The 57671-nt window shown below is 43.7% G+C and carries 51 protein-coding genes (1 of these 51 running past the window's edge); 28 read left to right on the forward strand and 23 right to left on the reverse strand.

Annotation, left to right across the window (positions count from 1 at the left end):
- A partial coding sequence (locus tag J7545_RS15175; RefSeq protein WP_318719774.1) for a hypothetical protein occupies window positions 1-343 on the forward strand: 343 nt, incomplete at its 5' end.
- Between the two features lie 48 nt (window positions 344-391).
- Here the strand turns inward: J7545_RS15175 and htpG are convergent.
- Window positions 392-2368 carry a molecular chaperone HtpG gene (gene htpG, locus J7545_RS15180; RefSeq protein WP_318719775.1) on the reverse strand — a complete coding sequence of 659 codons (1977 nt, stop codon included), beginning with the start codon at window positions 2366-2368 and terminating at the stop codon, window positions 392-394.
- 273 nt (window positions 2369-2641) lie between these two features.
- Between htpG and J7545_RS15185 the strand changes: the two genes are divergently transcribed.
- Window positions 2642-3127: a hypothetical protein gene (locus J7545_RS15185; protein ID WP_318698292.1), complete on the forward strand. Its 486-nt coding sequence runs from the start codon at window positions 2642-2644 to the stop codon at window positions 3125-3127.
- A 134-nt stretch (window positions 3128-3261) separates the two neighbouring features.
- Here the strand turns inward: J7545_RS15185 and sds are convergent, their stop codons facing one another.
- Together sds and J7545_RS15195 are read right to left on the reverse strand one after the other, a co-directional pair.
- Complete coding sequence (sds, locus tag J7545_RS15190) at window positions 3262-4233, reverse strand: solanesyl diphosphate synthase (protein WP_318698291.1); 972 nt, start codon at window positions 4231-4233, stop codon at window positions 3262-3264.
- Between the two features lie 1043 nt (window positions 4234-5276).
- Window positions 5277-5723, reverse strand: a complete 447-nt coding sequence (locus J7545_RS15195) for a tellurite resistance TerB family protein (RefSeq protein WP_318698290.1) — start codon at window positions 5721-5723, stop codon at window positions 5277-5279.
- A 155-nt stretch (window positions 5724-5878) separates the two neighbouring features.
- On the opposite strand from J7545_RS15195, the gene J7545_RS15200 reads away from it, so the two are divergent.
- Window positions 5879-7081 (forward strand): murein hydrolase activator EnvC family protein, encoded by a 1203-nt coding sequence (locus tag J7545_RS15200; protein ID WP_318698289.1) that lies wholly within the window; start codon window positions 5879-5881, stop codon window positions 7079-7081.
- A gap of 8 nt (window positions 7082-7089) precedes the next feature.
- On the opposite strand, the gene J7545_RS15205 is transcribed toward J7545_RS15200, so the two are convergent.
- Both J7545_RS15205 and J7545_RS15210 read right to left on the reverse strand, forming a co-directional pair.
- A complete protein-coding gene (locus tag J7545_RS15205; RefSeq protein ID WP_318698288.1) occupies window positions 7090-7491 on the reverse strand; it encodes a DUF4253 domain-containing protein in 402 nt (133 codons plus the stop codon).
- A gap of 182 nt (window positions 7492-7673) precedes the next feature.
- Window positions 7674-8858 carry an NAD(P)H-quinone oxidoreductase subunit H gene (locus J7545_RS15210; protein ID WP_318698287.1) on the reverse strand — a complete coding sequence of 395 codons (1185 nt, stop codon included), beginning with the start codon at window positions 8856-8858 and terminating at the stop codon, window positions 7674-7676.
- Between the two features lie 46 nt (window positions 8859-8904).
- Between J7545_RS15210 and J7545_RS15215 the strand changes: the two genes are divergently transcribed.
- From J7545_RS15215 to J7545_RS15225, 3 genes are all read left to right on the forward strand, one after another.
- On the forward strand, window positions 8905-9459 hold the full coding sequence (locus J7545_RS15215) for a hypothetical protein (RefSeq protein ID WP_318698286.1): 555 nt from the start codon (window positions 8905-8907) through the stop codon (window positions 9457-9459).
- Window positions 9460-9634: 175 nt separating this feature from the next.
- A complete protein-coding gene (locus tag J7545_RS15220; protein ID WP_318719776.1) occupies window positions 9635-12898 on the forward strand; it encodes a PAS domain-containing protein in 3264 nt (1087 codons plus the stop codon).
- A gap of 124 nt (window positions 12899-13022) precedes the next feature.
- Entirely contained in the window at window positions 13023-18404 is a 5382-nt protein-coding gene (locus J7545_RS15225; protein ID WP_318719777.1) for an AAA family ATPase, read from the forward strand.
- Window positions 18405-18460: 56 nt separating this feature from the next.
- Here the strand turns inward: J7545_RS15225 and J7545_RS15230 are convergent, their stop codons facing one another.
- The 9 genes from J7545_RS15230 to bfr (J7545_RS15270) all read right to left on the reverse strand — a co-directional run bounded on the left by J7545_RS15230 (window position 18461) and on the right by bfr (J7545_RS15270) (window position 28898).
- Complete coding sequence (locus J7545_RS15230; RefSeq protein WP_318699420.1) at window positions 18461-18919, reverse strand: EVE domain-containing protein; 459 nt, start codon at window positions 18917-18919, stop codon at window positions 18461-18463.
- Between the two features lie 139 nt (window positions 18920-19058).
- Window positions 19059-20366, reverse strand: coding sequence for a response regulator (locus J7545_RS15235; RefSeq protein WP_318699421.1), 1308 nt, complete (start codon window positions 20364-20366; stop codon window positions 19059-19061).
- A 51-nt stretch (window positions 20367-20417) separates the two neighbouring features.
- A complete protein-coding gene (locus tag J7545_RS15240) occupies window positions 20418-21416 on the reverse strand; it encodes a diguanylate cyclase domain-containing protein (RefSeq protein ID WP_318699422.1) in 999 nt (332 codons plus the stop codon).
- A complete protein-coding gene (locus J7545_RS15245; protein WP_318699423.1) occupies window positions 21413-23881 on the reverse strand; it encodes an ATP-binding protein in 2469 nt (822 codons plus the stop codon). Before J7545_RS15245 ends, J7545_RS15240 begins: the two co-directional genes overlap by 4 nt.
- Window positions 23882-24214: 333 nt before the next feature.
- The gene (locus tag J7545_RS15250) at window positions 24215-25456 is read right to left on the reverse strand and encodes an FGGY-family carbohydrate kinase (protein ID WP_318699424.1); all 1242 of its coding nucleotides are present in this window, start codon (window positions 25454-25456) and stop codon (window positions 24215-24217) included.
- Window positions 25457-25531: 75 nt separating this feature from the next.
- Complete coding sequence (locus J7545_RS15255; RefSeq protein WP_318699425.1) at window positions 25532-26869, reverse strand: flavin-containing monooxygenase; 1338 nt, start codon at window positions 26867-26869, stop codon at window positions 25532-25534.
- 93 nt (window positions 26870-26962) lie between these two features.
- Window positions 26963-27904 carry an ABC transporter substrate-binding protein gene (locus tag J7545_RS15260; RefSeq protein ID WP_318699426.1) on the reverse strand — a complete coding sequence of 314 codons (942 nt, stop codon included), beginning with the start codon at window positions 27902-27904 and terminating at the stop codon, window positions 26963-26965.
- An 11-nt stretch (window positions 27905-27915) separates the two neighbouring features.
- Window positions 27916-28383, reverse strand: a complete 468-nt coding sequence (gene bfr, locus J7545_RS15265; protein WP_318699427.1) for a bacterioferritin — start codon at window positions 28381-28383, stop codon at window positions 27916-27918.
- A gap of 50 nt (window positions 28384-28433) precedes the next feature.
- Window positions 28434-28898 (reverse strand): bacterioferritin, encoded by a 465-nt coding sequence (bfr, locus tag J7545_RS15270; RefSeq protein WP_318699428.1) that lies wholly within the window; start codon window positions 28896-28898, stop codon window positions 28434-28436.
- A gap of 194 nt (window positions 28899-29092) precedes the next feature.
- Between bfr (J7545_RS15270) and J7545_RS15275 the strand changes: the two genes are divergently transcribed.
- Complete coding sequence (locus tag J7545_RS15275; RefSeq protein ID WP_318699429.1) at window positions 29093-29335, forward strand: (2Fe-2S)-binding protein; 243 nt, start codon at window positions 29093-29095, stop codon at window positions 29333-29335.
- 57 nt (window positions 29336-29392) lie between these two features.
- On the opposite strand, the gene J7545_RS15280 is transcribed toward J7545_RS15275, so the two are convergent.
- Window positions 29393-30226, reverse strand: a complete 834-nt coding sequence (locus J7545_RS15280; protein ID WP_318699430.1) for an inositol monophosphatase family protein — start codon at window positions 30224-30226, stop codon at window positions 29393-29395.
- Between the two features lie 61 nt (window positions 30227-30287).
- On the opposite strand from J7545_RS15280, the gene J7545_RS15285 reads away from it, so the two are divergent.
- Both J7545_RS15285 and alr read left to right on the forward strand, forming a co-directional pair.
- Window positions 30288-30827: a DUF924 family protein gene (locus J7545_RS15285; protein ID WP_318699431.1), complete on the forward strand. Its 540-nt coding sequence runs from the start codon at window positions 30288-30290 to the stop codon at window positions 30825-30827.
- Between the two features lie 108 nt (window positions 30828-30935).
- Window positions 30936-32126 (forward strand): alanine racemase, encoded by a 1191-nt coding sequence (gene alr / locus J7545_RS15290; protein ID WP_318699432.1) that lies wholly within the window; start codon window positions 30936-30938, stop codon window positions 32124-32126.
- A 49-nt stretch (window positions 32127-32175) separates the two neighbouring features.
- On the opposite strand, the gene J7545_RS15295 is transcribed toward alr, so the two are convergent.
- Window positions 32176-32589, reverse strand: a complete 414-nt coding sequence (locus J7545_RS15295; RefSeq protein ID WP_318699433.1) for a hypothetical protein — start codon at window positions 32587-32589, stop codon at window positions 32176-32178.
- A gap of 161 nt (window positions 32590-32750) precedes the next feature.
- On the opposite strand from J7545_RS15295, the gene J7545_RS15300 reads away from it, so the two are divergent.
- From J7545_RS15300 to J7545_RS15315, 4 genes are all read left to right on the forward strand, one after another.
- Complete coding sequence (locus J7545_RS15300) at window positions 32751-33101, forward strand: hypothetical protein (RefSeq protein ID WP_318699434.1); 351 nt, start codon at window positions 32751-32753, stop codon at window positions 33099-33101.
- Window positions 33102-33245: 144 nt separating this feature from the next.
- Window positions 33246-34748, forward strand: a complete 1503-nt coding sequence (locus J7545_RS15305; RefSeq protein ID WP_318699435.1) for an AAA family ATPase — start codon at window positions 33246-33248, stop codon at window positions 34746-34748.
- Between the two features lie 155 nt (window positions 34749-34903).
- Window positions 34904-35257 (forward strand): DUF1257 domain-containing protein, encoded by a 354-nt coding sequence (locus J7545_RS15310; protein WP_271944967.1) that lies wholly within the window; start codon window positions 34904-34906, stop codon window positions 35255-35257.
- A 73-nt stretch (window positions 35258-35330) separates the two neighbouring features.
- Window positions 35331-36200, forward strand: coding sequence for a 3'(2'),5'-bisphosphate nucleotidase CysQ (locus J7545_RS15315; protein WP_318699436.1), 870 nt, complete (start codon window positions 35331-35333; stop codon window positions 36198-36200).
- A 10-nt stretch (window positions 36201-36210) separates the two neighbouring features.
- Here the strand turns inward: J7545_RS15315 and J7545_RS15320 are convergent, their stop codons facing one another.
- Together J7545_RS15320 and J7545_RS15325 are read right to left on the reverse strand one after the other, a co-directional pair.
- Window positions 36211-37866 (reverse strand): AarF/ABC1/UbiB kinase family protein, encoded by a 1656-nt coding sequence (locus J7545_RS15320; RefSeq protein WP_318699437.1) that lies wholly within the window; start codon window positions 37864-37866, stop codon window positions 36211-36213.
- A gap of 30 nt (window positions 37867-37896) precedes the next feature.
- Window positions 37897-38958 carry a mannose-1-phosphate guanylyltransferase gene (locus J7545_RS15325; protein WP_318699438.1) on the reverse strand — a complete coding sequence of 354 codons (1062 nt, stop codon included), beginning with the start codon at window positions 38956-38958 and terminating at the stop codon, window positions 37897-37899.
- A gap of 226 nt (window positions 38959-39184) precedes the next feature.
- On the opposite strand from J7545_RS15325, the gene J7545_RS15330 reads away from it, so the two are divergent.
- From J7545_RS15330 to J7545_RS15340, 3 genes are all read left to right on the forward strand, one after another.
- Entirely contained in the window at window positions 39185-39376 is a 192-nt protein-coding gene (locus J7545_RS15330; RefSeq protein ID WP_318699439.1) for an element excision factor XisH family protein, read from the forward strand.
- Between the two features lie 65 nt (window positions 39377-39441).
- Window positions 39442-40962 carry a DnaJ domain-containing protein gene (locus J7545_RS15335; RefSeq protein ID WP_318699440.1) on the forward strand — a complete coding sequence of 507 codons (1521 nt, stop codon included), beginning with the start codon at window positions 39442-39444 and terminating at the stop codon, window positions 40960-40962.
- 99 nt (window positions 40963-41061) lie between these two features.
- The gene (locus J7545_RS15340; RefSeq protein WP_318699441.1) at window positions 41062-42405 is read left to right on the forward strand and encodes an LCP family protein; all 1344 of its coding nucleotides are present in this window, start codon (window positions 41062-41064) and stop codon (window positions 42403-42405) included.
- A gap of 108 nt (window positions 42406-42513) precedes the next feature.
- Here J7545_RS15340 and rppA read toward each other — a convergent pair whose 3' ends face one another.
- Window positions 42514-43191, reverse strand: coding sequence for a two-component system response regulator RppA (gene rppA / locus J7545_RS15345; RefSeq protein ID WP_318731330.1), 678 nt, complete (start codon window positions 43189-43191; stop codon window positions 42514-42516).
- A gap of 146 nt (window positions 43192-43337) precedes the next feature.
- Here rppA and mgtE point away from each other — a divergent pair, with 146 nt between their 5' ends.
- Window positions 43338-44732: a magnesium transporter gene (gene mgtE, locus J7545_RS15350; RefSeq protein ID WP_318699443.1), complete on the forward strand. Its 1395-nt coding sequence runs from the start codon at window positions 43338-43340 to the stop codon at window positions 44730-44732.
- A 98-nt stretch (window positions 44733-44830) separates the two neighbouring features.
- Here mgtE and rpiA read toward each other — a convergent pair whose 3' ends face one another.
- A complete protein-coding gene (gene rpiA / locus J7545_RS15355) occupies window positions 44831-45538 on the reverse strand; it encodes a ribose-5-phosphate isomerase RpiA (RefSeq protein WP_318719778.1) in 708 nt (235 codons plus the stop codon).
- Window positions 45539-45819: 281 nt separating this feature from the next.
- Between rpiA and J7545_RS15360 the strand changes: the two genes are divergently transcribed.
- The 7 genes from J7545_RS15360 to J7545_RS15385 all read left to right on the forward strand — a co-directional run bounded on the left by J7545_RS15360 (window position 45820) and on the right by J7545_RS15385 (window position 53687).
- Entirely contained in the window at window positions 45820-47268 is a 1449-nt protein-coding gene (locus tag J7545_RS15360; protein ID WP_318719779.1) for a response regulator, read from the forward strand.
- The gene (locus J7545_RS15365) at window positions 47261-47674 is read left to right on the forward strand and encodes a response regulator (RefSeq protein ID WP_318699446.1); all 414 of its coding nucleotides are present in this window, start codon (window positions 47261-47263) and stop codon (window positions 47672-47674) included. Before J7545_RS15360 ends, J7545_RS15365 begins: the two co-directional genes overlap by 8 nt.
- Window positions 47675-47735: 61 nt before the next feature.
- Window positions 47736-49535 (forward strand): adenylate/guanylate cyclase domain-containing protein, encoded by a 1800-nt coding sequence (locus J7545_RS15370; protein ID WP_318719780.1) that lies wholly within the window; start codon window positions 47736-47738, stop codon window positions 49533-49535.
- Window positions 49536-49537: 2 nt separating this feature from the next.
- A complete protein-coding gene (locus J7545_RS15375) occupies window positions 49538-50200 on the forward strand; it encodes a glutathione S-transferase (protein WP_318699448.1) in 663 nt (220 codons plus the stop codon).
- 242 nt (window positions 50201-50442) lie between these two features.
- The gene (gene glgB / locus J7545_RS15380; RefSeq protein ID WP_318699449.1) at window positions 50443-52782 is read left to right on the forward strand and encodes a 1,4-alpha-glucan branching enzyme; all 2340 of its coding nucleotides are present in this window, start codon (window positions 50443-50445) and stop codon (window positions 52780-52782) included.
- 225 nt (window positions 52783-53007) lie between these two features.
- Complete coding sequence (locus J7545_RS24125) at window positions 53008-53364, forward strand: element excision factor XisH family protein (RefSeq protein WP_271944992.1); 357 nt, start codon at window positions 53008-53010, stop codon at window positions 53362-53364.
- Entirely contained in the window at window positions 53352-53687 is a 336-nt protein-coding gene (locus J7545_RS15385) for a XisI protein (RefSeq protein ID WP_318699450.1), read from the forward strand. The genes J7545_RS24125 and J7545_RS15385 overlap by 13 nt, the downstream gene beginning before the upstream one ends.
- A gap of 56 nt (window positions 53688-53743) precedes the next feature.
- On the opposite strand, the gene J7545_RS15390 is transcribed toward J7545_RS15385, so the two are convergent.
- Both J7545_RS15390 and J7545_RS15395 read right to left on the reverse strand, forming a co-directional pair.
- A complete protein-coding gene (locus J7545_RS15390) occupies window positions 53744-54130 on the reverse strand; it encodes an alr0857 family protein (RefSeq protein ID WP_318699451.1) in 387 nt (128 codons plus the stop codon).
- 5 nt (window positions 54131-54135) lie between these two features.
- On the reverse strand, window positions 54136-54681 hold the full coding sequence (locus tag J7545_RS15395; protein ID WP_318699452.1) for an HNH endonuclease: 546 nt from the start codon (window positions 54679-54681) through the stop codon (window positions 54136-54138).
- Between the two features lie 396 nt (window positions 54682-55077).
- Here J7545_RS15395 and J7545_RS15400 point away from each other — a divergent pair, with 396 nt between their 5' ends.
- From J7545_RS15400 to J7545_RS15410, 3 genes are all read left to right on the forward strand, one after another.
- Window positions 55078-55410 carry a hypothetical protein gene (locus tag J7545_RS15400; protein WP_271944900.1) on the forward strand — a complete coding sequence of 111 codons (333 nt, stop codon included), beginning with the start codon at window positions 55078-55080 and terminating at the stop codon, window positions 55408-55410.
- A 148-nt stretch (window positions 55411-55558) separates the two neighbouring features.
- Window positions 55559-55852: a hypothetical protein gene (locus J7545_RS15405; protein WP_318699453.1), complete on the forward strand. Its 294-nt coding sequence runs from the start codon at window positions 55559-55561 to the stop codon at window positions 55850-55852.
- A 197-nt stretch (window positions 55853-56049) separates the two neighbouring features.
- A complete protein-coding gene (locus J7545_RS15410) occupies window positions 56050-56334 on the forward strand; it encodes a hypothetical protein (protein WP_318699454.1) in 285 nt (94 codons plus the stop codon).
- Window positions 56335-56462: 128 nt separating this feature from the next.
- Here the strand turns inward: J7545_RS15410 and J7545_RS15415 are convergent, their stop codons facing one another.
- Window positions 56463-57305 (reverse strand): SPFH domain-containing protein, encoded by an 843-nt coding sequence (locus J7545_RS15415; RefSeq protein ID WP_318699455.1) that lies wholly within the window; start codon window positions 57303-57305, stop codon window positions 56463-56465.
- Between the two features lie 114 nt (window positions 57306-57419).
- On the opposite strand from J7545_RS15415, the gene J7545_RS15420 reads away from it, so the two are divergent.
- Window positions 57420-57671: the beginning of a class I SAM-dependent methyltransferase gene (locus tag J7545_RS15420; RefSeq protein ID WP_318699456.1), read on the forward strand. The gene runs 402 nt beyond the window's last position; the window shows 252 of its 654 coding nt (coding positions 1-252); its start codon is at window positions 57420-57422; the stop codon falls past the right edge of the window.

Consider the following 57671-nt stretch of genomic DNA (forward strand, 5'->3'; position numbering starts at 1 on the left):
ACCAGACCACTTTACCTCTTTTAGCGTTCGCGAAGCGACTCCGCAGGAGTCTCGCCAGCTTTCCGTTGAGGTTTTCAGCAAAATACCACCGAAAAAGGTCGCTATAGCGACCTTTGAGCTGCCTTGTCACCCCTTGAGGTCAAGACCATACTATCCAAATTCGGTTAATTCTGTGCTAATTTATAGGGTTCGGATTTTGTCAAGTACATTCGCTACCCAATTAGATGAGCTTACCCTGAGGACATTCTCTAGCAGACTTTCTTTGAAATACGAATATAGTCAATTTATTGATAAATTAATTGAAAAAAAGAAATTGATAATAGAAAGTTTTTTATCGATATAAGTTAATGATTAGGGGTAGATCGATCTACCCCTAATCCACAATTGATGGTTATGCTTTCGCGGTTAAGCGCGTTAAGACTTGAGTCGAACGATCAACAAAAGACTTCATTCCACCGGCATCAAACCCTTTTTGTGCCATCAGCGCTAAATCGTAAACTTGATTACAAATCAGATTGGCTAAGTCGGCAGAAGGAGAGGTTCCTTCGCCGGAAATAATCGTGCCTTGACTTAACCGCAACAAATCCTGAATCAAGGGATGAGCTGTATTCACTAACAGAATATGCTCCTCTGGAAACTTCGCCGTTTCTTGTTGGAACATGGCGTTCATTTCCTGCAAGCGGCGCATAAATTCTGGCAATAACACCATTGCGGGTGGATTTTGTTCATCATTATTACCTTTCAAGGATTCGGTGCGAATCTGAAGTTTGGGTTTATTGAGGGCTTTCTCGAACAGTTCTTTAATCTGTTCGCTGGCAGTGGTATTGGTTTTGGGATCGACAATTTCTTTGTCGTTTTCCTTATCCAACAGTTGCTCATCAATTTCAGCATCCACGCGGGAGAATTTGACATCAGAATGCTCGCGCTCTAGGAAGCTGATAAAGTGAGGATCGATGAAGGAGTCCATATAGAGAACTTCTAAACCTTGATTTTGGTGAAGTTGGATATAGGTTCCTTGGTTCACTTCATCGGTGCAGTAGAAGACTCGATTTTCGTGCCGTTCTTTGTTGCGCTCTAGGTATTCTTTTAAGGTGGTATAGGTATGACCTTGAGCGTCTTTGTTGCTGGATTGAACTTCTTGCCAAGCGTCGCCTTCTTCGGCTTGTACTTGGACTTCTGGGGAACTTTCAGTGGTTTCGCCTTCCCAGGTGGTACGGTAGATGACGATCTCTTCGACTTGCCCTTTAAATTTGTCGTCGTTGAGGCAGCCAAATTTAACGAATGTACCTAGGTCTTTCCAGCTCTTGATGTAGTCTTCGCGGGAGTCGCGATATTGTTCTTTTAGGCGATCGCCGACTTTCTTCGCTACAAAGTCTGCTATTCTCCGAACGGTGCGATCCATCTGAAGGGCAGATCTCGACACATTTAGGGGAATATCGGGACTATCAATTACCCCTCGCATGGGAAGCAGGAATTTAGGAATAATTTCCTCGCAATGCTCGGAGACGAACACCTGATTGCAGAACAGCTTGATCTGTCCTTTGGTGACATCTACATCGGGTTTGAGTTTGGGGAAATAGAGAATCCCATTAAGCAAGAAGGGATAATCCGTTTTCAGATGAATCCAGAGTAGGGGTTCTTCTTGGAACGGATAGAGATAGCGATAAAACTCTAGATAGTCCTCATCCGTGAGATCTCGTGGAGATTTACGCCATAGGGCATCCTGTTTATTAATTTGCTCTTCGTCGAGCTTAATGGAAACCGGCATAAAATCACAGTAGGTTTTCACCAACTGCTTAATCCGAGTGGGTTCTAAGTATTCTTCCTCTTCGTCCATGAGAGTGAGAATAATTGTGGTTCCCCGGGTGGTGCGTTCCGAATCTTCCAGTTTAAATGCTGGGGAACCATCACAAGTCCAGTGAACCGCTTGCGCTCCGTTGCGATAGGACAGAGTATCGATTTCAACTTGTTTGGCAACCATAAAGGAGGAATAAAACCCTAGACCAAAGTGGCCAATAATGCCTTCTTCTGTGGTTCCTTTATACTTTTCTAGGAATTCTTCTGCGCTAGAAAAGGCAACTTGGTTAATATATTTTTTGATTTCATCAGCCGTCATGCCGATGCCGTTATCGCTAATGGAGAGGGTTTTCTTCTCTTTATCAACAGTAATTACGATTTCGGGTTCTCCGACTTCACCGGAAAAGTCATCGGTGTGGGAGACCATTTTTAATTTGGCGATCGCATCTACTGCGTTAGAGACTAATTCCCGAAAGAAAATCTCATGGTCAGAATAGAGGGATTTTTTGATAATCGGGAAAATATTCTCAGTATGAATACTGATGGTTCCTTGTTCGAGTACAGTCGTCATTGTTGATAATAAAGGATAGCGAGAAGTTACATAAAATAGGGGGTCACTGTACAATTTTGGAAGATGAAAGCTGGTTTGCCTAGACGACTGCACCGTACCCTAGATTCGGATCTCCCTACTTTGTACTAATTTTGATGGGGTTTCTGCGAAGCTTCATCAAGTAAGGATCGTGGGATTGCATTCTCGGCTTTTGCATTGATTCAGTTTCAGCCAATGCAAAAGTCGGCTTGAATGAGGTTAGACTAGAGAGACGATACTACCAAAGCTCAACCTATGGATTTAGATGCCCAGATTCAAACTTTAATCGATCAAGCACCTCAAGATGGCCACACTCCTCAGATCATAGCGGCGATCGCTCCAGCCCTGAAACGGTTAGCCCAAGAACTGCAACACTCCCAATATTATATTTTGCAATCGGTCAGTGGGGAGTGGGTGTTTACTACCCTACGCAATAATGAGCAACCGAAATTAACGAAAAAGGTGATTTATGCCTTCCCCACTCTCAAAGATGCGGCTCAATCTGCTTCGGCTAAAGAAGATCCTAACTTGATGGCTGTAGCGATCGCCATTACTGCCCTTCTATTTCAAATGGTGACGTTACCAATTGATAGTTTAGTGTTCTTTGAAACTCCAGGTAATTTGCAAGCGGGGGTAGAAGTGTTAGCTGAAGATGTGAAAAATTTAATTCAATCTTATTTGGCTCAACTCTCTTCAAGTTCCACTCCTCCCATCTCAAATATTCCTCCCAATATAGCTTGATCAAAAGATGGGTGGATGTTGTCAAATCCTCAATCTAGAATCAAGCCAATGGGATAACACGATTGACGGGCTATTGAAGGAAAGGGTGGAACCTGGTTTCCCCTATTCCCTATTCCCTGACTTGTACAAGAAGCCTAATATAAACGACGTAGCACATAGTCGGTAAGATTGATCAGGGTTTCGTAAGATTCTGTTTTCGGTAGATCCGCTAAAGATTCACGAGCCAAACGAGCATGTTTAGCTGCTAGCTCGCGGGAGAGCGGTAATCCTTGAGATTGATCAATCCAACTTAGAGCCTGTTCTAAATCTCCAGGTTCCTTAAATTCGCGCTCAATCAAGGTCTCTAAACCTGGGTGTTCTTCCAAGGCATATAATACGGGAGCTGTGAGATTGCCGTTTTTCAAATCTGAAGCTGCGGGTTTGCCCAGTGCTTCATCAGAACCGGTAAAATCGAGAATATCATCTACAATTTGAAAGGCTAACCCTAAATTACGCCCATATACATATAAGTTTTGGGCCATCTGTTCGGAGACACTGCTCAAAACACCGGCTGCTTTTGCACTATTGGCAATCAGCGATGCAGTTTTGTAATAACTTTTTTCTAAATACTCTTCCAGGGATAAACTCGTATCAAATCGTCTCAGTCCTTGTTGAATTTCTCCTTCAGCCAAATCCATAATAACTTCTGATAGCAGCTTGACGACCGCAAGATTATCTAAGTTGGCTAAATACCAGGAAGATTGGGCAAACAGGAAATCCCCAGCTAAGACAGCGATACGATTGCCAAAACTACTGTGAACTGTGGGTAGACCCCGGCGTAGATCCGATTCGTCCACCACATCATCATGGACGAGGCTAGCCGTATGGATCATTTCGGTGATTTCCGCTAAACGCCGATGGCGATCGCTAATTTCTTGGTTGGCAGTGGTTGCCCTAGAGATTAAGAGGACAATGGCGGGTCTTAAGCGCTTCCCTCCTGCTCCAAAGAGATACTCAGCGGCTGCAAACAGGATGGGATGACGCGCACTAACCAACTGTTTCAAGTTTTCCGTTAGCAGATCAACGTCTGCTTCAACTGGATGGAATAAGGAGGTCGTTGAGGTCATGAATTAAGCTGACTCTGCCGTTAGTTACGAAACTTTACATATTTATTCTAATACCATGTTGCCGTTTGTCAGGGAATTAGAATCGAGAGAGTCTCACCGAGTACCAATGGTGTGGTTCAAGAGTCCACAACGAAGTTTATTGAGCCAATAAGGGGGCAGATCTCCGATTTTCGGATTTTTTTTCCAAATTGGGCAATATTCCCTCAGCAAGTTGAAAGTTTTGTGTTAGATTAAATAATAAGGATTTCAAATCACTCAGTAACCCAACTGGAAAACTGCAAAGTCGTACAAGTTAGGGCTGATAGACGTTAACCTCAATATAAGTCTTGTTGGTGGAAGGATGCTGCTGTAGTAAGCTGTTCTCGGTTTTACTATGCACTCTTTTAGAGTTGGGTCTCTTTCCGAGTCTGCTATATTGAGGGGCTATCAGCGCCTACATCGTCGTTTGTATATTTTTTAGGGATGTCAGGACAGTTGTCCTTCTAGATATACCCCCTATATTTAAGAGGATAAAAAGTCCTTGGCAGAGCAGTTTAAAGCGATCAAGTGGACTGGTTTAAGTCTATCTCCAGAGTCAGACTGGCCGCTGGCTTAACTGGAGGTTACCTCAGCTTTGAAATCCTTGTGCTTGTTCCTTACTCCGCTACTTAACTGATGCCCTATGTACACTGGTTTGCCCCTCATGATTGTTGCCTTAGCTTCTATGTATCTGATGGTTGTGTATTTGCTGTTGACATTTGCCCAACGCAATGCCAAATTATCAAGATCTCGTAGCAGCGCCCGTTAAATTTAAATAAGTTCCATATCCTCACTCACTACCTAAAAGTTTCAAGACCTGATTTAGGGGAAAAGATGAAATCTATTGGTGGGTTGATGGGGAGTTGATGGTAAGGGTGGATGAACCCAATCTTTTGATTTCATCTATAGATGTGGGTACACCCACCCTTACTCATTAATCATTAAGGGAATAGGGAAAACTTTTAATTCAGATTCTCAAAAGTAATTATTATTTCCAGCAAGAATTAGATCTAAGATAGGAATCGTTATCCTTTATTCTTAATCATCATGACTTGGATGATTTGATTGACGAGAGTATCGGGTAATTCTAGAGCGCGGCATAAACTACCGAGAAGGTCTTCTTCTTCGTCGCTGACTTGGCCATCGGCGAGGACTAGATCGGTGGCGATCGCAAAAGTCGTATCATACAAATCATGGGGTAGGGTGGCGATCGCTGCATCAAACAGAACGTTTCCACCATCGCGCCGCAGCGTTCCACAAAGACTGTCAAACATGCGCCGCATCACATCATCAGAATAGCTGCGGAAGAGTCTCATACGGCTAAGAGTTGTATTGAGCAGGCGAACTTCATCATCAGCTAAATAACCATCTGCGGCAACTACTAATAGCATAACGGCAGCAAAGGCTTCCGCAGGACCAAGGGTAAGTTGGCTTTTTACCGTTTCTTTGCGAAATGCATCAAATAATCCCATAGTAGTGGCTCCAAATTACTAAAATAGTGTTGATTATTTTTTGTGGCCAATTGATTTCTAGGCATTGAGTCGCTTACTAAAATAGCATGGTTTTACGCTATAAGTTTTATAGTGCTGGGTGCTGGTAATCGATCATGGGTAATGGGAAATAGGTAATGGGTAATCGATTAAGTATGTCAGTTGTGGAGTTGGGTAAGATGAGGCAAAGGTTTCTCCAGTTCCTGGTTACGGGTTCTATGATGGTTTATTTGTGGTTCTCAGGAAGTGCGATCGCTTTTGCGTCACCTTCAGTCGATCAGCTTCAACAACAACAGCAACAACTCGAACAGGATCAAAAACTGATTTCTAAGGAACAAGGGCGCTTGAAGCACTTAGAGCAAGCCGCTCAAGAACACTTGAAAGGTCTTGAAGGTACCTTAAAGCTGACGGAAAGTCAACTTAAGGGGATTGAAGATCAAATTGAAGGCACTACCCAAAACCTCGATCGCCTCAAAGGAGAACTACACAGCCAGAAACTAGAGTATCAAGACTTAGCTGAAGGCGCGATCGCCCGCTTCCAATTTCTGCAACGGCAACCGCGTCATTCGGGGTTATCCATATTACTTCAGAGTGAAACCCTCACCGACTTTCTCAGTCGTCGTCATCGGTTAACACAACTGGCACTGGCCGATCGCCAACTGCTGCTCACGGTTAAAACAGCTTTGGATGAGACCCAACAACAAACCCTAGACATTGAACAAACCTATAATCAATTGTTACTAATGCGTCAACAATTGATCAATCAAAAAAGCGATTATCACACGCAAAGCCAAGTTCAAGTCCAATTAATTGAACGGTTGAATAGCGATCGACAAGCTCTAGATGCCGCCTATCTTCAATTACAAAAAGACTCTCAAAACTTAGAATCTTTAATTCGCCAGCGCCTGGAAACTTCATCCTTGTCCTTACGGAAGAAAGTGCTTAGACTCAAACCCGGAAAAATGCTTACCCCCAGTTATGGGGAATTTTCCAGTAATTTTGGCTGGCGAACTCACCCCATTTTCGGCGTGCAACGGTTTCATAATGGCCTAGATTTTGCGGCTGACTATGGCGCTCCTATCTATGCGGCTCAAAATGGGATTGTTCTATACGCTGGATGGTATGGGGGTTATGGAAATACGGTGATTCTCGATCATGGTAATGGAATTACCACGCTCTATGCCCATGCCAGTGAGGTATACGTACGGGAAGGACAGACGGTTCGTCAAGGGGATGTAGTTGCCGCGATTGGATCGACTGGACTGTCCACTGGCCCCCATTTACACTTTGAAGTGCGGGAAAATGGAACTCCTGTCGATCCGATGAATTATCTGACTTAAACTCGATCTTAATCCCACCAAAAGGTGATGCAATCGCTCGTGTTCAGAAGTTTAATCAGATTCTCCCGCTCCATAACGCCCTGGTCAATGATGTCGGGACAGAATTCATACATTTCATCAGCCCAATACTCGACATCTTCTAGGGGGGAGAGAAACCGAAGACCTAACGAATCGTAACGAATATAGGTAATAACAAATGGCTGTTTGGCTTCTAATTCTTGCAACCATTGCAACACATAACCTGTGCCAATATCATAGTTACAGCCATTTGTGCCCATAGCGGCGATTGCCTCATACTTATCCGTCGTCGGAAAGATTGTTAAACGTTCGGGCAAGCGATCGAAGAGATTGCGACTCGAAGCAAAAACATAGCATCCCTTGGCCAGGAACTGATTTTGCACTGTTTCCACGTCTAAATCCTTGCGTTTATTCGTCCTAGTATAGATAGTACCTCACTTTTTGTGTTAAGTAATACATCTAGCGGTTTGCGATCTAATGAGATACAGTAAGAACAATCCCCCTAAATCCCCCCTTAGAAAAGGGATTAGGGGGATAGAAATGTACCACATAAAAGCGCAAACTGCTTTCTCACTTAGCGATCGACCGATCCCATAATGATATCGATACTACCGAGAATCGCCATAATATCGGCCACTTTCATGCCGCGCAACAAATGGGGCAGAATTGGCAAATTATTAAAATCAGCCGCCCGAATCTTAAAGCGCCAAGGAAACATATCATCACATCCCTGAATAAATACGCCTAATTCTCCTTTTCCAGACTCTAGGCGAACATAATGTTCTCCAGAGGGAATTTTGAACGTTGGCGCTACTTTTTTACCCAAAAATTGATAATCAAAGCCACTCCACTCCGATTTTGGCCCGGCGGCCATGCGTTTGGCTTCGAGGTTCTCGTAGGGGCCACCGGGTAGTCCTTTTAAGGCTTGGCGAAGGATCTTAATCGATTCTCGCATTTCCCGAATCCGCACCAGATAACGGGCAAAGCAGTCACCAGCCGTTTCCCATTGGACTTCCCAATCGAAGTCATCGTAGCATTCGTAGTGGTCTACTTTGCGTAAATCCCACTTCACCCCCGAACCCCGTAACATGGGGCCAGAGAGTCCCCAATTGATGGCTTCTTCCCGGGAAATGGTACCAATTCCTTCAATCCGACGGCGGAAAATGGGGTTATTGGTAATCAGCTTTTCATATTCATCCACTTTGGGGTCAAAGTAGTCGCAAAAGTCGATACATTTATCGACCCAACCGTAGGGTAAGTCGGCTGCTACACCGCCCATGCGAAAATAGTTATTGTTAATGAGGCGTTGGCCTGTGGCTGCTTCCCAGAGGTCATAAATGAGTTCTCGCTCCCGAAAGATGTAGAAAAAGGGCGTTTGAGCGCCAACATCAGCGAGGAAGGGGCCAAGCCACAGAAGGTGGTTGGCAATACGGTTGAGTTCGAGCATAATGACCCGAATATAGCTGGCGCGTTTGGGGACTTCTATCCCTGCCAATTGTTCGGGAGCATTGACCGTAATGGCTTCATTAAACATCCCTGCTGCATAATCCCAACGGCTAACATAGGGGACAAACATAATGTTGGTGCGGTTTTCGGCGATTTTTTCCATACCTCGATGGAGATAACCGATGACTGGTTCGCAGTCAATCACGTCTTCTCCGTCGAGGGTGACGATTAACCGCAAAACTCCGTGCATGGAGGGATGATGCGGCCCCATGTTGATAACCATTGGGTCGGTTTTGGTCTCAATCCTGGTCATAGGCCTTGATCTTAGAGGTATGGTTTGGTTACATCTTTTTAATTCTATGATGAAGTCGCGAAAGAAGAAGATTACGGTTTATTTGACAGCCGAGAATGAGGAGTTTCTGGATGAGTATCGCCAAAGTCAGGGCAAGATCCAGTATAGTCGGGCCGTCAATGAGATTTTGGGAGAGTTTTTTGAGCAGCAGGATGAAGATGAGGTAGAAGAGCGGTTGGGTGAGGTGGAGGAGCGGTTAGGTGAGTTGGAGGAGGAATTTTCGGAACTGAGGCACTCTCCAGATTACAGGGAGCAGATCGAGCAGTTGCGATCGCAAATCACTCAATTAACCGAGCGATGCGATCGCCTCATCGCCATCAATAACCAGCAAAAACAGGCCCTCTCCCAAGCTCAACATCGGGAGCGTCAATTTTGCCAACAGTTATCCCAAACCATTCAAACGGTTCAAACCCAGGGGACACCCTCCTCGGATTCGGCAAATCATTCTCAAAATACGACTGAACCAGACCATGAAGCATTTGATATTTTAGATGCGGAACTGGTCGATAACTCTGCAGAGGATCTCTTATTCAAATTATCCCAAGAGTTAGGCTTAATTTAAACAACTGAGAGTGTAAAGAGTTCATAGATTTTTTGCTCTTATCCTGATTTAGAAGTATAATTTAAGAGCCAGTTTGCGATTAAGGTACTCAATCAGGCTGAGTCGCTCAAAGAACAACTCAAATGTAAGCCTTCGGGGATTAATTTAGGGTTAAGTGCAACTCCTTTGCTATATTATGTCATCAAAATTTATTAATGCTCAAGAGAAGATTGCTATCCTTGAGTCCCAAAACCAAGATCTACACGCAGCCTTAGCCAGAGTGAGCCAACGTTGGCAAGACACGGTTAAGGAACTGCAAAAGGTTAAAGCGGACTTAGAGCGTTTACAACGCTATCACTCTGAAGCAGAAAAATTTTTATCCTTAGCAATTAACCATATTCCGGAAGCTATTTTCTGGAAAGATTATTCCTCTGTTTTTGTCGGATGTAACCAATATTTTGCCGAATTTGTTGGACTGAATTCTCCCTCAGAGATAATTGGAAAAACGGATTATGATTTACCTTATAAACCAGAAGAAAAAGAAAAATATCGGGCCGACGATCGCCGGATTATGATATCCGATACCCCAGAATTGAAAATTATCGAATCGATTCAACACCAGGATGGCAGCCATCATTGGGTAGAAACGAATAAAATTCCTTTGCACGATCAATCGGGAGAAGTCGTTGGTATTTTAGCTACATTTATTGATGTCACAGATCGCGTAATTGCCGAGCAACAGTTACAAAAGCTGAATCAAGAGCTAGAAGAGCAAGTCAACGATCGCACGCAAAAATTACAGGCGACTCAAGCCCGATTACAACGGTTAATCGATAATCTCCCTGGATTAATTTTCCAATTTCGGATCGAAGCGGATGGCACTCGTTCTTTCCCCTATGTTTCCGAAGGCAGTCGAGATCTTTATGGACTCGATCCTGAGAACTTTATAGCCTGTTTTGATTCCGTTCATCCCACGGATCTGCCCTCCCTAGAAGAAGCAATAGAAGAATCACGAACTTCATTGAGAAGATTTCAACATGAACATCGAATTATTACTGATGAAACAGTTCTGAAATGGGTACAAGTTATTGCTCGACCAGAAAGAAAAACTGACGGTGCGGTGGCGTGGGATGGGATGAGTATTGAAATTAGCGATCGCAAACGACAAGAGCAGGCCTTGCACTCCATTGTAGAAGGAACCGCCTCCCAAACAGGAGAAGCTTTTTTCCAATCCTGCGTTAAATGTATCGCCATAGCTCTAGACGTTTCTTATGCGTTTATTGCTGAAGTGACCTCCCAAGACGGTGAACCCTTAGCCAACGTACTAGCCGGTTGGGAAGGCTCAGAATTCAGTCAAAAGAGTCAGTATAATCTCATAGATACTCCTTGTAATAAAATAGTCCAAAATAAGACGTTTTGTTGTTATCTACAGGATCTTCAGTTCCAATTTCCTAAGGATCAATACTTGGTGGATATTGGAGCAGAAAGCTATGTTGGGATGCCTATTTTAAATGCCCAAGAAGAATTGTTGGGATTTATTGCAGTTTTGGATACTAAACCTATGGAAAAAGATCTAGATCTGCAATCTTCCATTTTAGAAGTTTTTGCAGCACGAGCGGGAGCAGAAATAGAACGAATCCGAGCTGAAAGAGCGCTACGTCAGAAAGACACTTTATTACAAATGACCCTAGAAGCTGGAAAAATGGGCTGTTGGAGTTGGAATCGGTACACAAATGATGTGATGTGGTCTGATGGTGTAGAAGGAATTTTGGGGTTACCTTCAGGCTCATTTCAAGGCAGATTTGAAAATTATGTTGCCTTGATTCACCCACAGGATCGCGATCGAGTTTTGCATGTCATTGAACAAACGTTGGAGAAAGAGGAAGAATTTAGTATTGAACACCGTATTGTTGTCTCAGAGCGTAAAATTCAATGGTTGCGGTTAATGGGAGAGATTTGGCGAAACGATCGCGGAGAGGCCATCGGATTACTCGGATCGGTACTCAATGATACTCGTCGAAAAATGTCGGAGATTGCCCTGACCCAATCAGCAGAACGAATTGAAAAACAGGCCCAGCGATCGGAATTACTCAATCAAATTGCCCATCAAATTCGCACCTCCCTAGATCTCGATCGGATTCTGCATACAACTGTATATGAAATTCAACAGTTTTTAGAAGTAGATCGGACTCATTGTGCATCGTATGTGGAACAAGAGGATGGAGCCTATTGGGATGTGATTGCTGAAGTGACGATTGAAGGTTTACCTAGTTTTGTGGGGAAACATCCTGCGGTTAATTTTGGCTCTCTGTCACAACTCTTATTAAGTCAAGAAATTATCAAGATTGATGATGTTTCTACAGTTGAAGATCGGGCTGTCCGAGAGCGGTTAATGGCTTTAGATCATCAGTCTATGCTAGTGCTGCCTATTGCTACAGAATTCGATCATTTTGGGATTATTGCCTGTATTCAGAGTCAACAGGTGCGTCCTTGGCAAGAGGATGAAGTTGATTTTCTCAAAGCTGTGGTTGCTCAAGTGGCGATCGCTCTTCAGCAAGCCGATCTACTTTCCCAAAGTCAAGCTCGCGCTCAAGAACTCGAAAGGCTTTTAGAGCAACTGAAATTGACGCAAGCTCAGTTAATCCAAAGTGAAAAAATGTCTAGTTTAGGACAAATGGTGGCAGGAGTTGCCCACGAAATTAATAATCCGGTGAATTTTATTCATGGCAATATTTCCCACGCACGAGACTATAGCCAGGATTTAATGAATTTGGTGAGCCTCTATCAACGTTACTATCCCCAGCCTCATCCAGAGGTTGCCGCAGAAATAGAAGCGATTGATTTAGATTTTATTCAAGAAGATTGTCAGAAAATTTTCCATTCTATGCAAGTCGGAACTAATCGCATTCGGGAAATTGTCCAATCTTTACGCACTTTTTCCCGTTTGGATGAATCGGAACTGAAAGCGGTTGATTTGCATGAAGGTATTGAGAGCACTCTCAGTATTTTAAATCCTCGTTTACGGGCGATCGGTTCGCGGCCAGAAATTGAGGTGATTAAGGATTATGGTCAATTGCCTTTGGTCGAATGTTATGCCAGACAACTGAATCAGGTATTTATGAATATTTTGACTAATGCGATCGATGCGTTAGAAGAGAAATCACGCACTCTGAAATCAGAAGATCCGCCTGGGATTACGATTGCGATTGAAACTAGAGTGGCTGGTGAAAATGTTATGATTCGGATTACGGATAACGGATTGGGCATGAATGCGGAAACTAAAGCCAGGCTTTTTGACCCTTTTTATACTACAAAGTCCGTGGGTCAAGGCACGGGTTTAGGACTATCAATTAGCTACCAAATTATTACGGAAAAGCATCGGGGTTTTCTCTCTTGTGTCTCGTCTCCTGGGGAAACGACGTTTATAATTGAAATCCCGATTCGGTATCCTAAAGAATAGGGAATAGGGAATCAGAAAAATCCAGTTTTGTCCTTTCCTGGAACTGTCCATAAATAAAATCATCCCATTTGCTTAACCTCATAATTTGTTATATTGAGGGTATTATTTGAACTTTTATTGCCGAATGATAAGTCTTGATTCAAAAAATTATGTAGAAGTGACATTGGTCTATAGTGGTGGCCGGACAATGGTCTATCGCGGAGTACGAGCGAGCGATCGCCGACCGGTCATTGTCAAAGTCCTACGTAATCAGCACCCTACCTTCAATGAACTGGTAAAATTTCGCAACCAGTATGCGATCGCCTCTCATCTAGAACATCCTGGAATTGTCCAACCCCTTGCCCTGGAACGTTGCAATCTCGGCTATGCCCTAGTGATGCCAGATGAGGGCGCAATCAGCCTTGGAAAGTATTGGCAGCACTCTCATCACAGTTTATCCGAGTTTCTAATCCTTGCCATTCAATTAGCCGATACGCTGGATTATTTGAACCAACAACGAATTATCCACAAAGACATTAAACCGAGCAATATCCTGATTCATCCCCAAACTCACCACGTTCAACTGATTGACTTCAGTATTGCCAGTTTGCTGCCCAAAGAGCAACAACAATTGATGAATCCCCATGTCCTTGAAGGAACTCTAGCTTATATTTCTCCAGAACAAACAGGACGTATGAACCGGGGAATTGACTATCGGAGTGATTTTTATTCTCTGGGGGTGACCTTTTTTGAATTACTCACAGGAGAATTACCCTTCAAAAGTGACGATCCCATGGAATTAGTGCATTGTCATCTGGCGAAAATGCCTGCGGAATTAGGGAGTCGGGAAACTATTCCTCAAGTGCTGTCGGATATTGTCTTGAAGTTGATGGCTAAGAATGCAGAAGACCGTTATCAAAGTGCCTTGGGATTAAAGTATGATTTAGCACAGTGTTTGCAGGAGTGGCAGGCTACTGGCGAGATTGCCGGATTTGCGATCGGACAACGGGATGTGTGCGATCGTTTCCTGATTCCTGAAAAGCTCTACGGACGAGAGCAAGAAGTACAAATTCTTTTAGAGTCCTTTGAGCGAGTCAGCTTTGGAGAAACAGAAATGATGCTCGTTGCTGGGTTTTCTGGGATTGGGAAAACCGCAGTCATTAACGAAATCCATAAACCCATTGTCCGACAGCGAGGTTATTTTATTCAAGGAAAGTTTGACCAATTTAATCGTAATATTCCCTTCTCTGCTTTGGTGCAAGCATTCCAAGAGTTGATCGAACAATTGTTAGGGGATTCCGATGTAGAATTAGCCACCTGGAAAGCAAAAATTCTACAAGCGGTGGGAGAGAATGGGCAAGTAATCGTTGATATCATACCAGAACTCGAACAGATTATCGGCCAACAACCCCCAGTCCAAGAACTTTCTGGGAGTGCTTCCCAGAACCGGTTTAATTTACTCTTTAGCCAGTTTATTCGTGTCTTCACAACCCAAGAGCATCCCCTGGTCATATTTTTGGATGATTTACAGTGGGCAGATTGTGCTTCTTTGAATCTCTTAAAGTTGCTGATGGATGATTCAGAAGGGGGATATTTACTGCTCCTTGGAGCCTATCGAGATAATGAAGTTTTCCCGACCCATCCCCTGATGTTAACCTTGGAGGAAATTAAGAAACAGGGGATAACACCCTATACCTTAACTCTGAATCCATTAGGTAAGCCAGAAATTGCCTATTTAGTGGCTGATACGCTGCTGTGTTCTGCTGAAGTTGCTTCACCTTTAGCCGATTTTATCTATCAAAAAACTCAAGGAAATCCGTTCTTTACAACACAGTTTTTGAAGGGGTTACATGACGATGGTTCGATTGAATTTAATGTCAATGTGGGGTCTTGGCAATGTGATATGTCCAAGGTTCGTCAGCTTACGCTTACCGACGATGTAGTGGAATTCATGATGGGTCGATTACAAAAATTATCACCTACAACCCAAGAAGTGATTAAAATAGCAGCCTGTATTGGAAATCAATTTAATCTCAAAATTTTAGCGCTGGCTGGTCAAAGAACTCCAGAAGAAACAGCCGTTCATTTATGGTCATCTTTAGCTGAAGGTTTTATTTTACCCGAAAGTGATGTCTATAAATTTTATTTGCACAGTTCTTTACCTCAATCTACAATTCATGCTTCAAATCCCTGTTATCGATTTCTCCACGACCGGGTTCAACAGGCAGCCTATAGTTTAATTGAAGAAGACCGAAGAAAACAAACTCATTTAGAAATTGGTCGCCGGCTTTGGGAACATCTAGATACAGATGTCGAGAATGTTTTTGAGATTGTTGATCATCTCAATAGAGCAGAGGAACTAATCGGCAATCGCGCCCAGAGAGATGAAATTGCCCAACTCAATTTGCTAGCTGCTCAAAAAGCTAAAAGTACAACCGCTTACGCCGCAGCTAGAGAATATGCCAATGCGGGGCGATCGTTCTTAGGAGAAAATAGTTGGTCAACTCAGTACGATCTCACTCTAGCTCTGTATATTGCTACCCTAGAGGCCGAATTTTTAAGTACAAACTTTGAAGGCATTGAATGTCTCGCTGAAATTGTTCTTCAACGAGCGAAAACTCTTCTCGATCGAGTTGAAGTATATAACATTTTAATTCAGGCTGATATCAGTCAAAATAAGATGCAGAATGTGATAGATTCTGGTCTAAAAGTTTTGGAGATGTTGGAAATCACATTATCGGACGACCCTCGCGATCAAATCAACAATTTACAACAACTCATCGATCTACCCGAAATGACAGATCCTTACAAGTTAGCGGCAATGGATCTGTTGACTAATATTATTACAACCGCTTGGATGGTCAATCCCGAATTATTGAAACAAATTACGTTTACAATGGTCGATCTGTCTCTAACATACGGCAACTGTTCCTGTTCAATTGTTGGTTATGGTTGGTATAGTATGTTGTTATGTGAAGGGTTCGGCGATCTTGAGCTTGGATATCAGTTGGGTGAACTGTCTGTTCAGTTAATGGAACGATTCAATGCTCCAGAGATTAAATCTCAAGTGCTAAATATTGTTGCTGGAGGATCTAGGCTCTGGAAACAACATCCCAAACAATGTATAGAATTAGAGCTAGAAGGAATCAAAAATGGATTAGAATCTGGTGATTTTGAAGGCGCGAGTTATGCGGCAGCAGAATATTGCCATTATCTTTTTCTGATGGGTGAAAATCTAGGTTTCGTCAGCAGTGAATTCCAAAAATACAAAGAAATGATTGAACGGCTGAAGCAAGATTATCATCTAGATTACATCGCTACTTGGCAACAAACAATCCAGAATTTACAGGGACATTTAGAACATCCGACGCAGCTTTTTAGGGATAATTCACAGGGGGAATTGCAAAGAGTACAGAAACTTATAGACGAAAATCAACCGGTACTGGTCTACCATTATCATCTCCTTAAAATGATGTTGTCTTATTTATTTAAGGATTATTTGAATGCTGTAGAGAATGCTATTTTAATCATTCCAGAAACAAAAGAGAATGGCAATAATCTGTTTTCCATCCCGGCAATCTTTTATTCATCTTTAGCTTTACTGGCTGGGGTTCGAGAAACCGGATTAGTTGAGACAGAACACTATTTGGGAAAAGTGGAACAGAATTTGCTTCAGATGGAACACTGGGCCAAATTTTATCCCATGAATTATCAGCATCAATGCGATCTAATTCAAGCTGAACAAGCACGAAACTTGGGTCAAAAGTGGGAAGCTGTGGAGTTTTATAAACGAGCGAGAGTGGGTGCAAAGGAAGGTGAATATCTGCACCATGAGGCGATCGCCTGTGAGTTAACGGCAGAGTTTTATTTTGAACAAGACATGCCCGAAGTTGCCGAAGTTTATCTCATTGATGCTTACTATGCTTATGCACACTGGGGCGCTCAAGCTAAAGTTGCGGACTTGGAACAACGGTATTCCCAAGTACTTGCTCCTATTCTGAATTCAGAAATAAGGTGTACTAAAGAGAACTTTGATTCGTCTAGGGCTACCTCTCTTCATCTGACTTCAACCAGTTCAGGGGCAAATATCTTTCTGGATTTTTCTTCAGCGATCAAAACCTCTCAAGCCCTATCTGGAGAAATGAATCTAGAACAATTACTAGCAAAATTGATACAATCGCTAATCGAAAATGCTGGAGCAACTAAAGGAGCTTTGCTGTTGCCGAAACAGGAGAGTTTATGGATTGAAGCGATCGCCGACTACATAGACGATGCATCCAACATACAAATTCGTTCTTTGGCGCGCTCTCTCCCCCTAGCTTCGACTCAAGAACTCCCCCTAACTATCATCAATCGGGTTTGGCGCACTCGTGAAACTCTAGTCCTGAATCATTCGATCGAGGAATCCCGATTTGCCTCTGACGAGTACTTAAGCCAATCTTTACCGAAGAGTATACTGTGTCTGGCATTGCAGAATCAGGGAAAACTGATCGCCATTCTTTATTTAGAAAATAAACTCACAACCGGCACCTTTACCAGCGATCGCCTAGAAATTCTCAAACTGATCGGCACTCAAGCCACTATTTCCCTAGAAAATGCGCGACTTTACCAACAGTTAGAAGACTACAGTCACAACTTGGAAGAGAAAGTTGAACAGAGAACCCAAGAATTACAAGAAAATAACCAACAATTAGAACAAACCCTCCAACAATTGCAGCAGACTCAAGCGCAATTAATTCAAACCGAAAAAATGTCTTCTTTAGGACAAATGGTAGCGGGAATTGCCCATGAAATCAATAATCCCATCAACTTTATTTTCGGCAATATCATGTATGCTCGCCAATATGTGCAAGATTTGCTCGATCTAGTTAGCCTTTATGAGAAACACTCCTCGGAAGTCGATGCAGCGATCGCCCAAAAACTAGAAGAAATAGAGTTAGATTATTTACGCTTAGATATAGAGAGTCTGTTTAATTCCATGCAAGCGGGTAGCGATCGCATTCATAAAATCATTCAAGGGTTACGGAACTTTGCCCGACTCGATCAATCCAAATATAAAAAAGTCGATATTCATGAAGGCTTAGAAAATACTTTACTGATCTTAAACCATCGTCTCAAAGCTCAACACAATCGTCCAGAAATTAAGATCCTGAAAAACTATAGTTCACTGCCTCTTATCCACTGCTGGGCAAGTCAACTGAATCAAGTATTTTTGAACCTTCTTACCAATGCGATTGATGCTTTAGAAAAAAATCCACTCGATCGATATCCTACCATTCATATTACGACCACTATACTTGATGCCCAAAGGGTACAAATTTCTATCCAGGACAATGGTTCCGGCATGAGCAAAACCAATCTCCAAAAAGCTTTTGATCCCTTTTTTACAACGAAACCAGTAGGTCAAGGAACAGGACTGGGGTTATCAACCAGTTACCAAATTATTACCCAACAACATAGAGGACAGTTACGATGCGTTTCTCAGCCGAGAGAGGGAACAGAGTTGATTATCGAAATTCCCATTTAAATCGGTCAAGCTTAATATTAGGCTAATCTCACCTCTGCTCGTGACTCAAAAGTCTATTAATCGGTGTTAATCGAAGCTATAATTTGTTCAGCTATTGCATCTAAAATAGGCATCACTGATAAGCGGTTTCCCCGTTTAACCACCAATAGCTCTTCTGGGGAAAAGCTCTGTTTTAATTCTGTAATTGAAATCAAGCGGGGAAATTTTTGTATAAATTCGATGTCCACAGTTTGCCAGCGAGGAGCTTCTCGTGTTGCTTTCGGATCGTAATGTTTATCCTGGGGATTAAATTGGGTGGGATCGACAATATTCTCAGTAATCACTTTTGCTAATCCGGTAATGCCTGGGGGTTTGGCATTGGAGTGATAAATAAATACCCGATCGCCAACTTTCATTTGTCGTAAGAAGTTTCTGGCTTGATAGTTGCGTACCCCATCCCAAACTGTGGTGCGATCGCGCTCTAAATCCGTAATACTATAATCTGTCGGTTCTGATTTTAACAACCAATATGGCATGAATAATGGCACAGTTCACTAAATGTAGCGCTAGTTTATCATGGTCAAGGGGCGATCGCCTATAGTCGATTCGATTAAGATTGATACAATCATGATGGGTCTATTGTAGGATATTGTCATACTTTTTTAAGATGATTCATCAGTCAATCTGATTCTTAATGGGCAAGCAGATAGTAAACGTAGTTTTTTGTTGGGGAATGGAGTGGCATTCAAGAAGTCCATCATGGCGTTGGATAATTTGGTGGGCGATCGCCAATCCTAATCCTGTGCCTTTTCCCGCTGGTTTGGTGGTAAATTGATAGTCAAAAATTTGACTTTGTATATCTTCAGGGATGCCTAACCCGTTATCGGTAACCCGAATTTGGATGAGGGAGCGATCGCTGATAAATTCGGTTGCAATAGTAATGGTATAGGATTCCTCTGAAGAACGACCCCCATTTTTCTCGCACCGCTCATCTAAAGCATCAATACTGTTGGCTAACAGATTCATAAATACTTGATTGAGTTGTTCGGGATAACAGAGGATTTGGGGTAACTCTTGATACTCTTTTCTGATTTCAATGGCTCCTCGATTCCCATTGTTTTTGAGGCGGTGTTTGAGGATAAGTAGAGTACTTTCGAGTCCATCGTGAAGATCGGATTCTACTGGCTTATCATTATTTTTTCTGGAAAACTTGCGTAAGGAAATACTAAGTTGTTGGATGCGATCGCTACCTATCTTAATTGAATTGAGAATATTGGGTAAATCTTCTAACACATACTCTAAATCAATCGTCTCCGAGTGATCGATAATAGCTTCCGTCGGCTGGGGATATTCCTGCTGATAGAGTTGCAAATGCTCCATTAAACTCTGTACTCCTTCTTGGGCAAATGCCAGATTATTCGTAATAAATCCCAAGGGATTATTAATTTCATGGGCAATTCCGGCAATGAGTTGACCCAAAGTTGCCATTTTCTCACTTTGAACTAACTGAATTTGAGTCTCTTGTAACGTTTCAAAAGCACCCAATAAAGCCGCCGTTCGAGCTTCCACTTTCTGTTCTAACTTAAAGGTTAGTTCTCGAATAGTTAATTGACTTCTAACTCGTGCTAATACCTCTTCACACTGAAACGGCTTACTAATATAATCTACACCCCCGACTTGAAAGGCCTTGACCTTATCAATCACATCATCTAAGGCACTAATAAAAACCACTGGAATTTCCGCAGTCTCTGGATTAAGTTTTAAGCGTTCGCAAACCGTATACCCATCTAAATCGGGCATTTTAATATCGAGAATGACTAAATCGGGAGGATCGGCCTGGCAAGAATTTAAGGCCATTTCTCCATTGAGAGCTTTACGCACTTTATACCCTTGTTCGGCTAACATCGTAGAGAGTAAGCGAATATTATCCGGGGTATCATCGACAATTAAAAGATTTTTTGAATCTATATTATTGTTCACCATAAGACTGGGTATGACAGGACAACTGTTGACAGTTTTTAGACAGTTAAATCGTTATCGATAGACAGAATTCCTGCCTTGTTGTTTGGCATGATAGAGTGCTTTATCAGCACTGGAAATCAAGTCTTCTGGAGATAAATCGGAATCTGGAAACCGACAAGCGATCCCCAAACTAACCGTAACATATGAACTCACGATCGATTGACTATGGGGAATTTTGAGGGCTTTCACTTGTACACGAATGAGTTCGGCCACTTGTAAGGCATAATCTGACGAGGCATTGGGTAAAATTATGGCAAATTCTTCTCCCCCATATCGGGCAACTAAAGAGCCAGAATAGGTGACAACTTGTTTCATCGCTTGAGCCACCTTTTGTAGAGATTGATCGCCTTTTAGATGGCCATAGGTATCATTATAAAGTTTGAAATAATCGACATCAGCCAAAATCAACGATAGGGCTTGGGGATATCCTCCAGTATAGAAAGGTAGAGAAAATAACCGTTTCCATTCTTGTTTGAGATAATCATTAAAATGGCGACGGTTACTGAGTTGGGTGAGTTCATCTACGGTCACTAGCCGTTCTAAATTTTGTTGCGTTTGTTGTCGTTGGTTGACCTCTTGTTTCAGTTGTTCGAGTTCTTCTTTGAGTTTGTTCTGTTGATAGCAGAGGCTAAGTTGATGCTCTACCCGAGCTAAGACTTCTTCGACTTGGAAGGGTTTGGTAATGTAGTCTAGTCCGCCAGATTTGAAGGCCTGCAATTTATGGTTGGCTTCATCTAAGGTACTCAAGAAAATAATGGGGATTTGGGCGGTCATGGAGGAAGATTTGAGGACATCACAAACTTGATAGCCATTCATGCCAGGCATATTAATATCGAGTAAGATTAAATCCGGAGGCTGGGCGGTGCAGGAGGCGATCGCCATTTCTCCATTGATGGCTTTTCGTACTTTATACCCCTGCTGTGTCAGCATTTTGGAGAGCAAACGCAAATTATCGGGCAGATCGTCCACAATTAAGATATTGCGCCCCATGAGTTCCGGTTCTGCGATCATGGTCTTACCTTTTCAATTAACGACACCACACAGTCAAAGCGAAAATTATGGGCCCATTCTGATAATTGCTGGGATAGAGGACTTAAGGATTGGGGAATTTGGTCAATGAGTAAGACCATTTCATCGTCAAATCCTTTAATGGCCGTTTGATAGAGTTCCTCGATCCACTCTGGTGTCATTTCTGCGAGATAGTCTTCTAAAGGACGCGCTAGAGGTTGATCGGCTTCTGAGGGGGAATTTTCATTCTCTTGATAAAGATACTCAATTCCTAGATGTTGGGCAATTTTTTCTAAGAGAATGTTTTCTCGGAAGGGTTTACGCAAGAATTCATCACATCCAGCACTGAGGACTAAATTGCGTTCTTCTTCAAAGGCGCTGGCTGTGAGGGCAAAAATGAGGGTACTGCGACCTTTGGAGGTACTTTTAATTTGTCGGGTGGCTTCGTAACCGTCCATGACCGGCATTTGCATATCCATGAGAATTAAATGGGGATACCATCGTTTCCAGATGGAAATCGCCTCTTGGCCATTAGATGCTACCTCCACCTCAAAGCCTAAATTGCCCAACATTTGCAGCAGGAGCATCCGACTTTCTTGGCGATCATCTACAGCTAAAATCCGTTTAGTGGGTTGCCCAGGAGCTAATCCCTTCACCTTACGAGTGGGAACAGAGGACTCAATCTCACTTGAATCTATTAATTTGACTTGGATGGAAAAGGTAAAGGTCGATCCGCGATCCACTTCGGAAGTCACGGTCAAATCTCCCCCCATCAACTGCACAAACTGACGACTAATGGGCAATCCCAATCCAGTCCCCTGTTGGGATTTACGCCCGGTTTCCGTTTGCCCAAAGGGTTCAAATAGTTGATGCAACTCTTCTGGGGCAATTCCTGGTCCTGTATCTTCGACTCGAAACTCAATAGTTGTCTCTTCCTGATTTTCTACTGTTGATTGTCCATTTACCCGCAGGGCAACCCCCCCATCTTGGGTAAATTTAATCGCGTTCCCCAGTAAATTAATTAAAACTTGGCGCAATTTTCCTTCATCTGCACCAATAAATTGGGGCACATAGGAGTCCCGTTCAAAGAGGAGGTGCAAGCCTTTTGACGTGGCTTTAAGCTGAAGCATTTCTTCAATACTTTTGAGCAGGCGATAGAGATCGAAGTTACTGGGATTGAGGGTCACTCGACCTGCTTCTATTTTGGACATTTCCAAAATATCATTAATCAACTCTAGAAGATGTTCTCCCGATCGCCCAATAATCTCTAAATTTTCTTGGTGTTCTCGTTTGAGTGAAGGGTCTCGACTCATGATTTGGGTAAAACCAAGAATCGCATTTAAAGGGGTGCGCAGTTCATGGCTCATATTAGCTAAAAACTCACTTTTGGCTTGATTCGCCTGTTCTGCTGTTTCTTTGGATTTGGCTAGGGCTTCTTCTGCGTGTTTGCGTTGGGTAATATCATTAGTGACCGACAGTAAACAATCTTCTCCTCTGAGTTTAATGATATCGGCAGAAAGTAGGGTAATGCGGCGCTCTCCGGATTTGGTACAAAATTCAAATTCATAATCGCGGATAAAGCCCTGACTCACTAGGGTTTCAAAGAGGTTGACTCTCTGTTCCATTTTTGTCCAGAGTTCCAATTCTACGGCGGTGCGCCCAATGACTTCTTCGTTGGTATATCCGGTGGTTCTTAGGAAGGCATCATTGACTTCTAGGTGTCGCCCATCTTTCATGGAGGTGATGGTAATGGGGTGTGGGGTACACTGAAAGACAATGGAAAATTTATCTTCGGATGCTCGCTTATCGGTTTCGGCGAGGGTGCGATCGCTAATTTCTTGCTCTAGTTGCTTTGTTTTGGTTTCCAGCTCTTGGGTTCTAGATTTAACTTGAGCCTCTAACGTTTGATTTAAGTGTTTGAGTTGGGTTGATAAAACAGTGAGTTCTTGGCGTTTGTTTTCTAAGTCTTGAATTTCTTGATCGGAACGTAGGTTTTTTAATAAACAGATCCCTAACGTTTGTTGATTGAGCTGATCTTTATGCTGATAATCATTAATCTCATAATTGAGCCATATAGAAAACTCTAAGGCTCGATCCGGCTCTGTTGCACAGACAATAAGGCGATGGCATGAGTTGGCACAATCTTCTCTAATCCACTGAACCAGATCTAACCCACCCCTGGGTTTGTCTAGATCTAGATCGATAAAAACAATGCTAAAATCTGGATTGACTTCTAGATAACTTTGCGCTTTTTTTCTATTCTTTATCCATTCGACTTGCAAGGATTTTCCTTGAAATACAAAATCCTGAAATTTCTCCGTCAAAGTCTGGTAAATCTGTGGATCTCGATCGATCGCTAAAATCGACCAACAGGCAGTTGATGACTGATTGGATGCACCCCGGTTATGGTTTTTCGATGGCAAGAGTTCAGCGGTTTTGTCCGATGATTCTCTCTGTTTTTTCTTCATAGTTGATACCAAAACCGTAAGTTACTGGCTACGTGTTATAGCAGTGCGTGAGTCTATTAGGACAGACAAGGGGCTGAGAACAACTTGGTCTCTTCCAGTTTTCAGTTATTTATTATACCATCTTATGATATCTTGCACTAATATATCCTTGACAGACAAGGGTCTTAAGCCTCTTGTTAAAGTGCAACCTCATAGAGTAATGGCATGACTTAGCTATAATAATCTACTCATTATAATCAACTTCTGTCGGATCTCAAATTGGCTTAAAAACTTGTCATATCTAGACTGTGTAATATTCAGCGTATTTAATGATCTTGTTTCTCGTATCTTCAACTAAATTGGATTCAAGGCTAAACACGCACTGCCATAGGCAGCTAAAGGACTGATGGGGGTGAGAAAGGGAACAGATAAATAGGTTTGCCGTAGCTGTGACCAAGTATGACTTTTTGCTCCCCCTCCAGCCGTATACAAGCGTCTGAGAGGGGTAGCTCCCAGTTCGGAGAGTCGTTGATATCCCAGAGCTTCAATACGGGCGATCGCTTGTAGGAGTCCATGGAGAAACTCAACGGGGTTATCTGGACGGGGATCGAGACGGGGGAGGAGGTTCGGATCGTTGATCGGAAAGCGATCGCCTTTTCCGAGTAAGGGATAATAATCTAGGGGACTTTCCTGATGAGGGTTAATTTGACGGGAGAAAGTATCTAATTCTACGTCAGTAAAAAAATGCCGTAGCACTGCACCCCCAGTATTAGAAGCGCCTCCCACTAAATAGCGATCGCCAAACCGATGGCTATAAATTCCATAACAGCTATCGTTAACCGGGATTTCACTGAGCAATTTTAACACTAAGGTGGAGCCAAGAGAGGTCACCGCATCACCGGGAAAAGATGCACCACTGGCAATAAAGGCGGCGATACTATCGGTGGTTCCAGCACAAATGAGACAATCGGAGGAGAAGGAAAAGGATTGGGCAATGTCTGGTAAGATAGGGGCGATCGCTTCTCCAGGGGTATAAATTTTCGGTAACTTTAGAGTTGCAGGGAGCTTAGGGAACCAATCGGGATAGCACAAATTATGGACATCATAGCCCAATTTGAGGGCATTGTGACAATCACTGATCCCGAGTCTTCCGTGGAGTAAAGAGGCTAACCAGTCAGCTTGATGGAGGACATAGATTGGGCGATCGCCAAATGAAAGGTTTTCTAATCCCCAAAACAGCTTTGCCAAGCTCGATGTGGCACTCAAAACCAGATGATCCGCAGGCGCAAAGCTTTGTAACTGAGGAATAACAGATTTTCCTCGGTCGTCATTGTACATCAGTGGGGGTACGATCGCCTCGCCCTCGCGATCGCAAAATAGGACAGTTGCCGAAGTCCCATTGATTAAAATTCGCGTAATCTGTTGGCGACACTCTAGTGGCAGTTGCTCTAATAACGAAAACAGGCTAGTTTTCCAGACTTGGGGATGCTGGCGATCGTAAGTGCAGGTTGCCTGAGCAAAGATTGCCCGATCTGGATTAATGGCGATCGCCCTAGCTCCCGATGTGCCAAAATCGATTCCTAACGCTAACCCCATATACAGTAATAAATTTATTACGAATACCCTATCATAACCCGTTCAATCCTATTTACACAGTCAATCTTTAATCCATCAACACTTAGTAGGAGACATGACTCTTTTAGCTTGGTTTTCGGGTAAAACTTCATTCTCAAACTCAGGATACTGGGAATCCAGAGTATAAGCAATTTTGCGAATTAAAGGAAAAGCAATTTTCCCCAACTTTAACTGCCTAAAAACAGCTTGCGGATCGGATAAGTGGGTTGTGGGTAATTCCTGCCCCATTTTTTTGAAGACTAAGCCAAGGGGAATTTTAAGCTCTTCTTGTAGTTGTAAACATTGGACTAAAAATTGACTGTAAGGGCCAATAATTGAACCCACTCCGCCTCGCGCTTGCCCCCAGCCAATATAGTAAATCCCTTTATAATCGTCTAAAAAAGTTCCGGCATAACATTGAACGATTGCCCCTTTAATCCGTTGCAGCTCATCAGGCAAAAAGGGATAGGCAACATGATACCCTGTAGCGCAAACAATCAAATCAATATTAGCCGAACTACCATCGACAAACTCTACGGTAGAGTCATGCAAGCAGTCAATGCCAGGCTTGGGTATGATTTTTCCTTGTTTAATATAATAAGGAACTTCATTATTGATAGTAGGATGTTTGGTAAATAGGCGATGGTTCGGTTTGGGTAAACCATAGCATTTATGGGGGCCAAAAGTGAGTTGAATAATCGTCTGAGCCATAGCTCGTTGTACCCATTCGGGCATCCACCATTGAACCAGATTAACGACTGGAACGCCGACAAAGGTTTTGGGAATAAACCAAACGGACTCCCGCAAGCTAAGAAACGATTTTGCAGCAACTCGTGCTGCTTCAGCAGCAATATCACAACCTGAGTTACCTCCACCAATAACAAGGACTCGTTTACCCCGTAGTTGCTCCGGATGTTTATAATCTTTAGAATGAATGATTTCACCCTTGAATTCACCTTGAAATTCTGGAAAGCGCTTGCACCAATGATGACCATTACAGATTAAAATTCCCTTGTAAGTTCTTTCTTCTCCGTTTGCAAAAATGACGTGCCAGAGATTATTCTTGGTTGGATTAACGGCGATGACTGTGCGATTAAGTTCGATATTTTCCCGTAATTGATAATGGTCGGCAAAATTACGCAGATAGGCTAACATTTGAGCCGCACTTGGAAAGTCGGGATAGTCATCTGACATAGGAAACTGAGGGAATTGGGTAACCTTTCGAGAGGAGATAATATGGGCAGTTTCATACACGCCATGATACCAATTGCCCCCAATATCATCGCTGGCATCAACTTGATCGTAGGGAATTTGGGCAGATTTCAGAGCCTCGGCAATACCGAGTCCGATAAAACCCGCCCCAAGGATGATGTATTTTTCACAGGTTTGGGACATGATAATGAGAATGGATGGACGATCGCAAACTTAGAGGATTATAGACTAATTAAAAGAATTGTGGTGATAAAAGTCCCTTCTCCAAAACTAATTTTAAATATCGTCCCATATTACGGCGCTTTCCCCTGTAACCGCGCGAATTTTTAGTAGCTGTTCACTGGCGTTTTGGATGGAGTCTATAGTACCTGGGTTAATTAAACCGTAGTAGTCAAACACATGAACTTGTTGGGTTTTAACTGCTTTCAGTTGTGACCAAAATCCATTGGATTCCCACTCTTTTAATGGAGATTGATTGGCAAACTGAATGACAATTAATACATCAGGATCGATTTGTAAGAGTTTTTCTGGAGAGAGGGTAATATAGCCGCTAATGGGGGCATTGTCTTGTAAGTTGGCGGTGATATTTTCAAAGTTCAACTGACTTAAAAAATCACCTGACCAACTATTCTTATTCGGCGATAGGATGGGTTGGGTACTGGCCAGAATTAAGGTGGTTGGTCCAGGGGGGTTGGAAGAAGGAATAAAAGTTTGATATTGGTTTAACAGGGGTTGGGGGTCAGCATTTATGGCAGAGGCGATCGCTTCCGTCAAGGCTTCTAAGCTCTCCCAACTCTCCAAAGAGACTAAATACGTCTCAATATTCAGCTCCGTAAGCCTGGCCGCAATTTGATCGTGAAACCCAGTTGCACCAATGACTAAATCGGGTTTCAGAGCAATAATTTTCTCTAAACTTGGTGCAGTTTGTCCTTGACTGACAGGGGTGATGTCGGCGAACCGGGGGTCTTTCTCTAGCAGGGAACTTCCAGGAATACCCACTAATTTGGAAGCGTCTAACCGTTGTAAAATATCCGCCGAAAGAGAGGTTAAGGCCACTACTCGCTCTACGCTTTCGGTTGGAATCTCTTCTGGAGAGCTAAGGGGTGTCTCTAGAAGAGGAGAAGCCTGGGGTTGAGTACAGGCGAAGAGACTCAAACTCAGGAGGATCGCTAAACCCACTCCGATCCACCGAGTCTCATTTTGCCTGTTCCTCAACATAATCATCACTCCTACATTTGAGATTGGATATAGTTTGCTTCCCCAAGCATCTCCATCAGTCTTAATTGTTGTTCTAACCAATAGGCATGATCTTCTTCCGTATCCGTTAGAATCACTTCTAAGATTTCGCGAGTTTGATAATCTTGCTCGGTTTCGCAAACGGCGATCGCTTCTTTCAAGTCGGAAACTACTTTGTACTCTAACTCTAAGTCACTAGCGAGCATTTCCTTTACTGTTGAGCCAATATTGAGACCCTCCTGTTGGGATAAATCTGGACGTGCTTCTAAAAACAATAATCGCTTAATAATCGCATCCGCATGTTGGGTTTCTTCTTGCATTTCATGATCGATGCGCTCATAGAGCTTATTCAATCCCCAATCTCCATACATACGAGAATGGGTAAAATACTGATCCCGTGCAGCGAGTTCACTTCTGAGCAGTTTGTGCAGTTGGTCAATAACTCGATCTGTCCCTTTCATTGTTTTCGTCTCACTTTAAAACTGGGTGGTTACTCGGATAATTGTTGGGATTACATCATCGATTGCAGATAATTTTCTAATCCTGCACTTTCGATTAGCCATTGTTGAGATTCGAGCCAATCAATCGACTCTTCGATGTCCTCTAGAATTTCTTCTAGCATGTCCCGACTAACATAGTCTTGAACCGATTCACACAGTTTAATTGCCTGTTGGAGATCTGACCGTATGTCTTGATACATTCTCAAGTCGTTTTGCAACAGTTCTGGTACTGTTTCACCGATGAGCAATTTACCTAAATCTTGTAAATTGGGCAAACCTTCCAGAAATAAAGTCCGCTCAATCAGCTTATCGGCATGTTTCATCGCTGCAATCGATGCCTTATACACTTTATCGTTTAGCTGATGAAGTCCCCAGTTTTTACAGATTCTGGCATGGAGAAAAAACTGGTTAATTGCCGTCAATTGAAGTTTGAGGGCAGCATTTAATTGGGTGTGGACATTAGTATTGCCCTGCATTGGTGTTCTCCTAACTGATTGATTGCTCTTTAATCAAGAACAGGTATCGATTTCGAGCTGTCTTTGCCGATCCTACTTGACTTCCTAGGGGCTGTCAATGCATAATGGAAGGGGTTAGTTGAGAATACTTTTCATTAACTTAGAGTTAAGTTAAGACAAGAATAACTAAAATCTAGTGGAGGCAGTGAACCTAGATGTACATTTGTATTTGTCATGCAATTACGGATCGCGATATTCGCAAGGCGGTCGCTCAAGGAGCTTGTTCTATCGATCTAGTCTGCGATCGCCTGGAATTTTCTGGTGGTTGTGGACGCTGTCGGGAACATGCCCAACAAGTGGTCCAAGAAGCGCTCTCTGAAAACCAAGCACCGATAGAAATTGGCTCAATTGCTTGTAAAACTCAAGAGCGTTATGACGATCGCCGTAAAGCTTCTTAAGAGTTACTCACAATTTGTTGAGTCAAACTCTTAATAAGAAAATACTTTTAAATTCGCCTATTGAGTAACAGTAACTATCCAAGGTTGGAATAGCTCCACCCATTGGGAGTGACTGACCACCAGGGTGGGATAGGGGTAATGATGATAATCTTCACCCGATATGAGGGGAAAAGGAGCCGCATGGGTGAGGGGAACCCAGACGACACCAGCAGCATGGGATATCGCCCAAACTGCGGCAATATCCCAGATTTTCGGGGTCGCTTCTATCCCCCCGATGGCAATTCCGGCAGAAACGGTGAGTATACTGTAAGTTGCTACACCAAGCATCCGAATTTTACAGGGAAAAGGAGCGGAATCGGCCTGCAAAACCGAGGTAGTGCGAGCGCAACGATTACAAAGATTAAAGAAATGATTGTGACTGGGCTGATCGGACGTTGGGGTAATGGGGCGATCGTTCAAGAACGCCCCGACGGGATGGCCTTCTAGCTCTGAGGGAGCATTCCAAAACCCATAAAAGGAGTGACGAATGGGGGGAAAATAGAGATAGCCAAATACAGGAGTGCCTTGATAGAGTAAGGCCATAGAAATTCCCCACAGGGGAACGCCACGCGTAAAATTGGTTGTACCATCAATGGGATCAACAATCCAACACCAAGGAGTATCGGGGAAATGTTGGGCGGTTTCTTCTGTTAACACTCCATGATCGGGAAATTGGGCTAAGATTCGTTCTTGTAATTGGCGATCGGCCCATTGATCTGCCTGCGTCACTAAAGAACCATCGTCTTTTTCAAGTCCCTGCACCTGACCAAACTGCTTGAGAAGTTCTTCTCCGACCTCCTCGGTTGTCACTTTCACAAACTCCAAAACTTGTTTCCACAGGGGATAATTCATTAACTCCATACTGACTAAGCTAGAATAACTACAATCCGATCTTAAGATGAACGGGTTTCCTATGGAGTATCGAGAAATTATTGAGTTTTGGTTTGACCAAATCGATCCGAAGCAGTGGTGGAAAAAAGATGAATCATTGGATCTCCTCATTCGCGATCGCTTTGGTCAAATCCATAATCAAGCAACGCTGTGCGAACTTTACCCTTGGCGGACAGATCCTTTAGGAAGATTAGCTGAGATTATTATTCTCGATCAGTTTTCTAGAAATATATATCGAAATCAGGCATTAGCTTTTGCCTTTGATTCCTTAGCATTAGCGCTCGCTCAAGAGGCAATTTCTGGTCAAACGAATCGATATCTTACTATTGAGCAAAAGTCATTTCTCTATCTACCTTTCATTCATAGTGAATCTCTGAGAATTCATGAAATTGCTGTAGAATTATTTAGCCAGCCAGGATTAGAGTCCAATCTCCAGTTTGAATACAGACACAAGGAAATTATCGAGAAATTTGGACGGTATCCCCACAGAAATGATCTTTTGGGTCGTTTATCTACACCCGAAGAAACTAAATTTCTTCAACAACCGGGTTCATCCTTTTAATCAGTGAAGGAGCCATTCTTAATTCCTGACTCCCCCTTCTCTCTTGTCGGAATCCGGAACACCAGATACAGTGTGGAATAACTTTGGTGTGGTCTGTAAGGAGTGGATATGCTCAGTCAAGAATCTTCGCGGAAATTTCAATCGAATCGTTCATCTTTACAAGAAAGTGGGGCAACTGTGCCTTTGCGGGAACGAGCTTGGGTAGAAATCGATCGAGGGGCGATCGCCCATAATGTGCGAGAACTCAAACACCATTTACAGCAAAACTGTCAGTTAATGGCAGTCGTGAAGGCGGATGCGTATGGTCATGGGGCGATCGCTGTGGCTGAAACTGCCTTGGAAGCGGGGGCAAGTTGGTTAGGGGTGGCGACAATTCCAGAGGGGATACAATTACGGGAAGCCGGGATAGAAGCCCCGATTCTACTTTTAGGCGCGGTTAATAGTCCGGAACAAATTCAGGCGATCGCCCATTGGCATCTGCAACCGACTCTGTGTAGTGCCAAACAAGCTTTAATTGTTTCCGAAACCCTGAGTGAACTGGACAAAACCCTCACGGTTCACCTGAAACTGGATACCGGAATGTCCCGTTTAGGTATTCCTTGGCAAGAAGGAGCTGAGTTTTTCCAGCAGGTTTCCCACTTACCCCATCTCCAAATTGGCAGTATCTATTCCCACTTGGCAACGGCGGATAGTCCCGATCCGCAGATCATGAATCAACAGCATCAGCGTTTTCAAGAGGCGATCGCCCAAATTAAAGCCACGGGGTTACCTTTGCCAAAACTGCATTTAGCTAATTCTGCGGCTACGTTATGCGATCGCTCTTGCCATTATGACTTTGTGCGCGTCGGACTGGCTACCTATGGACTCTATCCCGCTCCCCACCTCCAAGATTTGGTCAGCCTCAAACCGGTAATGCAAGTCAGAGCAAGGATCACCCAAATTAAAACTATTCCTGCGGGAACCGGTATTAGTTATGGATATCAATATATTACGGCCCAGGAGATGACTGTTGCTGTTGTGGGTATCGGATATGCCGATGGGGTTCCTCGTAACCTCTCCAATAAACTGCAAGTCGGTATTCGAGGGCAGCGTATTCCCCAAGTGGGCGCTATTACCATGGATCAGTTAATGCTTGATGTTAGCAGTATCCCCGATCTGCAAGTGGGCGAGGTCGTTACCCTTTTAGGGCAAGATGGCCAAAATCAGTTTACCGCTGATGATTGGGCGGACACTCTTGGTACTATTTCTTGGGAAATCTTATGTAGCTTCAAACATCGTTTACCGAGAGTAACTCGATGATCTCCAGCATGGGACGGGTTTTGTCTTTTGCGATCGCCCGTTACTCGACTCAGGGAATGGTATATTCCCTCGCGATTTGTTCAAAGAGGGGATAATATTGGGCAAATTCTGAACTGGGCGATCGCCCTTCCCAAACATAATAGACTTGATTGCTATAGATTCTCAGGGTTAACCGGCTGGTGGTCGTCTCTAGAGTTGGGGTTAATAAGCCTTTGATTCCTTGGTTGGTGATGAAGTTTGAACCATCGTGTAAGCCATTAAGTTCGACCTGAGACTGGGCAAACCCTTGGATCTGAATCTCTGGGCGATCGGGATGGCTGAAAATTTGCCCGTCCTGATTTTCCGGTGGCGGTTGCGCTTGCCATCGATCGGGATAGGGAAATGTAAATCCATAACGGGGATTTTGATAAATTTTCCAGTTATTCAATGGGGGATTTGCAGCGCAAGCAGAGACTGAAATCATTACACACAAAAGGATTAGCGCTTTTAACGCTGTCCTCAACATCCTCCGCTTTGTAAACAAATGTAACAATATTGCCGTCATACAGTCTTTACGTCTTGACAGCTAATGATAGAATCGATAAGGTAATAAGGCATAGCCGGATAGGACGACTCCAGAGCTATATGCAAGACAAGCAAAAAGTTACGCTGTACATTCCCCCAGAACTCCATCGTCGGCTAAAAATACAAGCGGCGATCGATTTAGAACCGATGTCAGCCATTGTAGAACGGGCAATTACATTCTACCTGGAACATCCAGAGGTCGTGGACAATATGAACGATTCCTACGGGAAAACATATCAAATCCATACCTGTCCAGAATGTGAGAGTTCAGTGGTTATCCAAGATGGAGAACTGGTCGCTCTTAAGAATCAGCCCACAGTGCTGTCTGAAGAGGAACTGCCAGTTGAGAGGGTGTCAAACCTTGATTCCCAGATTTCTCAATCTGGCGAGGAAGAATTGGTTCCGTGCTAGATATTGTCGGATCATATGCTGACATAAATGGCCGGACTAATCCGATTGTAAGCTAAACGTTTAACCCTGGGTTATCCACTTAGTATCGATCAGATTAGTCTAGCCCCAACCGGTATTCCCCCTGTTGCAAGTAGGTCGATCGCTATGCGAGAGCAGCTTAGTATTTTAATTAAAGCTCAATATCCCCTAATCTACCTCGTAACCTCTGAGGAAGAGCGGGCAGAGCAATCCATAGCCAACCTTGCACAAGGCAAGTCTCCAAGACGACTCTACGTTTGGACAGTCACCCGTGGAATGGTTGAGTACGGAGAACCTCGCAGCGTAACCCAGCACAACACGTTGTCACCGGAAGCGGCGATCGAATGGGTGATTCGCCAACCTTCCAAAGAAGGGGCAATCTTTATCTTTAAGGACTTGCATTCCTTCTATACTCCAACGATCGTGCGGTGGTTACGCGATGCGATCGCCAACTTTAAGGGAACTCAGAAGACCATTATATTAATGTCTCCTGTGCAAGAAATTCCCATTGAATTGGAAAAAGAAATTATTGTTCTTGACTTTCCTTTACCCGATCTTGAGGCTCTCAACCAAATCTTATCCGCTCAACTCGGTTCTAGTCGGATCAAGACCAATGTGCGAGAAAAACTCCTCAAAGCTGCCCTAGGATTAACCCTAGATGAAGCGGAAAAGGTCTATCGTAAAGCTCAAGTAACAGCCGGTCGATTAACACAATCTGAGGTAGAAATCGTTCTATCTGAGAAAAAACAGTTAATTCGCCGTAATGGTATTCTCGAATACATTGAAGAAGACGAAACCCTTGATTCAGTCGGGGGCTTAGAAGAACTCAAATCCTGGCTCAAACAGCGATCGAACGCCTTTACTGAGCGAGCCAGGCAATACGGACTCCCCCAACCCAAAGGAATGCTCATTTTAGGCGTTCCCGGTTGTGGAAAATCCTTAATTGCTAAAACAACCTCTCGCCTGTGGGGATTACCCCTACTGCGCCTGGATATGGGTCGAGTCTACGATGGGTCTATGGTTGGTCGTTCAGAAGCGAACCTCCGAAATGCCCTGAAAACGGCTGAATCCATTTCCCCCGCTATCTTGTTCATTGATGAACTCGACAAAGCCTTTGCTGGAGGAACCGGTTCGGCGGACTCCGATGGCGGAACCTCTAGCCGGATCTTCGGCTCGTTCCTCACCTGGATGCAGGAAAAAACCTCCCCAGTGTTTGTCATGGCAACCGCTAACCGTGTAGAACGACTGCCTGGAGAATTCTTGCGTAAAGGTCGCTTTGACGAAATTTTCTTTGTCGATCTACCCAATCAACAAGAGCGTCAAGATATTTTCACCATTCATCTAGAAAAACGTCGCCGAGATATATCCCGCTTCGATATCGAGCAACTCTCGAAGATCTGCGATGGTTTTTCCGGAGCTGAAATTGAGCAGGCCCTGATTGCAGCCATGTATGAAGCATTTGCCCAGGATCGGGAATTTACCCAACTGGACATCATTGCTGCGATCAAAGCCACGTTGCCCCTGTCAAAGACGATGCAAGAACAGGTCACTGCCCTCAGAGACTGGGCAAGACAACGTGCTAGACCTGCGGCTGCTTCGGTTGCTGAATATCAGCGACTGGAGTTCTAACAGACTTTCTCTCCTGCTCCCAACAGGAGGAAAGACTAGCGCATCCCTCGCTAGTTCATCCAACGCCAGCGAGCGCCATCAGCGCTCAACGGCATAGTTTCAATCCATGAGTTGTCGTTTCTCTCAAACAACGTTTTCTTAGGAGGAAATCTCAAATGTCTCACTTTAGCACCCTGCGTACCAAAATCACCGACGCTGAAATCCTCAAGTCTTCCTTGCGTGACCTGGGTATCTCCGTTAAGAGTGAAGCCAATGTGCGTGGATACAATGGCCAACAGGTTCGTGCTGACATCGTTGCGGTTCTCGAAGGCGAGTATGACCTCGGCTGGTCTCGTAATGCCGATGGTTCTTTCGACCTGATCGCCGACCTCTGGGGTGTTGCGAAAAAGCACAATCAAACCGAGTTGATCAACTCCATCAACCAAAAATATGCAGTCAACAAGACCCTGAGCGAAGTTAAGCGTCCTGGTCTGCAAAACGCTAACGTGAAATTGGTTGTCCAAAAGTAATTTCTCTAGCGCGTTTCCAAGTTAACGGGTTAACCTAATGCTGGTTACCCCGTTTTTTTATGTCGAGAGAGCTATGGATCACATTGCATCTGAGTTTAATCCCAAAATCACTCAAGTATTACAAGAGTGTGGTCAACAAATTGAGTTTCTCAGTGAGTCTTTTGAGGTCGATCAAAAAGGCCCAGGAGATTATGTAACCAATGTCGATCGCTATTTAGACCGGAAGCTGTCTCAGGTTTTTGGCGGTATGTTTCCCCAAGATGGCATTATTAGCGAGGAAAATGAAGTATCAAGACGCTTATTCCATCAAGGGTATGAACAATTATGGTGTATCGATCCCTTAGATGGTACAGAAGGATTAGTCAATGGTCGTCAAGATTATGCGGTGATGGTAGGGTTGTTGCGAGATTATCAACCGATCGCCGGTTGGGTTTATGCTCCTGCACGGGCAAGATTATATTATGGGGGCCAGGATTGGGGTTTATTTGAAATTCGCTCTCAAGAACTACCCAAAGCCATCATTCCCCAAATACCTCCCTCTCCCTCTACATCATTCTGTCCCGTGCAAATTGGCTTTCAAGACCGGAAAAAGTATGGCCAAGCTCTAACTCAGTTTGTTCCCCACATTCAATTTTACTCTTTAGGCAGCTTTGGCTTGAAGGTCTTAGAGGTAATTTTTGGTCGGGTTGGCCTGTATTTTTACTTCAATCGTCGGGTAAAACTCTGGGATACTGTCGGCCCCATCGCCTTAGCTCAGAGGGCGGGATTAATTTGTTGCGATCTAGAGGGTCAACCCTTAGAGTTTAGCCCCAATGCCATTCATCCGGATACCTTGGCCCACGAGCAAATGATCGTTATTGGTTGGCCAGAGTATATTGAGGCTCTTCTACCAGGATTACAGAAAGCGGTGTATTCAGTTCAAGGGGCGATCTCCACCAGCTAATCCTAGCTCCTTAAGATCGCAATCGTCCTGACCTTAGGATACTAACGACAAGCCATAATCCAATAAAGCTGGCGGCTCCAAATAAGACGGCGCTGAGTAACGAGAGTTGGGGACTTTGGGCATTACTGGAAATAACGGCTGCTCCCATAATTAGGGAACCAACGAGAATGCTAAAGGAGAGGCGGTTAGCGGAGTCGTCAATACTGCGACGAAGTCGCTCTAGGTCTTTAACCTGAATATTCCAATTCAAGGTTTCTGAGGTTAAACGGTCGAGAAATAATTCAATTAGGCGAGGGGATTGTAAGGAGAGACTTTTGAAATCGAGAGCCGTTCTGAGTAGGGTTTGAATGGGTTTATCTCCGAGCAATTGGCGCTGGAAAATATCGGTAATCAGAGGTTTAATTTGATCGAGTAAATTAATTTGGGGATTAAAGCCTCTGGCGACTCCTTCTAAGTTGGCTAAAGATTTGGCATAGAGTCCCATATTACCGGGGAGACGAATTTTGTTTTTGCGGGCAACTTCGAGAATTTCGTAGAAGACTTCGCTAAAGTTAATTTCACTCAAATTAACGTTATAGTATTTGCGAAGCATCCGTGTATAGTCGGCTTCCAAACGACTAAGATTAACGGGTTGATTCGATTCGGCTAAATCTAAGGTGAGTTGGGCGCAACGTTGGGCATCAATATCCACGATCGCCAGCAACATTTCGGTTAGAATTTGTTGAGTCCGTGGATCTAAGCGTCCAATCATACCACAGTCTAACAGGGCCACTCTTCCATCGTTGAGTAAGAAAATGTTGCCAGGATGAGGATCGGCATGAAAGAAGCCGTTAATATAAATTTGTTGGAAAAAAGCCCGGAAGAGGAGAGTTGTTACCCGATCTCGTTTTTGCTCGAGCGATAGGGTGGGAGTGACGAATGGGGTTAAGTCGGCTGAAAGGAGAGGTTTGCCTTCTAACCATTCTAAAACCAGGAGTTTTTGGCTGGTATAGTCCCAGTAGACTTGGGGAATAACAAGTTGTTTGGGGTCAAACCAGCGACTGGCGGATAAATTTTCTTGCATTTGTGTGGTGAAATGGCCTTCTTTAGTGAAGTCCAGTTCATCGCGCAGGGATTTGGTAAATTCGTCAGCGAGGGCGACTAAATCATAGTCTTGACCAAAATCGCTCAGTGATGCCAGTTCAGCTAATCCTTTAATGAGGGTAATGTCTTGCTCGACAATGCGACTAATGCCAGGACGTTGGATTTTTAAGGCCACGTCTTGCCCCGTGTTGAGGGTAGCACGATGGACTTGGCCGAGGGAACCGGCGGCGATCGCCTCTGGCTCAATTTGAGGGAAGGCTTCTTCTAAGGGAACGGGTAAATTTTGACGCAGTTGGGCCTCCACCTCTGACCAAGGCACCGCAGGAACATTGGCTTGCAGATCGGACAGAGCCGTAATATAACGACCCGGTAGTAAATCAGGTCGAGTACTGAGCAGTTGTCCTAATTTAACAAATACGGGCCCTAAATCAACCAGAATATTGCGTAATACGGTGGGAGAAGGTAACTTAGGTTCACCGGGTTGATCCCCTTTGAGCAAGCCTTCGATGTAATCCCAACCGTTGCGGAAGACGACTTCTAAAATTTCCCGTTGGCGCGAACTGGTCTTGGTGAGTGCAAACATGGTGGGATTAATTGGGATACTGTCTTAGTTTTAAAGCAAATTCTGATATTTGGGATTCTCTTTGAGCAGTCCGAGCACTTTTTTAATGTCTTGGGTGCGCTCTTTGTTGACGATTAAGGTAGCATTCCCATCCCGGACAATAACGATATCTTCTAAGCCAATCGTCACGACTAAACCCTCTGGGTCTTGATCGTAAACGATCGCCCCTTCAGTATCCAGGCTGACATGGTTCCCCAGTTCTAAATTCGGCTGTTCTCCTTGCAATAAGCGAGCCATGGCGTTCCAGTCTCCCAGGTCATCCCAGCCAAAATCAGCCGGTAAAATGTAGGCCAGTTGGGTTTTCTCCATTAAGGCATAATCAATCGAAATCTTCGCTAACTCCCCATAGGCAGCTTTACCCTGGTTTTGCAGAGGGGTTAAAATGTCTGGCGCATGGGTGGCGAGTTCCCGCAACACCACCCCAGCGCGGAAAATGAACATGCCACTATTCCAACTAAAGTTACCTTGGGCGATGAACTGTTCGGCGGTGGTGAGGTCCGGTTTTTCGGTGAAGCGTTGCACCCGATACACGGGTAAATCGAGATAGCTGCCTTTGGGTTCTCCCTGTTCAATATAGCCGTAGCCGGTGGAGGGGTAAGCAGGTTTGATGCCTAGGGTAACAATCGCTTCTTCTGTAGCCGCTAATTCTACGGCTGCTTGAATGGTTTTCTCGAAGGCGGGATAATCTCCGATCCAATGATCGGCGGGGAAAAAGCCAATCACCGCATCTTCACCATAGCGCTTGGCAATTTCCAGGGTTGTCCAAGCCACGGCTGGCGCGGTATCTCGACCTTCCGGTTCTGCCAGAAGGTTTTCTGGAGGCAGTTGGGGTAACTGTTCTTGCACGCCATCTGCCAGTTGGCTAGAAGTGCAGATCCATAGTTTATCCCAACCGGGGGCCAGTTGAACCAGGCGATCGGCAGTTGTTTGCAACAGACTCGAACCGGTTCCATCCAAGCTCAGAAATTGCTTGGGCCGATGTTTGCGACTCAGGGGCCAAAAGCGTTCTCCTTTTCCCCCAGCTAAAATCACAGGCACAACGGTATGAGACATGGTGCAGAACTCCTTCAGGTTGCAAGGTTCAACTGTGGCTATCGTAGCATTCAATTATGGCGCTGCGCGCTGGTAATGGGTAATGGGTTAACCCTTTTTTCCTGAAAATTTTAAATGATGAAATATTAGTGAGTTAAGGAAATTTTAGACCGACTCTCTTGAGGGGTTTTATCTCATATGAGATAAAATAGCAGTTAATGGATTCCTTATTCCCTAACTGCTGACCATGCCAGCAAGAGATTTATTTCATGAGTTAGTAAGGACTGCTCTTGAACATGAAGGGTGGACAATTACTCACGATCCCTATCCTATTGATTTAGGCGTTGTTGATTTTTATATCGATCTGGGTGCAGAGCGGTTAATTGCGGCTACCAAGAATGAGGATAAAATTGCTGTTTTCCTCGCGATCGCAACGTGATATTATAGACAAAGAGAGTAAGTGCATTACCCTTGTCCTCTGTTCAAGGTTGAGATCGGGACACAATGAGTACCATAGAACAGGCTTGGCAACTTTTCGGCCTCAAGCGGGGTGCAGACCTGAAGACCATAAAAAAAGCGTATCGTCAACTGGCAAAACAGTGGCATCCGGATCAGTTTGTTGGAGATGAGTCTGCTATCAAACAAGCGGAAACAAAAATTAAGGAAATCAATCAGGCTTACGAGTTAATCAAACAGGAATTATTGGAACCCACCTCTGCTAGGGTTCAATTGAAGACTGAAAAAACAAATCCGGATTTCTATTATCAGCAAGGAGTCATCAATGCAGAATTGGAGGATTATCCAGAGGCAATTGAGGATTTTACCCACGCGATTAAATTAGATGATAATTATCTCAAAGCCTATCAATATCGAGCGTTTCTCTATGAAAAGTTAGGGTATATCTATAGAGCGGAAGCGGATTTTCTCAAGGTGAAGCAGATTAAGCTGCAACAAACGACTGCTTCAGCGAGTTCTCCCGCTAAACCCTCTTCCACAGAAGAGTCAGTTAAAGAACCAAAAGCTCCTTCTCCAGGGACTTCTCCAACTGAACCTTTGGAAGAGGAAGAAGCCATTCCAGAACAGGAAGCGACCCCAAATCAAGACAGTATTCATCCTTCAAGTTGGCAGTGTATTCACATTCTGGCAGACCATAAGGATGGTGTCAGCTCTTGCGCGATGAGTGCCCAAGGTTTAGTTATTAGTGGCAGTTATGACTGTACGGTTAAACTCTGGAATTTGAAAACTGGAGATCTTTTAAAAACGATTGAGGCTCATAGCGATCGCGTCAATGCTGTTGCTCTATCTTCTGATGGTCAATCTTTTGCCAGTGCTTGTCAAAATGGAACGATCAAAGCTTGGAAACTGGGCAAAGGTAAGGTAGAAGAAATTTTCAGATTGGAGGCCCATCAAGCTGCTGTTACTTGTATTCAGTTTAGCGTGAACGGTGAGTTGTTAATCACGGGATCTGAAGATAAAACGGTCAAAATATGGAATACTGAAACCGGTCAACTGCTGAAAAATTTGACCGGATATTCGGCCCATCTCATGGATCTGGCGTTATCTGCGGATGGCAGATATTTTGCCAGTAGCGCTTTAGAACCTTTGGTGAGAATTCGACAGATAGCAGATGGAAAATTAGTCCGTTCGGTGAAAAGTCCATCGGCAATTTCATCTCTAGCGTTTAGTCCCGATGGGTTAATGTTGGCAACAGCAGGATATAATCATCAGATTCATCTTTGGAAAGTTCCGAATTATACGAAACTCTGGTCAGCTCATCAGGGTTCTCCCATTTTATCTCTGGCTTTTAGTTTCCATCAACCTTTAATTGCTAGTGGCGGTGAAGATAAAGCGATTAAATTATGGCATACTCAAACTGGAGAATTGTTAGAGAGCATTAGAGAACATGATGGAGCCATCACTGCACTGCAATTTTTAGCCCATCCTAAACTGCAAGTTCTCCTCAGTAGTAGTGAGGATGGAACGGTGAAAATTTGGAAAACCGAAAAGTTGAATCCAGAACGATGACCGAGTTACCGTTTTGAGAGAATTTATAAGGATCTCCTTGAGTCGGTGTAGCTCTATGTCACAATAGCCTTTGATTGTTGATTGTATAGGTTCACGGACTTGTCTGGACTGATTGACTATTCTTCTGGTAAAGATTCATGGGATCGAGGCTCTAGGGTAATCCAAGCCAATCAGGTCTTATTCTGGTGCTATGTCATTATTATCACTGCCTTAATCTCCGCTACATTGGGGGCGATCGCCGCTTTGCTAGTCCCCAAACAACTGATTACAATGGTGCAAGAGGAACCCCAAGAACAAGCGCCTCTGGTGAATTTGGGGTACCCCTTTCAATATCGTCTCAGGCGATCGATGAATCTGTTGATCATGGGAGTCGATCGCGGATCGAGTCCTGGTTTTAGGGGTCGCAGCGATACGATCTTGCTCTTGCGTATTGACCCGAAAACCCAAACGATTAACCTGCTCTCCATTCCCAGGGATACCCAAGTGCAAGTTCCCCAACTGGGAGAGCGTAAAATCAATGAAGTCAACTTTTTAGGCGGTCCAGAGGTCACTATTGATGCAATTGAAGACCTGCTTAAGGGAATTCAGATCGATCGCTACATTCGCATTCAAAGAGGAGCCTTAACTGAATTAGTCGATCGCCTGGGAGGACTAGAGGTTTATGTCCCCCAACCCATGTCCTACATCGATTATACCCAAGGCTTAACCATTGAACTCCTTCCTGGATGGCAAACCCTCAACGGTCAACAAGCAGAGGATTTTGTCCGCTTTCGGGGGGATGCGCTCGGTGATATTGGTCGGGTACAACGTCAACAATTACTCCTCAAAGCCCTCCAGCAACGGCTCAAAAATCCCGTGATCATTCCCCGGCTTGCGCAAGTGCTGAGAACCATGGAACCCTATATCGATACCAACTTGAGTCCAGAAGAAAGAATTGCCCTGATGCAGTTTACCCTGGATATGGACAACGAGGCTCTGAAAATGGTCATGCTCCCCGGTTCTTCCCAATTCTCCCCTTTCGAGAATACCAGTTATTGGATTATGGACGATGATGGCCGCGATCGCATCCTCCGAGAATATTTTCGGCAGTTTTGGATGGGAAACGTTTGGGATACCCCAGATTATAGTGTTTCCACCGGTCGAGACCCCACCACCCTCAGAATTGCCATTCAAAACGCCACGACTCAAACCGAATTAGCCCATCAAGTTGCCGATTATTTAGAATCGAAAGGCTATTATGACCTCTATTTTATCCCCGATTGGCCCCACCCCCTAAAAAACACTCAAGTCGTTGTCCAAAAAGGAGATATTAAAGGCGGAGAAATCCTATTAGAAGAATTGGGAATCGGTACGTTAGAAGCTATGTCAACTGGAGATTTAAGCTCCGATCTAACCTTAAGAATTGGACAAGATTGGTTATCCGATCCCTCCCCCAATCCTTAGATATTGCGGTTATCCCTCCTCTGAATTAGGAGAATTAACAGACGTTTGGGATGATTTTGAGTGCGATGAGAATAAGAAAACGATAATTAGGGATATATTTACTCTATTTTAATCAGCTAGGCTGCCAAACCGATAGCCTTTGCCATAAACGGTATGAATTAAGGAGGGTTCTCCAGGTAACTCGATTTTTCGACGCAGTAAACGCACTTGAGCAGCTAAAACATTACTATTAGGTAATTCCTCGGTACTCCAGGTAGCTCGATAAATTTGGTTATGGGTGAGGAGTTGACCGGGATGTTGCATAAAATAGGCGAGCAGATGACATTCTTTTTGGGATAATGGGATTAAGTGTCCTTGGCGATCGCCCATTTGATTATCGAGATCTAATCGTAAGTCTTCCACCTGCAACACTGAATGGTGAGCAGTCGAAAAACGGCGCAATAATGCCCGTACCCTAGCTAAGAATTCCCGCAACTCAAAGGGCTTAATCATATAATCATCTGCTCCACTATCGAGTCCCATCACGCGATCGTCTAAGGTATCTTTTGCGGTGAGAAATAGAACTGGGGTAGCCAATTGGCTATTACGTAGCGATCGGCAAATGTCTAGCCCCGATCGATGGGGTAACATCCAATCGAGAATGAGCAAATTATAGTCTCCAGTGGTCGCTAACTGTTCTCCCTGCTCTCCATTGGTGGCAATATCGACTTCATATCCTTCTCGCCTAAGGACTTGACTGAGAGACTCGGTTAACGCAACTTCATCATCAACTAACAGAATTTTCATCTCAATTAAAAATGGAGAATAGGTAATGGGTAATGGGTAATCTCCATTTTCCCATCTTCCCCACTTCCCCATTCCTTTCTCTATAAATCCGGCACAAGACCCACTAAACTAGATCCAGCCATCAACTCAGTTAAGGAGGGGAACCCGTGACTGAAGAAACAACAACCTCCCTGCCCTCTCGTCGTGAGTTACGAGAATTGGTGCGCCAACAACTGCAAGCCCTCCTGGAAACAGAAGATTATAAGGGGGCTAAAGCGATTTTAGTGCCTGTGCAGCCGGCTGATATCGCAGAAGCGATTGAAGGCTTACCAGAGGGAATGCAGGCGATCGCCTTTCGGTTACTCTCGAAAGCAGAGGCGATCGATGTTTACGAAAATCTCGACTCTTCAGTGCAACAGTCCCTCTTAGAAAAATTTCAGCGCCAAGAAGTGATCGATATTGTGGATAAGATGTCTCCTGATGACCGAGCGAGGCTGTTTGACGAACTCCCTGCCAAAATTGTCAGACGGGTACTCGATCATATGAGTCCCTCAGAACGGGCGACAACGAATTTACTTCTGGGTTATGAACCGGATACAGCGGGTCGGATCATGACCCCAGAATATATCTCATTGAAGGAAGAGTATACGGTTAGCCAGAGTATTGAACGAATTCGGAACCTGTCCCATGTGAGTGAAACGGTCTTTTATTTGTATGTCACCGATAGTGCCCGTCGTCTGACTGGAATTGTCTCCCTACGAGATTTAATCATCACCCAACCCGATCGGAAAATTGGTGAAGTGATGACTAGCGATACCGTTTTTGTACACACCAATACCGATCAGGAAGAAGTCGCTCGACTCATTCAGCGCTATGATTTTTTAGCTGTTCCTGTGGTAGACCGTGAAGAACGATTGGTAGGCATTATCACCGTTGATGATGTAATTGATATCATTGAGCGGGAAGCTACGGAAGATATTTATGCCTTTGGGGGGGTTCAGTCCGATGGTGACAATTATTTCCAGATGCGCTTATGGCGGGTAGCTCAACGACGGGTGATGTGGCTGCTGATTTTATTGGGAACTAATGCAGTCACTGGGTTTATTATTCGATCGCAGGAAGAATTAATTGTTCGATATGCTGTCCTTTCGGCCTTTATTCCCCTATTGACGGGAACTGGGGGGAATGTGGGATCGCAGTCCTCAACAGTGGTCATTCGAGGGCTGAATACGGACGAAATTCGCTCTCTAGGTATGTCTCAAGTGGTGATCCGGGAGGGATTAGCCGGATCGATTTTAGGCGTAACCCTGGGCATTTTAGCCACCCTAGGAGCGCTATTTTTGCTCAAGGTTAACTTCGCCATTGCGATCGCTGTGGGAATCTCCTTGTTAGGGATTTCGATTTTAGCATCTGTAGCCGGTTCCGGATTACCCTTTATCTTTCGCTCTCTAGGTCTCGATCCAGCCCTGATGTCTGCACCGTTTATTACCACGGCGGTTGACGTTTTGGGGGTCTTGATTTATTTCAATATTGCCCGGTTGATCTTAGAGTTGGGGACTTAGAGAGTGAGGGACTTAGGGAGTGGGGGAATGGGGTGATAGGGCGATGGGGGGATACCCTATTACCCATTACCCCATTACCTATTGCCAGCGCGTAGCGCTTAAAACTCCCGAACTGAGGGTTGACCCTCCTTAACCTCTCCAACTAGGATCGCATCAGCCACACCAACAAACAGCCCATTTTCTAAGACTCCAGGAATATTATTAATCGTTTTTTCCAGTTCAGTCGGGTTGTCAATCGAGTCAAATTTGACATCAATGACCATATTACCTTGGTCTGTGATCACTGGCCCTGCTTTTTTTACTCCCATCCGCAGTTGGGGTTTACCGCCGAGTTTTGTTAAGGCTTTCATCACAGTTGTCATAGCCATGGGCATCACTTCAACGGGTAGGAGAAAGGTCGAGCCAAGGCGATCGACGAGCTTACCAGAATCTACTACTACAATAAATTGGTCGGCCAAGGTATCGACAATTTTTTCGCGGGTGTGGGCAGCGCCTCCGCCTTTAATCAAGTTTTTGTTAGGATCGACTTCATCAGCGCCATCAATGGCAAGATCCATGCGATCGATTACATCGAGGGTAGTTAAGGGGATACCATATTGTCTAGCCAGAACTTCCGCTTGAAAGGAGGTGGGAATGCCAAGAATATTTTCAATTTCGCCCGATTTTAGGCGATCGCCGATATATTCAATGGCATAAGCAGTGGTTGATCCGGTTCCTAAGCCAACAATCATCCCTGATTTTACCTTGGATGCTGCGGCTTTACCCACCTCTTGTTTCATCAACTTTACTGGATCGGTTGTGGTCATAGGTTCAAGTGTGCTTCTGAATTAGAGTTTTGTACGACGACCTGTGGCTCTACAATGGGGTCAAGCCTAGGTACTGTTTAGTCTACTATCTGGGGGTTACCCTGCGAGCATCAGATTATCGAGAGATGGACAAACCGGAGACTTTCCTGAAGATCTCCCGGAGCCAATCTCCTAGATTGGTCTCTCGTCAGCCTAGCTTAGTCTGCTTGCAGGCACTTCTGGCACCGGTTCAAGCCTTAAACTTTAGTTTGTTATTGGACTTCCCTTATTTCTTTAAACGTATGAATTCTCAGCCATTTTCATCTCCTAAAGCCGATATTTTAGTCGTTGATGATACTCCAGAAAATCTCAGACTTATGGTGAAAATTCTGCGTGAAAACTCCTATAAAGTCCGACCAGTACCCAGTGGGAATTTAGCCCTTTCTGCCATTGAAGCAAGTCCTCCTGATTTAATTCTTCTCGATATCATGATGCCGGAGATCAGTGGTTATGAAGTCTGTCAACGGCTCAAAAATAATCCCAAAACCCAATCGATACCCATCATTTTCATCAGCGCTATGAATGAAGTCTTCGATAAAGTCAAAGGATTTCATTTGGGAGCCGTTGATTATATTACCAAGCCCTTTGAAATTGATGAAGTTTTAGTGCGAGTAAAAACCCATTTAGACAACATCTTTTTGCAAAATCAACTCCAGCAGAAAAATCAAGAACTAGAACTAACCCTAGAACAACTGAAATTAACCCAGTCCCAGTTAATTCAATCCGAGAAAATGGCCGCCCTAGGACAACTCATTGCTGGAGTTGCCCATGAAATCAATACTCCCCTAGGCGCAATTCGGGCATCTGTAGATAACCTAACTCAATTTTTTGATCGCACTCTCGAAGAGTTACCTTATTTTTTTGAAACCATGACAGTCGATCGAAAAAAATTCTTCTATCAACTTAGCAATCAAATAGACCAATCTAACGATCATATATCGAGTAGAGAAAAACGAAAAAATCGAAAGGGATTAGTTCGCCAGCTTGAAGCTTATCACATTCCTGAAGCTGACGCGATCGCTGACACCTTAGTCGATATAGGAATTTATGACAAAATTACCGATATTATTCCTGAACTGGCCAAGCCAGAAAACGATAAAATCCTCAATATGGTCTATCAAATTTCTAGTATTCAGAAAAGCGTAAAAACAGTCTCTACGGCTACCGATCAAGCTGCAAAAGTTGTTTTCGCTCTCAAATGTTATGCCCGACACGATTTACATAATAGTAAAGAACTCGCCCAGATTAATTCAGGAATAGAAACAGTGCTGACTTTATATCAAAATAAGCTCAAAAAAGGAATTGATGTGGTTAAAAACTACAAAGATACTCCACCAATTTGGTGCTATCCAGATGAACTACATCAGGTTTGGACTAACTTAATCCATAATGCTCTGCAAGCCATGAACTATCAAGGAACCCTTTTCATTGATGTTTTCCCAGAGAAACAGCATGTTCATGTCAAAATTGCCGATACAGGTCCAGGGATATCCTCGGAAAATATGCCCCGAATATTTGATGCTTTTTTTACGACGAAGTCCCCAGGGGAAGGAAGTGGATTAGGATTGGATATCGTCAAAAAAATTATTCATAAGCATCAAGGTAAAATAGACGTGAACTCAGTTCCTGGGAATACTCAATTTATCGTTTCCTTACCCTTATCCACTCAGGAGGTGAATTCCCATGCCTAAGCCCATTATTTTATGTGTTGATGATGAAAGTGTCGTTCTTAATAGTCTGAAAATTCAACTTAAAAATGCTTTCTTAGATAACTATATTTATGAACTAGCAGAAAGTGCCGATGAAGCATGGGAGATTATTGAAGAACTCCAAGAAACGGATAATCATTTAATTGTCATTGTCTCCGATTGGCTTATGCCTGGTGTAAAAGGGGATGAGTTTTTAATTCATGTTCATCAAAAATTCCCGAAAGTAATTAAGGTAATGTTGACAGGACAAGCCGATCAGTCAGCTATTGAGCGAGCGCAAAAACATGCCAACCTTTATCAACATATAGCCAAACCTTGGAAACAGGATAAATTAATCGAAACCATCAAATCAGGACTCCAAAAAGTTCAGATGTATGGCCAAGAGTAAGTTTCGTCTTATTCCAAAAAGTAAACTGATTTTACTTGATTTTTTCTGACTCAAATTCGTTATGAATAAACCGGTAATTTTATGTGTCGATGACGAGCATTTTATTTTAGATAGTCTCAAGAGAATGTTGAGACGGGAATTTGGTAAATCTTATCAAGTAGAGTTGGCGGAAAATGGGAGTGGTGCTTTAGAAGTTATCCACAAATGTTTAGCAGAAAATAATGAAGTAGTTCTGGTCATTTCTGATTATATGATGCCCAGAATGAAAGGAGATGAACTGCTGCAAAAAATTCATGAGATTTGCCCTAAAACGATTAAAATTATGCTGACTGGGCAAGCCGATATTGAAGGGATTCGTAAGGTTGTCAATTATGCGAATTTATATCGATATTTGACCAAGCCTTGGCAAATTGAAGATTTGCGCTTAACCATTCGGGAAGCGCTGAATAGCTATTCCCAAGAACAAATGTTAATTGAGACTAATATTCAGTTACAAAAAGCAAATTCAGATCTAGAAAATCTCAATCAAGAACAAGCTCATTTAATTGAATCTTTGAAACAGGCAGAAGATAAATATCGTAGAATTTTTGAAAGTGCTTTAGAAGGAGTTTTTCAAGCGACTCCTGATGGAAAATATATTAGTGCTAATCCAGCTTTAGCTAGAATTTACGGTTATGATTCCCCAGAGGATCTAATCAATGGGATTGTTAATATAGAAGAACAACTCTATGTCGATCGAGAACAGCGACAAAACTTTCTGGAATTAATGGACTCAAATCATGAAGTTTCAGGATTTGAGTCTGAGGTGTATCGGAAAGATGGGACAGTAATTTGGATTTCTGAAAATGCCCGTAGTGTCTACGATAAAGAAGGGAATTTTCTCTATTATCAAGGTTTTATTGAGGAAATTACTGAGCGCAAATCAGCAGAAGCCGAACGACAACAGTTTATTGAAGATATGTTTGAGGTCAATACGAACTTAGAAATTGCCTTAAGTGACTTAGAAAATGCCTTGAACTTAGAGGTGGAACTCAAAAATGCTTACGGTCGATTTGTGCCTCAAGAATTTATTCAGCTTTTGCACAAAGAGAGTATCTTGGATGTAGATATCGGTAATCATGTTCAGCAGGAAATGTCAATTGTATTTTCTGATATCCGAGACTTCACGAGTTTATCAGAAGCCATGAGTCCTGAAGATAATTTTAAGTTTATTAATGCTTATTTGTCTCGAATGGAGACTCCAATTGTTGAGAATAATGGATTTATTGATAAGTATATTGGAGATGCCATTATGGCCATCTTTCATGGTAGTGCAGATAATGCCCTGCAAGCAGCAATTGCTATGCTCAATGAACTCAATAGCTATAATGAAACACGCGGTCGTCCAGGACGACCTAAACTCAAAATTGGGATTGGCATTAATACAGGTTTAATGATGATTGGAACTGTAGGGGGTAAAAACCGTATGGATAGTACAGTTATTAGTGATGCCGTTAATTTAGCTTCCCGACTAGAAGGACTGACCAAAAATTATCAGGTTCCTTTACTCATTTCTGAACATACTTTTTTACGCCTTCAACATGACTCTAACTATCAAATCAGAATTATTGATAAGGTGAGAGTGAAAGGCAAATCGGAACGGGTTTCTGTGTTTGAAGTTTTTAATGCCGATCCGGTGTCTACTCGAAGGGCGAAAATGCAAACAAAAACAGTATTTGAACAAGGGTTAACCTATTACTATTTGCAGCAATTTCATCAAGCTGCTGAATATTTTGAAGAATGTTTACGACTTTGTCCAGAAGACAAGGTAGCGGAAATTTACTTTAACCAAGTGATTGAATATCTTTATGGAAAGGAATAGGAATGCGTCTACTGCAATTTAGTACCTCTCATTATTGTCGCAAAGCTCGCTTAATTCTAGGCTATAAGAAAATTACTTATGACGTAGAAAACCTAACTCCTGGGGTTCATATTCTGCGCGTTAAACCCCTAACTGGGGGGCAAACTGTGCCAGTACTGTTATCAGAGAACCAAGCTATTGGGGATTCGACTGAAATTTGGCACTATCTGGAGAAAGAGCATCCCGATCGCACTCTAATTTTAGGCGATCGCCACCAACAGCAGCAAGCCGAACTCCTCGAAGACTGGCTCGACGAAAGCCTAGGCGTTGCCACCCGCTTCATTTACTATCACTATCGCTCTGGAGAGGGAAAATCCATCGATCCCTCCTGGTTTAGCCAAGCCGTTATTCAAATTGTCAAAAAACAATATAACATCAGCCTCCGTGCCGTTTCCCTCGCCAGCCAACGCCTAGAATTAGGGCTGAAAATCCTGGGCAACTCCTGGCAACATCAACCCTATCTTGTTAGCCAACAGATTAGTATTGCCGATATTGCAGCCGCGGCTCTCCTCAGTCCCCTAGCCCTGATTCCCCACTACAGAACCCAATATCCCTGGTTATTTCAAAGAATAGAGGAAATCCATCAACTTTGTGGGGAAGCCTTACCCCCAGGGTTAGGGAGCTAGGGGAATAGGGGAATTTGGAGAATGGGCGATTAACCCTTACTCATTCCCCATTCACCTGATTCCCAAAGCCAACCTTTAAAGGTAATGTGATACAGTCCCCAGGGTTATCCCCCAATCCCCAAATTCTTCCCTATTGGTATAGGATTTATGGTCAAATATAAAGAAAATGTAATCATCCCGACCCAGTTGGGGACACCCACCAAACCCAATCAAATTTCTTAAACTTAAGGAAGGATAATTAAATGTCAATGACCATTGCCACCGACCAAATCGATCGCATTGTATGGAACCAACATCACGACCCCTTTGAAGTTCTTGGCCCCCACAAAATAGAAAATAACGGTAAATCAACCTGGGTCGTGCGAGCCTATCAACCCAACGCCGAATCTGTATCCGTGGTACTGCCGGAAAAACGCCAAGAATACCCCATGCAGTCGGTACATAATCCCCACTTCTTCGAGTGCAACATTGACATCCCCGAACTAAGTAACTACCAACTGCGAATCAAAGAAGGCGAACACGAGCGCATCATCTACGACCCCTACGCCTTCAAATCGCCCAAACTCACCGAATTTGATATTCACCTGTTTGCCGAAGGAAACCATCACCGCATCTACGAAAAACTCGGCGCTCACCTCATGACTGTTGATGGCGTAAAAGGAGTTTACTTTGCCGTTTGGGCCCCCAACGCCAGAAACGTCTCCGTTCTTGGAACCTTCAACAACTGGGATGGCCGTCAGCACCAAATGCGACGCACAGGTAATGGAGTCTGGGAACTCTTCATTCCTGACCTGGGTGTAAACACCCTCTACAAATACGAAATCAAAAACCCTCACGGACACATCTACGAAAAATCAGACCCCTATGGGTTCCAACAAGAAGTCCGGCCCAAAACCAGCTCTATCGTCACTGACCTAGATGACTATACCTGGGGGGATAGCGACTGGATGGAAGAGAGACGGAATACTGACCCCTTAAACAAACCGGTTTCTGTCTACGAACTCCATTTAGGGTCATGGCTCCATGCATCTTCAGAAGAACCCGCTAAACTACCCAATGGTGAAACTGAACCGGTTGTCATCACTTCAGAACTCAACCCTGGTGGTCGCTTCCTCACCTATCGCGAACTGGCTCATACACTAATTCCCTACGTTAAAAAACTGGGTTTTACCCATATTGAACTACTTCCCGTCGCTGAACACCCCTTTGATGGTAGTTGGGGTTACCAAGTCACGGGTTATTATGCCGCGACCTCCCGGTTTGGAACGCCCCAAGATTTCATGTACTTTGTCGATCAATGTCACCAAAATGGCATCGGGGTATTGGTAGACTGGGTTCCCGGACACTTCCCCAAAGATGGTCATGGTCTGGCGTTCTTTGATGGCACCCATCTCTATGAACATGCTGATCCTCGGAAAGGGGAACATAAGGAATGGGGAACCTTAGTGTTTAATTATGGCCGCAATGAAGTCCGCAACTTTTTAGTGGCCAACGCCCTCTTCTGGTTTGATAAATTCCACATTGATGGGATGCGAGTCGATGCAGTTGCATCCATGCTCTATCTGAATTATCTGCGTAAAGATGGGGAATGGGTTGCTAATCAATATGGCGGTCATGAACATATTGAAGCGGCTGATTTTCTGCGCCAAGTTAACCATTGTGTGTTTAGTTATTTCCCTGGAACGATTTCGGTGGCGGAAGAATCGACTTCTTGGCCCATGGTTTCTTGGCCCACCTACGTTGGCGGTTTGGGCTTCAATTTGAAGTGGAATATGGGCTGGATGCATGATATGTTGGACTACTTCAGTCTTGACCCCTGGTTCCGGCAGTTCCATCAAAATAATGTCACCTTTAGCATTATGTATCACTATAGTGAGAACTTTATGCTGGCGCTCTCCCATGATGAGGTGGTGCATTGTAAGAGTAGCATTATTGGTAAGATGCCCGGGCCAACCGATGACCCGAACCATTGGCAAAAATTTGCTAGTGTGCGCGCTCTGTTTAGTTATATGTATGCTCACCCTGGCAAGAAAACTTTGTTTATGGGCATGGAGTTTGGCCAGTGGAATGAGTGGAATGTGTGGAGCGATTTAGAGTGGTATTTGTTGCAGTATGAAGAGCATCAAAAACTGAAGAAGTTTATGAGTGAGGTTAATGCTCTATATCGTAGCGAGCCGGCTCTTTATACTCAGGATTTTAATCAAGAAGGGTTCTCTTGGATTGATTGTAATGATAATAATCATAGTGTGGTTTCTTTTATCCGTCGGGATAAGGAATCCGATGATTTTTTGGTGATTGTTTGTAACTTTACGCCTCAACCCCATTCCCACTACCGAATTGGAGTTCCTGAGCCAGGATTCTATACGGAGTTGTTTAATAGTGATTCCTATGAGTTTGGCGGTAGCAATATGGGGAATTTGGGGGGTAAATGGACTGATGAGTGGTGGTTCCATAATTATCCCTATTCGGTTGAGTTGTGCTTACCTCCGTTAGGGGTGTTGTATTTGAAGTTGGATCGGGAAAAAACTCAGGCTGCGTTTCAAGTAGATGCAGTTGAAGTCCAAGAGGCTGAAGCGGTGTAAAGGCCCATGTCTTCTATAATCCACGGGTAAAAAATTACCGAGGTTCAAGGCTCGGTTCTCTAAATGACGGGAACTGAGTTTTTTCTTGGGGTTCGGGCACAGACAAGGAGGGGCATTTATTGCGATATCATAAAATCTAGACTATAAGTAACAGTCGGTTCCATGCCTGCTAAGGATCTCTACCATAATCTTGTTGTCCAACTTTTGATCGATGAAGGTTAGACAATTACGGATGATCCACTCTATTTATCTTATGGAGGTCGGGATTTATTCGTCGATCTGGGCGCAGAACGAAGTGCGATCGCCGCACAAAAGGGAAATCGTAAAATAGCTGTTGAAATTAAAAGTTTCCTCAAGTCTTCTCCAGTAACCGATCTGGGAGATGCACTTGGACAGTATGGAATATATCAAAGCATCCTAGCAGAACTGCAACCGGAACGAATGCTCTATCTTGCAGTTCCCAAACGAACGTATGAAACGATTTTGACGGAAAAGTTAGGCCAGCTTATTTTAAGAAATTGGGATATCAAACTGATGATTTTTGATGAAGTCGCAAGGAGATTGATCCAATGGATACCCTAAAGAACTATCGCGAACTGGTTCGTAATCTGATCCTCAAATATGGGCAATACAAACCGTCTAATGGGGAGATTGAACCGGAAGTGATCCTTGATTTGGAGCGAGATCGCTATGAACTGATGAATGTAGGTTGGGATAACCAACGGCGCATCCATGGTTCGGTGATTCATATTGATATTATTGACGGCAAAATCTGGATTCAACATGACGCAACCAATATTTGTGTAGCTGAAGAGTTGGTAGAGCTAGGGGTTCCCCCGCAGGATATCATTTTAGGCTTCCATCCTCCCCATGTGCGTCAATACACAGATTTTGGTGTGGCTTGAACATGCGATCGCTCAACGGAAAAAGCCCCAGGCGATCGCGCTAGGGGCTTTTGAAATTAATTTTTCATCGCGGTTTGGGTTTTAGATGCCATCCAGAGGTGGAAGAGAAAGAATTCCGTACGATCGCCTAATTCAACTAAGAAGATTCCTTCTTCTGCTTCAGGATTAGACGTTAACCACGTGCCTCGCAAGCTGACTTCCCTGTAATCGCAATCTACCCGATCTAACGTAATCCGGTCATCAACCTGACGGCGTACCTGGGTTTCTAATAAGCGCATTTCTGGTAAATCCGCAGGCAGTAGGAAAGAGGCTGTTGTCTTTTCTAGGGAGATTGGCTCACCCACGCGCAACAGAAAGGTTAAGCGAGCGGTGACCCAATCTTCCAGGGATGTGGCAAAGCGCTCTAGATGAAAATCATTATCTAAATAGGTTAACTTCAACATATTTCCTAGCCTCCATACGCATCCAGGTCTCTTTGATGTTCTCTCCAGAACTGTTCCGCAAACGCCACGGCCGGGTGGATTGGTGCTTTCGGTTGAGTTCGTAGTTTAAGGCCGGATTGTTCTGGGGTGCGATCGCCCTTGCGAGAATTACAAGATTGACAAGCAATCACCACATTATCCCAACTGTGTTGACCTCCTTTTGACCGAGGGATCACATGATCGATCGTCAAATTCTTCTTACTACCACAGTATTGGCACATTTGTTTATCTCGCCGTAACAGCTCTTTTCGGCTAACGGGCGGTGTTTTCCAAATGCCCTCTGTCCCCGCAAAAGTCAATCGGATATGTTCAGGAACCATCAGTACTAAATTAGGAGAGCGAACCATCCATTCTTGTCCTTTGACTAAATCTAAAGGTTCGGCTTTTCCAGTCACCAAAAGGGCGATCGCTCGTTTAAGATCGATCCGACTGACGGGTAAGTAGTTCTTAGAAAATACGACTACCGATTGACTTAAAACATGGGTTGCACTGGTCACGACTAAGTTCCTCATAAAATTACCCCCGCTTCGGGTTAGGAACGAAGCGGGGGTAAACACAACAGGAGAATGCTTTGAGTTTTACCCAGGTACACTCTCTAATTTGTACCTTTGGCTTCGCTGATCGGCTCGGATGTTTGCCTGTAGCACATCCTGGATTATGGTATCCCAGGGTTCAGAATGATTTCTAAAACCGCAAGATATCTCGATGGTTCCTATATTCTTACTTCGATCGCCCATTTCTCCATAGAGACTTAGGCCACATAAGCCGTATTGATCGCGGCTATGGTTAGAGTTGGTCGATCGGGCAAAATCAGGAATCACGGGAATTTTTGGCTGCAAGGTGTAAGGATTGACTTTTAAATACTACACTGATATTACAGAGTTGTCCACCCATTGAGGAAAAAAATCATGTACACCCTCCCAAGAACATCAACAACCGATATGGAAGTTACGAGCATCCGCTTAGAAAAAGAACTCAAACAACAGCTCAAGAAACTGGCTGGCAATCAGGGCTATCAAGCTATGGTGCGAGATATTCTGTGGAATTATGTGCAACAGCGATCGGATGACTATCAATGTCAATATTATCCGGAAGACATTCGCTCTACTATAGAGGCGATCGCTCATCAAGAAGAACGCTGTGCCATTACTGGCAATCCCATTCACCCCAATCAACCCATGTTACTCGGACTCACTCATCACGGGGAGTTTGTTCCCCTCAGTCCTCGCGCTCTGCCATAGCCCTTCAAACTTAGATCAACTCGTAGTAAACCTCTGAGGTTCTGTTCCTGCTTCGTTCCCTTTATTCTACCGAAGCAGGACGGTGTTTTCATGCTCCATTAAGGGGTACAATGGTATCCAGGATAGAGTAGTGTGGAGTAAATCGCTGATGTATTCTGAAGACACAGACGCAACAGAAATTACATTTTTCTACGATACGGGAGAATCAGAAGCTTTTAGTTTACCCATTGCTCCAGAGGAGTTTCAAAAGCAGGTGAGTTTGCTCTTGGAACGCCCCTGGTTAACGTTTCATTTGTTCGATCGCACCATTTGGATCTGTATGGCTAGGGTGGTGAAAGTGGAGGTCAAACCTTCACTACCAGGTATTGTGGGCGTGGGCGTATTCCCCAGTGTGGAAGAAATGACTGCGATTCAACGGGGATCGAGGGGACGGTTTGTGTGATCGAAATTCCATGGCAAAGGGCGATCGCTCACTCAGATCCCTAGCTCAAGATCAATCGATTCTCTTCGAGAACTCACCAAATTAACTGGCATCAGTCACAGCCATTTGCACTTAACTCTGAGATGATTAAAGTATAAGAGTTAATCGCGGTCTACATCCGGATTGACCCTTACATTTCACCGATAGAGTTTGTGGATATGACAACTAGAGTGTTTGATTTTGAAGTCCTCTCTTACATTCATCCTAATGGAAGCCTACGCAAGTACGGTAGTTTAGAATGTCAGCGCTATGGCTGTGATTATCGGATTATTTCCCCGATTAATCGCCAGGATGCTTCTGCTGAAAAAGAAACCTATGAAGAGTTGATTGCTAAATTAAATCAAACTCGGATCAAGCGTATTAAAACTAAAGAAGATACAACCTTAGATGAAGCGTTTCGGATTGTTTTTCATTTAGCCAATTCCCAGGAAAAACAAGCTTAGGGAATAGGTAATGGATAATAGGGCAAACTCAGGTGTACCCGTTCCTTGAATAGTCCATAAACAGTGTTGTTTTATCAGCTTAATTCCATTACCGATTACCAGCGCTTCGCGCTATGTTGTTTAAGGGTTTAGCCATCAGGGTTGCCTTCCGATCCATTTCCCGGTGAGGATGTAGGAGGTAGATCAATTTTCTTCAATCCCGAACGTTCAGATTCCAGAAGATTGATTAGGGTCTCATTCAAAACGCTAGGATTCATAAAGAAAACCTTAGAGTTAGGACTAGCGGTAAGCTTTTCATTCGTATCTAGATAATGTCGGGCGATGATAAATTGGATAAATTCAGGGCTTCCAGAGTCCATTCCTAACGCCTCAGCCAAGATTTTCATCGATTGCGCTCCACCTTGGGCTTCAATAATCGAAGCCAGACGTTGGCTTTCCGCTGCTCGTTCTTTTTCCAAAGATTCAAGAATAGTTTTTGGCGGAGTAATATCTCGAACTTCTACTCGAATTAACTTCACTCCCCAAGAGTCAGTAATAGAGTCAATTTGTTCCAGCAAAGATTGATTAATTTCTTTGATTCCTGAAAAGGTTTGGCTCATTTCTAGGCGGCCAATTTCCCCTCGCAAATTAGTTAACACTAAGTTTTCTAAGGCATGTTCAATATCGTTAATGGCATAATAGGCACGTCTTAGGTTGACAATTTGCCAGTAAACGATCGCATCAACGGCTAACGATACATTATCTTTGGTGATTGTTTGTTGGGGAGGGACATCCAATAAACGCTCACTCATCAAGGCTCGAATCACGACTTTTTCCAGCAGCGGTATAATAAAATTTACCCCAGGGCCTAGGGTACGGTGATATTTGCCCAAGCGCTCAACTAAGCCTTGATAAGGTTCCGGAATGATGACTAGGGAACCCGATAGACAGGCGATCGCCACTAAAAAGAAAATAATAATACTGGGAATCATGGAACTATCCTGATCGCGCAAAGAAGGGAGAAGGCCAAACCTGAGGAATCCTTTATAGTGAAAAGGAACCCCTAATGATTTAAGTTTACAGGTTTAAGTTTTAATCGATTAACCATGCTCCTACACCCCCAAGACCGCACTAAACTTGATTCTAGCGACGATCTCCAGTTTTATGCTTTTCCTCGGTTCGTCACCCATGTGGATGAGGGGTTTATCCAGCAGTTAACTGACCTTTATCGCGATCGCCTCAAACCCCAGACCCGAATTTTAGATTTAATGAGTAGTTGGGTTTCCCATCTTCCTGAAGACATGACATTTGAGCATGTGGAAGGCCATGGTTTAAATGAAGAAGAGTTAGCCAAAAAC

The sequence above is a fragment of the Roseofilum sp. SBFL genome (assembly GCF_017746885.1).
Taxonomy (GTDB): Bacteria; Cyanobacteriota; Cyanobacteriia; order Cyanobacteriales; family Desertifilaceae; genus Roseofilum.

Excerpts from the sequence above, each read along its gene's own strand:
- J7545_RS15235 (WP_318699421.1), bottom strand. The coding sequence starts at position 20,366 with ATGGTGAACAATAATATAGATTCAAAAAATCTTTTAATTGTCGATGAT.
- J7545_RS15245 (WP_318699423.1), bottom strand. The coding sequence starts at position 23,881 with ATGAAGAAAAAACAGAGAGAATCATCGGACAAAACCGCTGAACTCTTG.
- J7545_RS15325 (WP_318699438.1), bottom strand. The coding sequence starts at position 38,958 with ATGTCTCATACCGTTGTGCCTGTGATTTTAGCTGGGGGAAAAGGAGAA.
- J7545_RS15310 (WP_271944967.1), top strand. The coding sequence starts at position 34,904 with ATGTCTCACTTTAGCACCCTGCGTACCAAAATCACCGACGCTGAAATC.
- bfr (WP_318699427.1), bottom strand. The coding sequence starts at position 28,383 with ATGAAAGGGACAGATCGAGTTATTGACCAACTGCACAAACTGCTCAGA.
- J7545_RS15410 (WP_318699454.1), top strand. The coding sequence starts at position 56,050 with ATGACAACTAGAGTGTTTGATTTTGAAGTCCTCTCTTACATTCATCCT.
- J7545_RS15250 (WP_318699424.1), bottom strand. The coding sequence starts at position 25,456 with ATGGGGTTAGCGTTAGGAATCGATTTTGGCACATCGGGAGCTAGGGCG.
- J7545_RS15285 (WP_318699431.1), top strand. The coding sequence starts at position 30,288 with ATGGAGTATCGAGAAATTATTGAGTTTTGGTTTGACCAAATCGATCCG.
- sds (WP_318698291.1), bottom strand. The coding sequence starts at position 4,233 with ATGACCTCAACGACCTCCTTATTCCATCCAGTTGAAGCAGACGTTGAT.
- alr (WP_318699432.1), top strand. The coding sequence starts at position 30,936 with ATGCTCAGTCAAGAATCTTCGCGGAAATTTCAATCGAATCGTTCATCT.
- J7545_RS15295 (WP_318699433.1), bottom strand. The coding sequence starts at position 32,589 with ATGATTTCAGTCTCTGCTTGCGCTGCAAATCCCCCATTGAATAACTGG.
- J7545_RS15320 (WP_318699437.1), bottom strand. The coding sequence starts at position 37,866 with ATGTTTGCACTCACCAAGACCAGTTCGCGCCAACGGGAAATTTTAGAA.
- J7545_RS15335 (WP_318699440.1), top strand. The coding sequence starts at position 39,442 with ATGAGTACCATAGAACAGGCTTGGCAACTTTTCGGCCTCAAGCGGGGT.
- J7545_RS15260 (WP_318699426.1), bottom strand. The coding sequence starts at position 27,904 with ATGTTGAGGAACAGGCAAAATGAGACTCGGTGGATCGGAGTGGGTTTA.
- J7545_RS15330 (WP_318699439.1), top strand. The coding sequence starts at position 39,185 with ATGCCAGCAAGAGATTTATTTCATGAGTTAGTAAGGACTGCTCTTGAA.
- J7545_RS15385 (WP_318699450.1), top strand. The coding sequence starts at position 53,352 with ATGGATACCCTAAAGAACTATCGCGAACTGGTTCGTAATCTGATCCTC.
- J7545_RS15215 (WP_318698286.1), top strand. The coding sequence starts at position 8,905 with ATGATGAAGTCGCGAAAGAAGAAGATTACGGTTTATTTGACAGCCGAG.
- J7545_RS15280 (WP_318699430.1), bottom strand. The coding sequence starts at position 30,226 with ATGAATTATCCCCTGTGGAAACAAGTTTTGGAGTTTGTGAAAGTGACA.
- rpiA (WP_318719778.1), bottom strand. The coding sequence starts at position 45,538 with ATGACCACAACCGATCCAGTAAAGTTGATGAAACAAGAGGTGGGTAAA.
- J7545_RS15415 (WP_318699455.1), bottom strand. The coding sequence starts at position 57,305 with ATGATTCCCAGTATTATTATTTTCTTTTTAGTGGCGATCGCCTGTCTA.
- htpG (WP_318719775.1), bottom strand. The coding sequence starts at position 2,368 with ATGACGACTGTACTCGAACAAGGAACCATCAGTATTCATACTGAGAAT.
- J7545_RS15370 (WP_318719780.1), top strand. The coding sequence starts at position 47,736 with ATGAATAAACCGGTAATTTTATGTGTCGATGACGAGCATTTTATTTTA.
- J7545_RS15195 (WP_318698290.1), bottom strand. The coding sequence starts at position 5,723 with ATGGGATTATTTGATGCATTTCGCAAAGAAACGGTAAAAAGCCAACTT.
- J7545_RS15200 (WP_318698289.1), top strand. The coding sequence starts at position 5,879 with ATGGGTAATCGATTAAGTATGTCAGTTGTGGAGTTGGGTAAGATGAGG.
- J7545_RS15240 (WP_318699422.1), bottom strand. The coding sequence starts at position 21,416 with ATGATCGCAGAACCGGAACTCATGGGGCGCAATATCTTAATTGTGGAC.
- J7545_RS15360 (WP_318719779.1), top strand. The coding sequence starts at position 45,820 with ATGAATTCTCAGCCATTTTCATCTCCTAAAGCCGATATTTTAGTCGTT.
- J7545_RS15375 (WP_318699448.1), top strand. The coding sequence starts at position 49,538 with ATGCGTCTACTGCAATTTAGTACCTCTCATTATTGTCGCAAAGCTCGC.
- J7545_RS15305 (WP_318699435.1), top strand. The coding sequence starts at position 33,246 with ATGCGAGAGCAGCTTAGTATTTTAATTAAAGCTCAATATCCCCTAATC.
- J7545_RS15230 (WP_318699420.1), bottom strand. The coding sequence starts at position 18,919 with ATGCCATATTGGTTGTTAAAATCAGAACCGACAGATTATAGTATTACG.
- bfr (WP_318699428.1), bottom strand. The coding sequence starts at position 28,898 with ATGCAGGGCAATACTAATGTCCACACCCAATTAAATGCTGCCCTCAAA.
- rppA (WP_318731330.1), bottom strand. The coding sequence starts at position 43,191 with ATGAAAATTCTGTTAGTTGATGATGAAGTTGCGTTAACCGAGTCTCTC.
- J7545_RS15365 (WP_318699446.1), top strand. The coding sequence starts at position 47,261 with ATGCCTAAGCCCATTATTTTATGTGTTGATGATGAAAGTGTCGTTCTT.
- J7545_RS15300 (WP_318699434.1), top strand. The coding sequence starts at position 32,751 with ATGCAAGACAAGCAAAAAGTTACGCTGTACATTCCCCCAGAACTCCAT.
- J7545_RS15225 (WP_318719777.1), top strand. The coding sequence starts at position 13,023 with ATGATAAGTCTTGATTCAAAAAATTATGTAGAAGTGACATTGGTCTAT.
- J7545_RS15390 (WP_318699451.1), bottom strand. The coding sequence starts at position 54,130 with ATGTTGAAGTTAACCTATTTAGATAATGATTTTCATCTAGAGCGCTTT.
- J7545_RS15395 (WP_318699452.1), bottom strand. The coding sequence starts at position 54,681 with ATGAGGAACTTAGTCGTGACCAGTGCAACCCATGTTTTAAGTCAATCG.
- J7545_RS15315 (WP_318699436.1), top strand. The coding sequence starts at position 35,331 with ATGGATCACATTGCATCTGAGTTTAATCCCAAAATCACTCAAGTATTA.
- J7545_RS15210 (WP_318698287.1), bottom strand. The coding sequence starts at position 8,858 with ATGACCAGGATTGAGACCAAAACCGACCCAATGGTTATCAACATGGGG.
- J7545_RS15255 (WP_318699425.1), bottom strand. The coding sequence starts at position 26,869 with ATGTCCCAAACCTGTGAAAAATACATCATCCTTGGGGCGGGTTTTATC.
- J7545_RS15185 (WP_318698292.1), top strand. The coding sequence starts at position 2,642 with ATGGATTTAGATGCCCAGATTCAAACTTTAATCGATCAAGCACCTCAA.
- J7545_RS15400 (WP_271944900.1), top strand. The coding sequence starts at position 55,078 with ATGTACACCCTCCCAAGAACATCAACAACCGATATGGAAGTTACGAGC.
- J7545_RS15220 (WP_318719776.1), top strand. The coding sequence starts at position 9,635 with ATGTCATCAAAATTTATTAATGCTCAAGAGAAGATTGCTATCCTTGAG.
- J7545_RS15405 (WP_318699453.1), top strand. The coding sequence starts at position 55,559 with ATGTATTCTGAAGACACAGACGCAACAGAAATTACATTTTTCTACGAT.
- J7545_RS15275 (WP_318699429.1), top strand. The coding sequence starts at position 29,093 with ATGTACATTTGTATTTGTCATGCAATTACGGATCGCGATATTCGCAAG.
- glgB (WP_318699449.1), top strand. The coding sequence starts at position 50,443 with ATGTCAATGACCATTGCCACCGACCAAATCGATCGCATTGTATGGAAC.